Here is a 57,671-nt window from a genome sequence, read left to right as displayed (position 1 = left end):
CCACTTCGTGGACATGGTGCGCACGGCCACCTGATTCGATCCCGGTAGGATCTCTCGGGTTCGTACGGAATTTGGTGACGCGAAGGAGAAGGCAGATGTCCGGCCACTCTAAATGGGCTACGACGAAGCACAAGAAGGCCGTGATTGATGCCAAGCGCGGCAAGCTCTTCGCGAAGATGATCAAGAACATCGAGGTCGCCGCACGCACGGGCGGCGCCGATGTGTCGGGCAACCCGACCCTCTTCGACGCCATCCAGAAGGCGAAGAAGAGTTCGGTCCCGAACAAGAACATCGACTCGGCGGTCAAGCGCGGCGCCGGTCTCGAAGCCGGTGGCGCCGACTACGAGACGATCATGTACGAGGGCTACGGCCCCAACGGTGTCGCGGTGCTCATCGAGTGCCTCACCGACAACCGCAACCGCGCCGCCTCCGACGTGCGCGTCGCCATGACCCGCAACGGCGGTTCGATGGCCGACCCGGGCTCGGTCTCGTACCTGTTCAACCGCAAGGGCGTCGTGATCGTCCCCAAGGGCGAGCTGTCCGAGGACGACGTGCTGGGCGCCGTGCTCGACGCGGGTGCCGAGGAGGTCAACGACCTCGGCGACACCTTCGAGGTGCTCAGCGAGGCCACCGACATGATCGCGGTCCGCACCGCGCTCCAGGAGGCCGGCATCGACTACGACTCGGCCGAGGCCAACTTCGTCCCGACCATGCAGGTCGAGCTGGACGAGGAGGGCGCGCGCAAGATCTTCAAGCTGATCGACGCGCTGGAGGACAGCGACGACGTGCAGAACGTCTTCGCCAACTTCGACGTCTCCGACGAGGTCATGGAGAAGGTCGACGCCTGATCCGGCGCCGGGCGGCCGGCGCGGTTCCTGCGACGGGCCGACGGGGACACACCCCGTCGGCCCGTCGCATTGTCAGTGCGAGCCGATAGCCTTCCAGAACAGTTGACCGATCGGCGGGGAGGGGCGGACGTGCGCGTTCTCGGGGTGGACCCCGGGCTGACCCGGTGCGGGGTCGGCGTCGTCGAGGGCATGGCCGGCCGGCCCCTGACGATGCTCGGGGTGGGCGTCGTGCGCACCCCGGCCGACGCGGAGCTGGGCCACCGCCTGGTGGCCATCGAGCGCGGCATCGAGGCATGGCTCGACGAGCACCGCCCCGAGTTCGTGGCGGTCGAGCGGGTCTTCGCCCAGCACAACGTCCGTACCGTGATGGGCACCGCCCAGGCCAGCGCCGTGGCCATGCTCTGCGCGTCCCGCCGCGGCATCCCGGTCGCCCTGCACACCCCCAGTGAGGTCAAGGCCGCCGTCAGCGGCAACGGACGCGCGGACAAGGCGCAGGTCGGGACCATGGTCACCCGGCTCCTGCGGCTGGACGCACCCCCGAAGCCCGCCGACGCGGCGGACGCCCTCGCCCTCGCCATCTGCCACATCTGGCGGGCCCCCGTGATCAACCGCCTCCAGCAGGCGCACGCGGCGGCCGCCGCCGGCCGCACCCCGCGCGTCCCGCGCACCGCAGCAGCACCCGTCCGGAAGGTCCCCCGATGATCGCCTTCGTCAGCGGCCCCGTCGCCGCGCTCGCCCCGACCACGGCCGTCATCGAGGTCGGCGGCATCGGCATGGCCGTCCAGTGCGCGCCGAACACCCTGGCCGCGCTGCGCGTCGGCCAGGAGGCCCGACTCGCCACCTCCCTCGTCGTGCGCGAGGACTCCCTGACGCTCTACGGCTTCGCCGACGACGACGAACGCCAGGTCTTCGAACTGCTCCAGACCGCCAGCGGCGTCGGGCCCCGGCTCGCCCAGGCCATGCTCGCCACCCACACCCCCGACGCCCTGCGCCTCGCCGTGGCCACCGGCGACGAGAAGGCCCTCACCGCCGTCTCCGGCATCGGCAAGAAGGGCGCCCAGAAGCTGCTGCTCGAACTCAAGGACCGCCTCGGCGAACCCGTCGGCACCGGCCACGCCCCCCAGGGCATCGGCACGGCCGTCACCGCCTCCTGGCGCGACCAGCTCCAGGCTGCCCTGATCGGCCTCGGCTACGCCACCCGCGAGGCGGACGAGGCCGTCGCCGCCGTGGCACCCCGGGCGGAGGCCGCCCTGGCCGAAGGCGCCGCACCGCCTGTGCCGCAGCTGCTGCGCGCCGCCCTCCAGACCCTCAACCGGGCGCGCTGAGCGGCTCCGGCACCACCCCCGACACCGGCCCCGGCCCCCGGGCCCCGGCACCGAGACCTCCGAGGCGGAACAGACGAGATGAACTGGGACGAGACCGGCCCCGACAGCGGCGAACTGCTCGACGAGCGCCTCGTCGCCGCCGGCGCGGACGGCGAGGACACCGCGGTCGAGGCGGCCCTGCGCCCCCGGGACCTCGACGAGTTCGTCGGCCAGGAGAAGGTCCGCGAGCAGCTCGACCTGGTCCTCAAGGCGGCCCGCGCCCGTGGCGCCACCGCCGACCACGTGCTGCTCTCCGGCGCCCCGGGCCTCGGCAAGACCACCCTCTCCATGATCATCGCGGCCGAGATGGGCGCCCCGATCCGGATCACCTCGGGCCCCGCCATCCAGCACGCCGGGGACCTCGCGGCGATCCTCTCCTCCCTCCAGGAGGGCGAGGTCCTCTTCCTCGACGAGATCCACCGCATGTCGCGGCCGGCCGAGGAGATGCTCTACATGGCCATGGAGGACTTCCGCGTCGACGTGATCGTCGGCAAGGGCCCCGGTGCCACCGCCATCCCCCTGGAGCTGCCTCCCTTCACCTTGGTCGGCGCGACCACCCGGGCCGGACTCCTGCCGCCCCCGCTGCGCGACCGCTTCGGCTTCACCGGACACATGGAGTTCTACGCCCCGGCCGAACTGGAACGGGTGATTCACCGCTCCGCCGGACTCCTCGACGTCGTCATCGACGCCGAGGGCGCCGCGGAGATCGCCGGACGCTCCCGGGGCACCCCCCGGATCGCCAACCGTCTGCTGCGCCGCGTCCGGGACTACGCCCAGGTCAAGGCCGACGGACGGATCGACCGGGAGACCGCCTCGGCAGCCCTGTCGGTGTACGAGGTGGACGCCCGGGGGCTCGACCGGCTGGACCGATCGGTCCTGGAGGCCCTGCTGAAGCTGTTCGGCGGCGGCCCGGTCGGCCTGTCCACCCTCGCGGTCGCCGTGGGGGAGGAGCGCGAGACGGTCGAGGAGGTCGCGGAGCCCTTCCTCGTACGGGAAGGACTGCTGGCCAGGACGCCGCGCGGGCGGGTCGCCACCCCCGCCGCCTGGGCCCATCTGGGGCTGGTGCCGCCGCAGCACGGCGGAAAGGGACAACAGGGCCTGTTCGGGGCGTGATGCGTCACAGGTTGACCCGCACAGGAACCACGGAGCCATGCCGGGCGTTGTTCCATCGATGCGGACTCGCTTAGACTCCGCCGATGCCGCCCTTAAAGGTCGGTGTACCCACCCCCGTAGACCAGGCCGCTTTCGAGTGCGGTCGTGCGAAGGAAAATCGTCCCGTGAATCCCGTGACTCTCCTCCCCTTCATCGTGCTCATCGGGGCCATGTTCCTGATGACGCGGTCCGCCAAGAAGAAGCAGGCGGCTGCCGTGGCCATGCGCAACGACATGCAGCCCGGCACCGGCGTCCGCACGATCGGGGGCATGTACGCCACCGTCAAGGAGCTTCACGACGACACGGTTCTCCTTGAGGTCGCCCCCGGCGTCCACGCCGTCTACGCGAAGAACGCCATCGGCGCGGTGCTCGACGACGCGGAGTACAACCGCATCGTCCACGGCGACGAGGACGAGCTGGACGTCGACGGCGCGGTCGTGCCGGACGACGCCTCCTCGCTGACCGAGGCCGACGACGCCCCCGCCGACGCCAAGACGGACCTGGTCAAGAAGACCGGTTCCGACGCGGCCGACGCCGAGGAGAGCGACGGCAAGGCCGACGAGAAGCCCGAGGGCAAGGCCGACGGCGAGCCCGACGCGAAGTAGCACACGATCCGGGGATGGCACCGAGCCCACAGGCGTCGGGCCGTCCCCGGGACGTGCGGTCTTCTGCGGGGGCGGGTCCCCACTAAACTTCGTGGCCGCTCGGGCGCGTACCCGGCGCGGGGCGGTTGGACAGGGAGAAACGAGAAGGTGGCAGCACCGAAGAAGGGCCGGCGCCAGGCCGGTGGTCAGGGGAGGCCGGGGCGTTCCCTGGCCCTGATCCTGATCGCCATGGTCGCGCTCACCGGCGGGATGTTCCTGGCGGACCAGCCGACGCCGCGTCTCGGCATCGACCTGGCGGGTGGCACGTCCATCACGCTGGAGGCGAAGGCCGAACCGGGCCAGGAATCGGCGATCAACAAGACCAACATGGACACCGCGGTCCAGATCATGGAACGCCGCGTCAATGGTCTTGGCGTCTCCGAGGCCGAGGTCCAGACCCAGGGCGATCGCAACATCATCGTCAACATCCCCAAGGGTACGAACTCCGCCCAGGCCCGCGAGCAGGTCGGCACCACGGCCAAGCTCTACTTCCGGCCCGTGCTGACCGTCGCCGCGGGAGCGCCGACCCCCGAGCCGAGCGCCTCGTCCACCGGCAAGGCCAGCCCGTCGCCCAAGCCGAGCGCCTCCGCCTCGGAGACGGCCTCCGGCTCCTCGGCGAAGCCGAGCGCGAGCGCCACCACTCAGGGCCGCGCCGTCACCGGCGCCCTGAAGGCCGACTCCACGCCGTCGCCGTCGGCCACCGCCTCGTCGAAGGCGAGCGCCACCCCCCAGCCGAGCGCCACCCCGACGGCCTCCGCCGAGGAGCAGGCGGCCGCCGCCGACCTGCAGAAGAAGTTCGAGGCGCTGGACTGCTCCACCAAGGCGTCCCGCTCCAAGGCCGCCGCCGGCTCCAAGGCCACCGACACGGTCGTCGCCTGTGAGCAGGACGGCAGCGCCAAGTACATCCTCGGTCCCGCCGAGGTCGACGGCACCGACGTGGACAGCGCCAAGGCCGCGATCAACCAGCAGACCGGCCAGTGGATCGTCCAGATGGAGTTCACCGGCGGCGGCGCCAAGAAGTTCAACAAGACCACGGGCAAGCTGGCCCAGCAGCAGTCGCCGCAGAACCAGTTCGCGATCGCCCTCGACAACGAGGTCGTCTCGGCCCCGTCCGTGCGCGAGGCGCTGAGCGCCAACGCCGAGATCTCCGGCAGCTTCACCCAGCAGTCCGCCGAGGACCTGGCCAACGTCCTGTCCTACGGTGCGCTGCCGCTCTCCTTCCAGGAGCAGAGCGTCACCACCGTCACCGCCGCGCTCGGCGGCGAGCAGCTGCGGGCCGGCCTCATCGCCGGTGCCATCGGCCTGGCCCTCGTGGTCGTCTACCTGGTGGCCTACTACCGCGGACTGGCGTTCATCGCCCTGCTCAGCCTCCTGGCCTCCGGCATCCTGACCTACACGATCATGTCGCTCCTCGGCCCGGCCATCGGCTTCGCGCTGAACCTGCCGGCGGTCTGCGGAGCCATCGTGGCCATCGGTATCACCGCGGACTCGTTCATCGTCTACTTCGAACGCATCCGGGACGAGATCCGCGAGGGCCGCACGCTGCGTCCCGCCGTCGAGCGGGCCTGGCCGCGCGCCCGGCGCACCATCCTCGTCTCCGACTTCGTGTCGTTCCTCGCCGCCGCGGTGCTCTTCGTGGTCACCGTCGGCAAGGTCCAGGGCTTCGCGTTCACGCTGGGTCTCACCACCCTGCTCGACGTGGTCGTGGTGTTCCTCTTCACCAAGCCGGTCATGACGATCATGGCCCGGAAGAAGTTCTTCGCCAGCGGCCACCCCTGGTCCGGACTGGACCCGAAGCGGCTCGGCGCCAAGCCCCCGCTGCGCCGCTCGCGCCGTGTCAACGCCCCCACCGACCCGAAGGAGGCGTGAGATGTCGCGACTCGGCAATCTCGGCGCCCGTCTCTACCGCGGCGAGGTCGGCTACGACTTCATCGGCAAGCGGAAGATCTGGTACGGCGTCTCGATCCTGATCACCATCACGGCCATCCTCGGTCTGGCGGTCAGCGGCCTGAACATGGGCATCGAGTTCAAGGGCGGCGCCGTCTTCACCACCCCGAAGACGTCCGCCACGGTCGCCCAGGCCGAGGACCTGGCCACGGAGGCATCCGGCCACCAGGCCATCGTCCAGAAGCTGGGCAACGGCACGCTGCGCATCCAGATCACCGAGGTCGACACCGCCAAGTCGGACGAGATCAAGACGGCGCTCTCCAAGGGCCTCGACGTCCCGAGCGAGAAGATCGCGGCCGATCTGGTCGGCCCCAGCTGGGGTGAGCAGATCGCCAACAAGGCATGGACCGGCCTCGGCGTCTTCATGGTCCTCGTGGTGATCTACCTGGCGATCGCCTTCGAATGGCGCATGGCCATCGCGGCCCTCGCGGCGCTGATCCACGACATCACCATCACGGTCGGGGTCTACGCCCTGGTCGGCTTCGAGGTCACGCCGGGCACGGTCATCGGTCTGCTGACCATCCTCGGTTACTCCCTCTACGACACGGTCGTCGTCTTCGACAGCCTCAAGGAGGGCACGCACGGGATCACCAAGCAGACCCGGTGGACGTACAGCGACGTCGCCAACCGTTCCATCAACGGGACGCTGGTCCGCTCGATCAACACCACCGTCGTCGCCCTGCTGCCGGTGGCCGGTCTGCTCTTCATCGGTGGCGGCGTCCTCGGCGCCGGCATGCTGAACGACATCTCGCTGGCACTCTTCGTCGGCCTCGCCGCCGGTGCGTACTCCTCGATCTTCATCGCCACCCCGCTCGTCGCGGACCTCAAGGAACGCGAACCGCAGATGAAGGCCCTGAAGAAGCGGGTCCTCGCCAAGCGCGCCGCCGCCGCGGCCAAGGGCGAGTCCCCCGACGGCGGACAGGACGACGAGTCCCCCGAGGACGCCGCGCCCGCCGGAGCGGTCGTCGGCCAGCGCCAGGAGCCCCCCACGGGCCACGGCCGGACCGGAGGGAAGCGCCGATGACCAGCACCGCGGAGGGCACCCGGGAGCTGCTCCTCAGCCGCATCCGGGACGTGGCGGACTACCCGAAGCCGGGCGTGATGTTCAAGGACATCACCCCGCTCCTCGCGGACCCCGTCGCCTTCACGGCCCTCACGGACGCCCTCGCGGAGCTGTGCGTACGGCACGGCGCCACGAAGATCGTCGGCCTGGAGGCCCGCGGCTTCATCCTGGCCGCCCCGGTCGCCGTCCGCGCCGGCCTCGGCTTCGTCCCCGTCCGCAAGGCCGGGAAGCTGCCGGGCGCCACGCTCAGCCAGGCGTACGAGCTTGAGTACGGCACCGCGGAGATCGAGATCCACGCGGAGGACCTGTCGGCCGACGACCACGTCATGGTCATCGACGACGTGCTGGCCACCGGCGGCACCGCCGCCGCCTCGCTGGAGCTGATCCGGCGGGCCGGGGCCCGGGTCGCCGGCGTCAGCGTCCTCATGGAGCTGGGCTTCCTGGCCGGACGCGAGCGCCTCCTCCCGGACCTGAAGGGTGCCCCGCTGGAGGCCCTGATCACGGTCTGACCGCACCACGCGCCGTGCCGACGGGCACCCGGGAACAATCCGGGTGCCCGTCGGCGTTGTGAGGGCTCTCCCGGTCCCCGGGGGAGGACCGGCCGTCGGCTCGATACGATGGCCCTTCCGGGTGTCCGGATCCGCACGAGGAGCGCTCTTGCCAGACGAGGCCCAGCCAGTCGCCGCCCCGCAGCCCGACAAGCCCGCGGCGGCCTCAGCCACGCCCGCGAAGCAGCCGCCCGCGGAGAAGCCGAAGCCCCCGGCACCGCAGCCCGGCACGGGCCCCGCCCCCGCCGAGGCGAACGGGCCCGCGCCCGCCTCGCCCAGCCAGCCGGCCGCGCCCTCCTCCCCGGCCCCCACCGCGCCCAAGCCGCCCGCGAAGCCCGCGCCGACCGCCCCTGCGAGCTCGGCGTCCCGCACCGGCGGCTCCTCCAACCGTGTCCGGGCCCGCCTCGCCCGCCTCGGCGTCCAGCGCTCCAGCCCGTACAACCCCGTGCTGGAGCCGCTGCTGCGTATCGTCCGGGGCAACGACGCCAAGACCGAGGCGTCCACGCTGCGCCAGATCGAGCGCGCCTACCAGGTCGCCGAACGCTGGCACCGCGGCCAGAAGCGCAAGAGCGGCGACCCGTACATCACCCATCCGCTCGCCGTGACGACGATCCTCGCCGAGCTGGGTATGGATCCGGCCACTCTGATGGCGGGCCTGCTGCACGACACCGTCGAGGACACCGAATACGGCCTGGACACCCTCCGCAAGGACTTCGGCGACCAGGTCGCCCTGCTCGTCGACGGCGTCACCAAGCTCGACAAGGTCAAGTTCGGCGAGGCCGCCCAGGCCGAGACCGTGCGCAAGATGGTCGTCGCCATGGCCAAGGACCCCCGGGTCCTGGTCATCAAGCTGGCCGACCGGCTCCACAACATGCGCACCATGCGCTACCTCAAGCGGGAGAAGCAGGAGAAGAAGGCCCGCGAGACGCTGGAGATCTACGCCCCCCTCGCCCACCGCCTGGGCATGAACACCATCAAGTGGGAGCTGGAGGACCTCGCCTTCGCGATCCTCTATCCCAAGATGTACGACGAGATCGTCCGGCTCGTCGCCGAGCGGGCGCCCAAGCGCGACGAATACCTCGCCATAGTGACCGACGAGGTCCAGGCCGACCTGCGCGCCGCCCGCATCAAGGCGACCGTCACCGGACGGCCCAAGCACTACTACAGCGTCTACCAGAAGATGATCGTGCGGGGCCGGGACTTCGCCGAGATCTACGACCTGGTGGGCATCAGGGTGCTCGTCGACACCGTCCGCGACTGCTACGCGGCGCTCGGCACCGTCCACGCGCGATGGAATCCGGTCCCCGGCCGGTTCAAGGACTACATCGCGATGCCCAAGTTCAACATGTACCAGTCGCTGCACACCACGGTGATCGGTCCCAGCGGAAAGCCCGTCGAACTCCAGATCCGCACCTTCGACATGCACCGCCGCGCCGAGTACGGCATCGCCGCGCACTGGAAGTACAAGCAGGAGGCCGTGGCCGGCGCCTCCAAAGTGCGCACCGACGTCCCCAAGAACACCGGGCGCGGCCAGGACACCGTGAACGACATGGCGTGGCTGCGCCAGCTCCTGGACTGGCAGAAGGAGACCGAGGACCCCAGCGAGTTCCTGGAGTCGCTGCGCTTCGACCTCTCGCGCAACGAGGTCTTCGTCTTCACGCCCAAGGGCGACGTCATAGCGCTTCCGGCCGGGGCGACCCCGGTCGACTTCGCGTACGCCGTCCACACGGAGGTCGGCCATCGGACGATAGGAGCACGGGTCAACGGGCGGCTCGTCCCGCTGGAGTCCACGCTCGACAACGGCGACCTGGTGGAGGTCTTCACCTCCAAGGCCGCCGGCGCGGGCCCCTCGCGCGACTGGCTCGGCTTCGTCAAGTCGCCCAGGGCACGCAACAAGATCCGCGCCTGGTTCTCCAAGGAGCGCCGGGACGAGGCGATCGAGCAGGGCAAGGACGCCATCGCGCGCGCCATGCGCAAGCAGAACCTGCCGATCCAGCGCATCCTGACCGGCGACTCGCTGGTCACCCTCGCCCACGAGATGCGCTACCCCGACATCTCCTCGCTCTACGCGGCGATCGGCGAGGGCCATGTGGCCGCCGCGGGTGTCGTGCAGAAGCTGGTCCAGGCCCTCGGCGGCGAGGACGCGGCCAGCGAGGACCTGGAGGAGAGCACCCCGCCCTCCCGCAGCCGCGCCAAGCGCCGCTCCAACGCCGATCCGGGCGTCGTGGTCAAGGGCGTCGAGGACGTCTGGGTGAAGCTCGCCCGCTGCTGCACCCCCGTCCCGGGCGACCCCATCATCGGCTTCGTCACGCGCGGCAGCGGCGTCTCCGTGCACCGGGCCGACTGCGTCAACGTCGACTCGCTCTCGCAGCAGCCGGAGCGGATCCTCGACGTCGAATGGGCCCCGACCCAGTCCTCCGTCTTCCTGGTCGCCATCCAGGTCGAGGCGCTGGACCGCTCCCGGCTTCTCTCGGACGTCACCCGGGTCCTGTCCGACCAGCACGTCAACATCCTGTCGGCGGCCGTCCAGACCTCCCGCGACCGGGTGGCCACCTCGCGCTTCACCTTCGAGATGGGCGACCCCAAGCACCTCGGCCACGTCCTGAAGGCCGTACGCGGCGTGGAGGGCGTCTACGACGTGTACCGGGTGACCTCGGCCCGCAGGCCGTAGACCCGGCGCCGCACCCACACGAGAGGGGCCCCTCCGCACGAAGCGGAAGGGCCCCTCTCGTGTGGCGGGGAGCGGGCGGTCAGCCGCCGAACTCCTCGAGCCCCTTCAGCGCCTGGTCCAGCAGCGCCTGCCGGCCCTCCAGCTCACGGGCCAGCTTGTCGGCACGGGCGTTGTTGCCCGAGGCACGCGCGGTGTCGATCTGCGTACGCAGCTTGTCGACGGCCGCCTGGAGCTGCCCGGTCAGACCCGCGGCACGGGCCCGCGCCTCCGGGTTGGTCCGGCGCCACTCCGCCTCCTCGGCCTCCTGGAGCGCCCGCTCCACGGCCTGCATCCGCCCCTCGACCTTCGGACGGGCGTCGCGCGGCACATGGCCGATGGCCTCCCAGCGCTCGTTCAGGCCCCGGAACGCGGCACGGGCCGCCTTCAGGTCCGTCACCGGCACCAGCTTCTCGGCCTCGGCGGCGAGCTCCTCCTTGAGCTTGAGGTTCTCGCCCTGCTCCGCGTCACGCTCCGCGAAGACCTCGCCGCGCGCGGCGAAGAAGACGTCCTGGGCACCGCGGAAACGGTTCCACAGATCGTCCTCGGCCTCGCGCTGGGCGCGGCCCGCCGCCTTCCACTCGGTCATCAGGTCGCGGTAGCGGGCCGCCGTGGCACCCCAGTCCCGGGACCCGGAGAGCGACTCGGCTTCGGCGACCAGCCGCTCCTTGATCTTGCGGGCCTCCTCGCGCTGGGCGTCCAGCGAGGCGAAGTGGGCCTTGCGCCGCTTGGAGAAGGCCGAGCGGGCGTGCGAGAAGCGGTGCCACAGCTCGTCGTCCGACTTGCGGTCGAGCCGGGGCAGGCCCTTCCACGTGTCCACGAGCGCCCGCAGCCGCTCGCCGGCCGCGCGCCACTGCTCGCTGCGCGCCAGCTCCTCGGCCTCGGCGACCAGCGCCTCCTTGGCCTGCTTGGCCTCGTCGGTCTGCTTCGCCTTCTGCGCCTTGCGCTCCTCACGCCGCGAGTCGACCGTCGCCACCAGGGCGTCCAGCCGCTTGCGCAGCGCGTCCAGGTCACCGACGGCGTGGTGCTCGTCGACCTGGGCGCGCAGATGCTCGATGGCGGTGGTCGCGTCCTTCGCGGACAGATCGGTGGTCTTCACCCGCCGTTCGAGGAGGCCGATCTCGACCACAATGCCCTCGTACTTGCGCTCGAAGTAGGCCAGGGCCTCCTCCGGAGAACCGGCCTGCCACGATCCGACGACCTGCTCGCCGTCGGCTGTACGCACGTACACGGTGCCTGTCTCGTCGACACGGCCCCACGGGTCGCTGCTCACAGCGCCTCCTCCACCTGATGCCCGCGAAGGGGTTCGCCCCCCTGGCATCGTCCACAGTTTCCTGGGGCGGGCAGCGCCCGCCCTGCACAACGCCAATCTAGGCGACGCGCCGCCCGGCTGTCCGCACTCAGCGCGGCCGAAATTATCCGGCCGCACCGAGCGCGTTCCCGCCGGTTCACCCCTTGTCGACGGTGACCTTCGAGATGTTCACGGCCTTCTTCGGCGCACCGTCGGCCGCGCCGCCGTCCACGCCCGCCTTGCCGATCGTCTCGACGACCTTCAGGGAGTCCTTGTCCATCGTCCCGAACGGCGTGTACGTGGGCGGCAGCTTGCTGTCCTTGTACACGAGGAAGAACTGGCTGCCGCCGGTGTGCGCCTGGCCGGTGTTGGCCATCGCCACCGTGCCCGCCGGGTACGTCACCGTGCCGTCGGCGCCCGCCTTGCCGAGGGCCGTCAGATTCTCGTCCGGGATCGTGTAGCCCGGACCGCCGGTGCCGTCGCCCTTCGGGTCGCCGCACTGCAGGACGAAGATGCCGTCCGTCGTCAGCCGGTGGCACTTCGTGCCGTCGAAGAACTTCTTGTCCGCGAGCGACTTGAAGGAGTTGGTCGTGTGCGGCGTCTTGGCCGCGTCCATGGTGAACGCGATGTCGCCCTGGCTCGTGGCGAGCGACATCGTGTACGAGGCCTTCTTGTCGATCTTCATCGCCGGTTCGGGCTCGGACTTCTCGCTCGCCGAGGGCGAGGGCTCCGCGGACGGGCTCGTGCTCGCCGACGCGGCCGCCTTGTCGCTCTTGTCGTCGTCGCCGCTGGTGGCGAGGTACGTGGCACCCGCGATGACCGCCACCACGGCCACCGAGGAGGTGATGACGACCGTCAGCCGCCTCGTCCTGCGACGGGCCTCCTCACGGCGCTGCTGCTGCCGCTCGAACTTCTCCCTGGCGAGCTGCCGCCGCCGCTGATCGCTGCTGACCACCGGGTGATCTCCTTGTACGTCGTGTGACCGGGCCTGCGTTGCCCCGTACCGTATACGCGTTGGCTGTGGAATGAGGAGCGCCGGTAGGCTCTGAACTGCTGCGACCTCGCAGCCGACCTCTCGTCGGACGACCATTAAGGACGATCGTGCTGATTGCCGGGTTCCCGGCCGGGGCCTGGGGGACCAACTGTTACCTGGTCGCCCCCGCCGCGGGCGAGGAGTGCGTGATCATCGACCCGGGCCACCAGGCGGCTCCCGGCGTCGAGGACGCGCTGAAGAAGCATCGGCTCAAGCCGGTCGCGGTGATCCTCACGCACGGCCACATCGACCACGTCGCCTCGGTCGTCCCCGTCTGCGGGGCGCACGACGTCCCGGCGTGGATCCACCCCGAGGACCGGTACATGATGAGCGACCCGGAGAAGGCCCTCGGCCGCTCCATCGGGATGCCGCTCATGGGCGAGCTGACCATCGGCGAGCCGGACGACGTCAAGGAGCTGAGCGACGGCGCCCGGCTCCGGCTGGCGGGCATGGAGTTCGGCGTCTCGCACGCGCCCGGCCATACCAAGGGGTCGGTGACGTTCGGGATGCCCGAGGCCGCGGACGTTCCGCCGGTCCTCTTCTCGGGCGACCTGCTCTTCGCCGGCTCCGTCGGACGCACCGACCTGCCCGGCGGCGACCCCGTCGAGCTGATCGAGTCGCTGGCCCGTGTGTGCCTGCCGCTCGACGACTCGACGGTGGTGCTGTCCGGCCACGGCCCCCAGACCACCATCGGACGCGAACGCGCCACCAACCCGTACCTCAGCGGTGCGGCCGCGCCCCGACGAGGAATGTGACGAGAGACATCGTGAGCACCTTCAAGGCCCCCAAGGGCACGTACGACCTGACCCCGCCCGACTCCGCGACGTTCCTCGCGGTGCGCGAGGCGATCGCCGCCCCGCTGAAGAACTCCGGCTACGGATACATCGAGACGCCCGGCTTCGAGGACGTCGCCCTCTTCTCCCGGGGCGTCGGTGAGTCCACCGACATCGTCACCAAGGAGATGTACACCCTCACCACCAAGGGCGGCTCCCAGCTGGCGCTGCGCCCCGAGGGCACCGCCTCCGTGCTCCGCGCCGCGCTGGAGGCCAACCTCCACAAGGCCGGCAACCTGCCCGTCAAGCTCTGGTACTCCGGCTCGTACTACCGCTACGAGCGCCCCCAGAAGGGCCGCTACCGCCACTTCTCGCAGGTGGGTGCCGAGGCGATCGGCGCCGAGGACCCGGTGCTCGACGCCGAGCTGATCATCCTCGCGGACCAGGCGTACCGCGCCCTCGGGCTGCGCGAGTTCCGCATCCTGCTGAACTCGCTGGGGGACCGGGAGTGCCGGCCGGTCTACCGCGAGGCGCTCCAGACCTTCCTGCGCGATCTCGACCTCGACGAGGAGACCCGGCGCCGCATCGAGATCAACCCGCTGCGGGTCCTCGACGACAAGCGCCCCGAGGTCCAGAAGCAGCTGGCCGGCGCGCCGGTGCTGCGCGACTACCTCTGCGACGCCTGCAAGGCGTACCACCAGCAGGTCCGCGACCTGCTCAGCGAGGCGGGCGTCGTCTTCGAGGACGACGAGAAGCTCGTCCGCGGCCTGGACTACTACACCCGCACCACCTTCGAGTTCGTCCACGACGGGCTGGGCTCCCAGTCCGCGGTCGGCGGCGGCGGACGGTACGACGGGCTCTCCGAGATGATCGGCGGCCCCGCGCTGCCCTCGGTCGGCTGGGCCCTCGGCGTGGACCGCACGGTGCTCGCCCTGGAGGCGGAGGGCGTCGCGCTCGAACTGCCCCCCACCACCAGCGTCTTCGCCGTCCCGCTCGGGGAGGACGCCCGCCGGGTGCTGTTCGGCGTCGTCACCCGGCTGCGCCGGGAGGGCGTGGCCGCGGACTTCGCGTTCGGCGGCCGGGGCCTGAAGGGTGCCATGAAGAGCGCCAACCGCTCCGGGGCCCGGTTCACGATCGTCGCCGGTGAACGCGATCTGGCCGAAGGCGTCGTGCAGCTCAAGGACATGGAGTCCGGCGAGCAGACCGCCGTTCCCCTGTCCGATGTCGTCGAGACGGTCCGCGCCCGCCTCGTCTGACCCGCGCAACGCCCCGACCGCCGCGCCCCGTTGACCCCGATGTCAACGGGGCGCCGGTCGTTTTCACCCTGCCGGGCGATTTACCCGGAGCGCGGGCGGGCCCGGTCGGCGGGCGGTCGCGGCAACGGCGCCCCGTCACCACCGCGTTCGGCACCCGGCGGAGCCCTTGCCGTGTGCGCGTCTTTATCCGCATCGAACGGAGAAGCGGAGGAACCGTACGGCACAATGACCCTGCCCCAGCAGGCCACTCACTGACGGAACGGCGATATGACGACTGCAGCGGTTGACCATCCCTCCTCCGACCAGGACGAGGACCGCGGGACGCGGACCATCGGCGGCGGCCGCGCGCTGGCGCTGCTGCTGGTGATCACGGGCGCCGCCGGACTCCTCGCCGCCTGGGTCATCACGATCGACAAGCTGAAGCTCGCGGAGGACCCCACCTTCGTGCCCGGGTGCAGTCTCAACCCGGTGGTGGCCTGCGGCAACATCATGAAGAGCGAGCAGGCGGCGGCCTTCGGCTTCCCCAACCCGATGCTGGGCATGGCCACCTACCCGGTGATCATCGGCATCGGTCTCGCGCTGCTCGCCGGGGCCCGCTTCCGCGCCTGGTACTGGCTGGGCATGAACGCCGGGATGCTCTTCGGCGTCGGCTTCTGCACCTGGCTGCAGTACCAGTCGCTGTACAACATCAACTCGCTCTGCCTGTGGTGCTGCCTGGCCTGGGTCGCCACGATCTTCATGTTCTGCTACGTCACCGTGCACAACATCAAGCACCGGATCATCCCCGCGCCCGCCTGGCTCCGCAACGGCCTCACCGAGTTCCACTGGGTGCCCCCGGTCCTGTGGGTCGGCATCATCGGCATGCTGATCCTGACCCGCTGGTGGGACTTCTGGACCAGCTGACCGGACCCCTCCCGCCCGCCGGGCCCGCACCGGTCCGGCGGCGTTGTCAGTGGGGTGGCTTAGGCTTTCGGACGTGGAGCCCGACCTCTTTACCGCAGCCGCCGAAGACCGCCAGGAGAAGGACCCGTCCAGCAGCCCCCTCGCTGTGCGGATGCGTCCGCGTACGCTGGACGAGGTCGTCGGCCAGCAGCATCTGCTCAAGCCGGGCTCCCCCCTGCGCCGTCTGGTCGGCGAGGGCGGCGGAGGACCGGCCGGGGCCTCGTCCGTGATCCTCTGGGGCCCTCCCGGGATCGGGAAGACGACCCTGGCGTACGTGGTCAGCAAGGCCACGAACAAACGATTTGTCGAGCTCTCCGCCATCACCGCGGGCGTCAAGGAAGTACGGGCCGTGATCGAGGGCGCCCGGCGCGCCGCCGGGGGGTACGGCAAGGAGACCGTCCTCTTCCTCGACGAGATCCACCGCTTCTCCAAGGCGCAGCAGGACTCCCTGCTCCCGGCGGTGGAGAACCGCTGGGTCACGCTGATCGCCGCGACCACCGAGAATCCGTACTTCTCGATCATCTCCCCGCTGCTCTCGCGCTCGCTGCTGCTGACGCTGGAGTCCCTCACCGACGACGATCTGCGCGGACTGATGGACCGCGCCCTGACCGACGAGCGGGGACTGGGCGGGGCGGTGGCGCTGGACGAGGACGCCCGCGAGCATCTGCTGCGGGTGGCCGGCGGCGACGCGCGCCGGGCGCTGACGGCCCTGGAGGCCGCCGCCGGTGCCGCGCTGGCCAAGCACGAGGAGACGATCACGCTCTCCACGGTGGAGGAGACGGTCGACCGGGCCGCCGTGACGTACGACCGGGACGGCGACCAGCACTACGACGTGGCGAGCGCGCTGATCAAGTCGATCCGCGGTTCCGACGTCGACGCGGCGCTGCACTATCTGGCCCGGATGATCGAGGCGGGGGAGGACCCCCGCTTCATCGCCCGGCGGCTGATGATCTCGGCCAGCGAGGACATCGGCCTCGCCGATCCCACGGCGCTGCCGACGGCGGTCGCCGCGGCCCAGGCGGTGGCGATGATCGGTTTCCCCGAGGCGGCCCTCACCCTCAGCCACGCCACCATCGCGCTGGCGCTCGCCCCGAAGTCCAACGCGGCCACCCTGGCCATCTCCGCCGCCCGGGAGGACGTGCGCAAGGGGCTGGCCGGCCCGGTGCCCGCGCATCTGCGCGACGGCCACTACAAGGGCGCCGCCAAGCTCGGCCACGCCCAGGGCTATGTCTACCCGCACGACGTCCCGGGCGGGATCGCCGCCCAGCAGTACGCCCCCGACGCCGTGCTGGGCAAGCGCTACTACCGGCCCACGCGCTACGGCGCCGAGGCGCGGTACGCGGATGTGGCCGACCGGGTCCGTGAGCGGCTGGGCCGCGAGGACGGGGCGGGCGACGCGGACGCCTCCTGACCGGGGCCGGGGCGCCGCCGCGACGGTCTCAGGCCGCGGCCGCCTCGAAGAGGGTGTGCAGGGCGCGGCTCAGTTCCGCCGCGTCGCGCACCGGCTCGGGGAACTCGAAGCGCGCGTCGAAGCAGGTGCCGCCGGGTGCGAGGACGCGGACGCGCAGACCGAGCCGGTCCAGTGCGAGCGGCACGACCGCCGGCCCGTCGGCCGCCCCGGACCCGGCGCCGCGCTCGCCGAGCAGCGCGCACAGGGTTTCCAGGGTGTCGCCGTGGGCCGCGTGCAGATGCTGCAGCAACGCCGTCTCGTGGGCGGCGAGCGGGTCGGCGGCGGCGTCCCGCAGCTCCTCGCGGGTGACGGCTTCCGCTCCCCACAGATCCTCGACGTGGGCCTCGGCCGTCTCCAGGCGGAGCACCGTCCGGCCGGGGCCCGCGAGACCCGGGACGGGGGTGAGTCGGCCGCAGATCCGGGCCCGGCCCCGGACGCGGTGCGGGACGGCCACCGGGGCGACGTCCGTGATCTCCAGCACGCCGGCCGGCTCCCCGTCCCCGGGGTCCGTCACGGCCCGCACGACCGGGGACGACGTGGGGAACTCCAGGAGGAGATCGCCTTCCGGACCGATGGTCCGGGACAGCGGTTCGGGGCGGTCCGGGGCCGCCGTCGCAGCCCCGGGGACGAGCAGCACCGCGGAGCAGGTACTCTGTACGAGAGTTCGTGTGCGCTCGGCTGCTGACGGCATCCGAGTGTTTTCAAGCCCGCTGGGACGCGGCTGACCACGATCTGATCGGTCCTCCGTCATCTCGACGCCATCGAGCGCGTCGATGCTGTCTGTGCTGTCCGTGACGTGTGTGGTGTTCCCAGGGCGAGACATGCGATCTCCTTGAGTAAGGTGAGCCTAACCTAACCTATTTCGGAGGTCTGGAGAACGTGCCTAATCAGTCGCGTCCCAAGGTCAAGAAGAGCCGCGCGCTCGGCATCGCGCTGACGCCGAAGGCCGTCAAGTACTTCGAGGCCCGCCCCTACCCGCCGGGCGAGCACGGCCGTGGCCGCAAGCAGAACTCGGACTACAAGGTCCGTCTGCTGGAGAAGCAGCGTCTGCGCGCGCAGTACGACATCAGCGAGCGCCAGATGGTGCGCGCCTACGACCGTGCCAAGAAGGCCGAGGGCAAGACGGGCGAGGCGCTGGTCGTCGAGCTGGAGCGTCGCCTCGACGCGCTGGTCCTGCGTTCCGGTATCGCCAAGACGATCTACCAGGCCCGCCAGATGGTCGTCCACGGCCACATCGAGGTCAACGGCGGCAAGGTCGACAAGCCGTCGTTCCGCGTCCGCCCGGACGACATCGTCATGGTCCGCGAGCGCAGCCGCGACAAGTACCCCTTCCAGGTGGCCCGTGAGGGTGGCAACGACACGGACGGCGAGACGCCGCGCTACCTGCAGGTGAACCTGAAGGCCCTGGCCTTCCGCCTTGACCGGGACCCGAACCGCAAGGAAATCCCGGTGATCTGCGACGAGCAGCTCGTCGTCGAGTACTACGCCCGCTGATCCAGGCGTAGCCGCTCACACCGGCGTTTCAGGCCCGCCCCTCCCCGACCGGGGAGGCGGCGGGCTTTCGCGTTCCCCCGGACGGGAGCCGTGCGCCGAGCCGCTCCCCGGACCGGCCCGCCAGCGCCCTGGCCACCATCGCGTCCACCCCGAGCCGGCCGCCCGCCCGCAGCCGCCCGGCGTACGCCTCCTCGCCCAGCGCGTCCCGGCACAGCTCCGCGCACCGGGCGCGGGGCCCGCCGTAGTGCACCGAGCCGAACAGCGGCAGCCCGACCGACGGCCAGACCCGGTCGGCCGCGCCCTGGAGCAGCGCCGCCTCGGCGGCGTCCCCCTCCACCGCCGTGACCAGGGCCAGCAGCTCCACCGCGAGCACGGTGCCGAGCCGGTCGTGGAAGGCGTGACTGCTGGCCAGCGCCTGCCCGAGCAGCATGCGCGCGTGTGCGGGGAGACCCTGCTGGAGGCAGGTGAACCCCAGCACGTACAGCGCGTAACCGCGTGCCCAGCGCTCGCCGTGGTCCTCGCAGATCTCCCGCACCTCCTCGCAGATCTCGGCGGCGCTCTCCGGATCGCCCTGGAAGCCGACCGTCATGGCCAGCTCGATCCGGGCCATCAGGACGTTGCTGTTCAGCTCGCCGAGGTCCCGGTAGCGGTCGAGCGCGTCCCTCAGCAGGGTGTGGGCGCGCTCCATGTCGTCCGTGACCAGGGCCAGGCAGCCGGTGCGGTGCACCGCGTAGGCGGCGGCCACGGCGTCGCCCGTCCGCTCGGCCTCTTCGCGGCACTCGGTCAGCGCCGAGATCGCGGCGACCGGATCGCCCTGGAGGACCGCGACATGGCCGAGCACCCACAGCGCCTTGAGCCGCGAGGAGTCGTACGGGGACTCCTCGGCCAGCACGTGGTCCAGCCAGTGCCGGCCCTCCGCGATGCGCCCGCAGCCCACCCAGAGGAACCACAGCGTGCCCGCCAGGTACTGCGCGAGATGCGTCTCCTCGGGGCACTCCAGGGAGCACTCCATGGCCCGGCGCAGATTGGGCAGCTCGCTCTCCGCCCGCGCGGCCACCTCGGCCTGCCGCGGGCTGAACCAGTCGAGCTCGCACCAGGTCGCGAGCCCCAGGAACCAGTCCCGGTGGCGGCGGCGCAGCCGGTCCGTGTCGCCCGTCGCAGCCAGCCACTCGGCGCCGTACTCCCGCATGGTGTCCAGCATCCGGTAGCGGGTGCCGGCGGGGGAGTCCTCGCACTGCACGACGGACTGCGCCAGCAGACCGGAGAGCACGTCCAGCACGGAGTCGGCCGGCAGGTCGGGGCCGCTGCAGATGTACTCGACGGCCTCCAGGTCGAAGGAGCCCGCGAAGACCGAGAGCCGGGCCCACAGCAGCCGCTGCTCCGGCGCGCACAGCTCATGGCTCCAGCCGATGGCCGTACGGAGCGTCTGATGGCGGGCGAGGGCGCCCCGGCTTCCGCCGGTGAGCAGCCGGAAGCGGTCGTCCAGACGCTGGAGCACTTCCTCTGCCGAGAGCGCGCGCAGCCGTCCCGCCGCCAGTTCCAGCGCGAGCGGGATCCCGTCGAGCCGCCGGCACAGCTCCCTGGCCGCGTCCCGGGTCCCGTCCGTCAGCCGGAAGCCCGGCCGCACGGCCGCCGCCCGCTCGGCGAAGAGCCGCAGGGCGTCCTCGTCGCCCATCGTCGCCAGCGGGTACACCGCCTCCCCGTCGAGCTCCAGCGGCAGCCGGCCGGCGGCCAGCACCCGCAGCCCCGGCGAGCGCCGCAGCAGCTCCCGCACCAGCTCCGCGCAGGCGTCCACCAGATGCTCGTAGCCGTCGACCACCACCAGCAGCCGGCGCTCCGCGCAGTGGGCGAGGACGGTGGCACGCGGCGACCGGGTGGTGTGGTCGGTCAGGCCCAGGGCGGCGGCCAGCGCGTGCTCCAGCAGCGCCGGATCGTGGACGGCGGACAGCTCCACCAGCCAGACACCGTCGCAGTACCGTTTCTCCAGCAGCGCCGCCGCCCGGGTCACCAGCCGCGTCTTGCCCACGCCGCCCACCCCCACGACGGTGACGAGCCGCGACCCCCCCAGCATCCGCGCCACCTCGGCCAGTTCGTCCCGGCGTCCCACGAACCCGCTCAGCTCCGCCGGGAGGTTGCCCGGGTGGCAGGACGCACAGGTCTCGTGCGCGGAGGCAGGGGTGCTCGCCTCGTCCGGGGAGCCGGCGGGGCCGGGGGAGGGGGCGGGGCGCTGAGGGCGTCGCATGAAACACGCAGAGTACTGGCCCGAAAGCGCTCCGTACAATCACGGTGCCGGAACACCCTCCGCGCCGGGCGGGAATGCGGTACAGGGCGCGAGCCCCGGCGCGATAGGCTCAAGGCACGGTGAACCGGCCGCCGAGACGGCCGCAGCCGAAGAGCAGGGATCAAGACAGAGACAGACAGACGACACGACCAGAGAGCGGTGCACTGTGTCCGGTGGTGAGGTGGCCGGGATCCTGGTGGCCGTCTTCTGGGCGATCCTGGTTTCGTTCCTCGCCGTCGTGCTGGCGAGGCTCGCCCAGACGCTCAGGGCGACCACCCGACTCGTGGCGGACGTGACCGAACAGGCCGTCCCGCTGCTCGCCGACGCCTCCGCGACCGTGCGCTCCGCGCAGACCCAGCTCGACAAGGTCGACGCGATCGCGACGGACGTCCAGGAGGTCACCTCCAACGCCTCGGCGCTCTCCACCACCGTCGCCTCCACGTTCGGCGGCCCGCTCGTCAAGGTCGCGGCCTTCGGCTACGGGGTCCGGCGGGCCCTGGGCCGCCGTGACGGCACCGCGCCGGGAGAACCCTCCCGGCGCACGGTCATCACCGGCCGTACCGTGCCGTCCGCCCGCGCCGGGAAGCGCGCCGCCCGCAAAGCCCGCGGATCGAAGGACTGACGCAGCGATGTTCCGCCGTACGTTCTGGTTCACCGCCGGCGCAGCCGCCGGGGTCTGGGCCACCACCAAGGTCAACCGGAAGATCAAGCAGCTCACCCCCGAGAGCCTGGCCGCCCAGGCCGCCGACCGGGCGGTCGTCGCCGGCCACCGGCTCAAGGACTTCGCCCTGGACGTCCGCGAGGGCATGGCCCGGCGCGAAGCCGAACTCGGCGAGGCGCTGGGACTCGACGCACCCGTCGACGCCGACCCGCCGCTGCGCCGCCACACCGTCGTGGAGGCGGCCGATCCCCGGCCCCGCCGCACGCTCCCCCCTGCCCCACGCACCTCCAACACGTACAACCGGAATGAGGACCACTGATGGAGTCGGCTGAAATCCGCCGCCGCTGGCTGAGCTTCTACGAGGAGCGCGGTCACACCGTTGTCCCTTCGGCGTCGCTCATCGCGGACGATCCGACTCTGCTGCTGGTCCCGGCCGGCATGGTGCCCTTCAAGCCGTACTTCCTCGGTGAGGTCAAGCCGCCCGCGCCGCGCGTCACCAGCGTGCAGAAGTGCGTCCGCACGCCGGACATCGAGGAGGTCGGCAAGACCACCCGGCACGGCACGTTCTTCCAGATGTGCGGGAACTTCTCCTTCGGCGACTACTTCAAGGAAGGCGCCATCGCGTACGCCTGGGAGCTGCTGACCAGCTCCGTGGCGGACGGCGGCTACGGACTGGACCCCGAGCGCCTCTGGATCACGGTCTACCTCGACGACGACGAGGCCGAGGCCATCTGGCGCGACAAGATCGGCGTCCCGGCCGAGCGCATCCAGCGCCTGGGCAAGAAGGACAACTTCTGGTCCATGGGCGTCCCCGGCCCCTGCGGCCCCTGCTCCGAGATCAACTACGACCGCGGCCCCGAATTCGGCGTCGAGGGCGGCCCGGCCGTCAACGACGAGCGGTACGTGGAGATCTGGAACCTGGTCTTCATGCAGTACGAGCGCGGCGCGGGGGACGGCAAGGAGGACTTCCCGATCCTCGGCGACCTGCCCTCCAAGAACATCGACACCGGTCTCGGCCTCGAACGCCTCGCGATGATCCTGCAGGGCGTCCAGAACATGTACGAGACCGACACCCTGCGCGTCGTCATGGACCGGGCCACCGAGCTGACCGGGGTGCGCTACGGCGCCGCCGAGTCCACCGACGTCTCGCTGCGCGTGGTCGCCGACCACATCCGCACCTCCGTGATGCTGATCGGTGACGGCGTCACCCCCGGCAACGAGGGCCGCGGCTACGTGCTGCGCCGCATCATGCGCCGCGCCATCCGCAACATGCGTCTGATGGGCGCCACCGGCTCGGTCGTCAACGAGCTGATCGACGTCGTGATCACCACCATGGGGCAGCAGTACCCCGAGCTGATCACCGACCGCAAGCGCATCGAGACCGTCGCCCTCGCAGAGGAGGCCGCCTTCCTCAAGGCCCTCAAGGGCGGCACCAACATCCTGGAGACCGCCGTCACCGAGACCAAGGCCGCCGGCGGCCGGGTCATCCCCGGTGACAAGGCGTTCCTGCTCCACGACACCTGGGGCTTCCCGATCGACCTCACCCTGGAGATGGCCGCCGAGCAGGGGCTGTCCGTGGACGAGGACGGCTTCCGCCGCCTGATGCAGGAGCAGCGCGACAAGGCCAAGGCCGACGCCCGCGCCAAGAAGACCGGCCACGCCGACCTGTCCGCCTACCGCGAGGTCGCGGACAACTCCGGCGCCACCGAGTTCACCGGCTACGGCACCACCGAGGGCGAGTCGACGATCGTCGGCCTCCTCGTGGACGGCGTCCCCTCCCCGGCCGCCACCGAGGGCGACGAGGTCGAGGTCGTCCTGGACCGCACCCCGTTCTACGCCGAGGGCGGCGGCCAGCTCGCCGACACCGGCCGCATCCGGCTGGACACCGGCGCCGTGATCGAGGTCCGCGACGTCCAGAAGCCGGTCCCCGGCGTGCACGTCCACAAGGGCGTCGTCCAGGTCGGCGAGGTGACGGTCGGGGCCCCGGTCTTCGCCGCCATCGACACCACCCGCCGCCGCGCCATCGCCCGCGCCCACAGCGCCACCCACCTGACGCACCAGGCGCTGCGCGACGCGCTCGGTCCGACGGCCGCCCAGGCCGGTTCGGAGAACTCCCCGGGCCGCTTCCGCTTCGACTTCGGCTCGCCCGCCGCCGTCCCCGGCACGGTCCTCACCGACGTCGAGCAGAAGATCAACGCCGTGCTCTCCCGGGAGCTGGACGTCCAGGCCGAGGTCATGTCCCTCGACGAGGCCAAGAAGCAGGGCGCCATCGCGGAGTTCGGCGAGAAGTACGGCGAGCGGGTCCGCGTCGTCACCATCGGGGACTTCTCCAAGGAGCTGTGCGGCGGCACCCACGTCCACAACACCGCCCAGCTGGGTCTGGTGAAGCTGCTCGGTGAATCGTCCATCGGCTCGGGCGTGCGCCGCATCGAGGCCCTCGTCGGCGTCGACGCGTACAACTTCCTGGCCCGTGAGCACACGGTCGTCGCCCAGCTCCAGGAGCTGGTGAAGGGCCGTCCCGAGGAGCTTCCGGAGAAGATCGCCGGCATGCTCGGCAAGCTCAAGGACGCCGAGAAGGAGATCGAGAAGTTCCGCGCGGAGAAGGTCCTGGCGGCCGCCGCCGGACTGGTCGAGTCCGCCCAGGACGTCCGGGGCGTCGCCCTGGTCACCGGCCAGGTCCCGGACGGCACCTCCGCCGACGATCTGCGCAAGCTCGTCCTCGACGTCCGCGGCCGCATCCAGGGCGGCCGGCCGGCCGTCGTGGCCCTGTTCACCACGGCCAACGGGCGCCCGCTGACCGTCATCGCCACCAACGAGGCGGCCCGCGAGCGCGGCCTCAAGGCCGGCGACCTGGTCCGCACCGCCGCCAAGACCCTCGGCGGCGGGGGCGGCGGCAAGCCGGACGTCGCCCAGGGCGGCGGCCAGAACCCGGAGGCGATCGGCGACGCCGTCGCCGCCGTCGAACGCCTCGTCACCGAGACGGCGTGACACCGGACATGGAGCGGATGCGCCGCGGTCGCCGGCTGGCGATCGACGTCGGGGACGCCCGGATCGGGGTCGCCTCGTGCGACCCCGACGGGATCCTGGCGACGCCGGTGGAGACCGTGCCGGGACGCGATGTCCCGGCCGCCCACCGGCGGCTCGGCCAGATCGTCGCGGAGTACGAGCCGATCGAGGTCGTCGTCGGCCTGCCCCGCTCCTTGGGCGGCGGCGAGGGGCCGGCCGCCGCCAAGGTGCGTGCCTTCGCGCAGGTACTCGCCCGTGCGGTCGCACCCATTCCGGTGCGATTGGTGGACGAGAGGATGACCACAGTAACGGCCAGTCAGGGCCTGCGGGCCTCGGGCGTGAAGTCCAGAAAAGGCCGATCCGTCATCGACCAGGCTGCCGCTGTGGTGATCCTCCAGAACGCTCTGGAGTCCGAGCGGGCTTCGGGCAATCCTCCCGGAGAAGGCGTCGAAGTGGTGCTCTGATCGCGATACGGTAACGTTCCGCGCGATGCGGCGGTGGTCGAACAAACACCGCACAGCAAATGAGACGGAACGTCGTCTCGCGGCTCAAGGGGATCGATGACTGAGTATGGCCGGGGCCCCGGCTCCGAACCGTGGCATCCCGAGGATCCCCTGTACGGGGACCAGGGATGGGGAGGCGGACAGCAGCCTGCCCCCGGCCAGAACCAGTACGGCGGGGGCCCGTCCTACGCGCCTCAGGACCCCTACGCCCAGCAGCACCCCCAGGACCCGTACGCACAGCAGCACCCCCAGGACCCGTACGCCCAGCAGCACGAGCAGGACCCGTACGCGCAGCAGCACCAGCAGGATCCGTACGGCGGCCAGCAGCAGTCCTACCCGCAGCAGCAGCCGTACGGCGGCGGCCAGCAGGACCCGTACGGCGGAGCCCCCGCCTACAACGGGGGCTGGGACACCGGACAGACGCCCGCCACGATGCCGTACGACACCGGGCAGCAGCCCGCGCAGTACGGCTACGGCGAGACGAACGACTACTACGGCACCCCCGAGGCGTACCCCCCGCCGCAGCCCCCCGGTCGGCGTGAGGCCGCTCCCGAGCAGGCCCCCGACCGCACCCAGGACTGGGACCCGGACGTCCAGCCCGAGGAGACCCACCCGTTCTTCACCGGCGCGGACGACAGCGGCCCCGAGGACGACGAGGACGACGACCACCCGCGGGACTCCCGGCGGGGCGGCGGGGACGGCGAGCGCCGGGGCAAGGGCAAGAAGAAGAAAAAGGGCCGCAGCGGCTGCGCCTGCCTGGTGGTCTCCCTCGTCCTGGCCGGCGGACTCGGGGGAGTGGGCTACTTCGGCTACTCCTTCTACAAGGACCGCTTCGGCGCGGCCCCCGACTACTCGGGCAGCGGTACGGGCTCCGTCGAGATCGAGATCCCCAAGGGCGCGTACGGCTACGACATCGGCAACATCCTGAAGAAGGCCGGCGTCGTCAAGAGCGTCGACGCCTTCGTCTCGGCCCAGAACGAGAACCCCAAGGGGAAGTCGATCCAGGCCGGGGTGTACCTGCTCCACGAGCAGATGTCGGCCGCCGAGGCCGTGAAGATGATGGTCGACCCGAAGAGCCAGAACCTGCTGGTGATTCCCGAGGGCACCCGCAACGTGGCCGTCTACGCGATGGTCGACAAGAAGCTGGGCCTGAAGGCCGGCACGACCAAGGGCGTCGCCAAGTCCAAGAAGTCCGACCTCGGACTGCCGGACTGGGTGGGCAGGAACGACGACATCAAGGACCCGCTGGAGGGCTTCCTCTACCCGGCCGCGTACCCGGTGACGAAGGAGACCAAGCCGGAGGCGATCCTCAAGAGCATGGTCACGCGCTCCAAGGAGGAGTACGACAAGCTCGACCTGGCCGGGACCGCCAAGAAGTACAAGCTGGACGGCCCCTGGCAGGTGCTCACCGTCGCGAGCCTGGTGCAGGCGGAAGGTCTGACGCACGACGACTTCCGCAAGATGGCCGAGGTCGTCTACAACCGCCTCAAGCCCGACAACACCGTGACGAACCGGAAGCTTGAGTTCGACTCCGCGTTCAACTACCTCAAGAACCAGAGCGAGATCAAGATCAGGTCGAACGAGATCCGGACCAACCCGGATCCGTACAACACCTACTACCACGCGGGCCTTCCGCCCGGCCCGATCGGCAACCCCGGCGACGAGGCCCTGCGGGCGACGCTCAGCCCCACGGCGGACGGCTGGATGTTCTTCATCTCGCTCGACGGCAAGAAGACCCAGTTCACCAAGACGGCGGCGGAGCACGAGAAGCTCAACGAGAAGTTCAAGGAACAGCATGGCCTCGACTGACGGGCGCCACCGCGCAGCCGTCCTCGGATCCCCGATCGCCCACTCGCTCTCCCCGGTCCTGCACCGGGCGGCCTACGCCGCTCTCGGCCTCGACGGCTGGACGTACGGCCGCTTCGAGATCGACGAGGCGGCCCTGCCCGGGTTCGTCGCGGAGCTGGACGGTTCCTGGGCCGGGCTCTCGCTGACCATGCCGCTGAAGCGGGCGATCATCCCGCTGCTGGACGAGATCAGCGCGACCGCCGCCTCGGTCGAGGCCGTGAACACGGTGGTCCTCGCCGAGGACGGCCGACGGGTCGGCGACAACACGGACATCCCCGGCATGATCGCCGCCCTGCGCGAGCGCGGCGTCGAGAAGGCCGAATCCGCCGCGATCCTCGGCGCCGGGGCCACCGCCTCGTCCGCGCTCGCCGCGCTCGCGCGGATCTGCGCCGGCCCGGTCACCGCGTACGTCCGCAGCCGGGAGCGCGGCGACGAGATGCGCGGCTGGGGCGAACGGCTCGGCGCCGACGTCCGGATCGCCGACTGGGCCGAGGCCGAACAGGCGCTGCACGCCCCCCTGGTCGTCGCGACGACACCGGCCGGGGCGACGGACGCGCTGGCGGCCGCCGTGCCGGAGAACCCGGGGACGCTCTTCGACGTGCTGTACGAGCCGTGGCCGACCGGACTCGCCGCCGCCTGGACCGCCCGGAAGGGCGCAGTCGTCGGAGGTCTGGATCTCCTGGTGCATCAGGCCGTCCTCCAGGTGGAGCGGATGACCGGCCGTGCGCCCGCGCCGCTGGCCGTGATGCGCGAGGCGGGCGAGCGGGCGCTGGCCGCCCGCTGACCTCCCGCCCGCCGTCCGAACCGTCCGTCTGCTGGACCGGCGGCGGGCCCGGGGCGCCGGGCGTGGGAGGATCGAGGGCGGCGGGCCAGGGCCGCGCACCCGGTCGCGCCGCTGGATTTCAGGCGCGAGCATGAGGAGCACACCGTTGAGCAGGTTGCGCTGGCTGACCGCGGGAGAGTCGCACGGCCCCGCACTGGTGGCGACGCTGGAGGGTCTTCCCGCCGGTGTCCCGGTCACCACGGAGATGGTGGCGGACGCGCTCGCCCGGCGGCGGCTCGGTTACGGCCGCGGTGCGCGCATGAAGTTCGAGAAGGACGAGGTCACCTTCCTCGGCGGGGTCCGGCACGGACTGACCATGGGCTCGCCCGTGGCCGTGATGGTCGGCAACACCGAGTGGCCCAAGTGGGAACAGGTCATGGCGGCCGACCCCGTCGACCCCGAGGTGCTGGCCGAACAGGCCCGCAACGCGCCCCTGACCCGCCCGCGCCCCGGCCACGCCGACCTCGCCGGCATGCAGAAGTACGGCTTCGACGAGGCCCGGCCGGTCCTGGAGCGCGCCAGCGCCCGTGAGACCGCCGCCCGCGTGGCCCTCGGCGCCGTCGCCCGCTCCTACCTCAAGGAGACCGCCGGCATCGAGATCGTCAGCCACGTCGTGGAGCTGGCCGCCGCCAAGGCGCCGTACGGGGTCGTGCCCGTGCCCTCCGACGTCGAGCGCCTCGACGCCGACCCGGTGCGCTGCCTGGACGCCGACGCGAGCAAGGCGATGGTCGCGGAGATCGACCAGGCCCACAAGGACGGCGACACGCTCGGCGGCGTCGTCGAGGTGCTGGCCTACGGCGTGCCCGTCGGGCTCGGCTCGCACGTGCACTGGGACCGCCGGCTCGACGCCCGCCTCGCCGCCGCCCTCATGGGCATCCAGGCCATCAAGGGCGTCGAGGTCGGTGACGGCTTCGACCTCGCGCGGGTGCCGGGCTCCCAGGCGCACGACGAGATCCTGGTGACCGAGGACGGCATCAGGCGCGCCTCCGGCCGCTCCGGCGGCACCGAGGGCGGACTGACCACCGGCGAGCTGCTGCGCGTCCGGGCCGCCATGAAGCCCATCGCGACGGTCCCCCGGGCCCTGGCCACCGTCGACGTGGTGACCGGCGAGCCCGCCAAGGCCCACCACCAGCGCTCCGATGTCTGTGCCGTTCCCGCGGCGGGCATCGTCGCGGAGGCCATGGTCGCGCTCGTCCTCGCGGACGCGGTCGCGGAGAAGTTCGGCGGCGACAGCGTCGCGGAGACCCACCGCAACGTCCAGTCGTACCTCGACCACCTCCAGATCCGATGAGCGGTCCGCTGGTCGTCCTCGTCGGGCCGATGGGCGTCGGCAAGTCCACGGTCGGCGAACTCCTCGCCGCCCGCCTCGGCACCGGCTACCGGGACACCGACGCGGATGTCGTCGCGACGGCGGGCAAGCCGATCTCCGACATCTTCATCGACGAGGGCGAGGAGCATTTCCGCGCCCTGGAGCGGGAGGCCGTGCGCGCCGCGATCGCCGGGCACGAGGGCGTCCTCGCGCTCGGCGGCGGCGCCGTCCTCGACGCCTCGACGCGCGCCCTGCTCGCCGGCCGCCCCGTCGTCTACCTCTCCATGGACGTGGACGAGGCCGTCAGGCGCGTCGGGCTGAACACCGCGCGACCGCTGCTCGCCGTCAACCCGCGCCGGCAGTGGCGCGAACTCATGGAGGCCCGCCGCCACCTCTACACCGAGGTGGCCCGCGCCTCCGTGGCGACCGACGGGCACACACCGGACGAGGTCGCCCAGGCGGTCCTCGACGCACTGGAACTGCCGGACGCCCCGTCCGGCCGGGAGAACGCAACGATGACCGAGGCACCCACCCGCATCCACATCGCCGGCAGCGCCGGGACCGACCCGTACGAGGTCCTGGTGGGCCGGCAGCTCCTCGGCGAGCTGCCCGGACTCATCGGCGACCGCGCCAAGCGCGTCGCGGTCCTGCACCCCGAGGCGCTCGCGGAGACCGGCGAGGCCGTCCGCCAGGACCTCGCGGACCAGGGCTACGAGGCCATCGCCGTACAGCTGCCCAACGCCGAGGAGGCCAAGACCGTCGAGGTCGCCGCCTACTGCTGGAAGGCGCTGGGCCAGACCGGCTTCACCCGGACCGACGTCATCGTCGGCGTCGGCGGCGGCGCCACCACCGACGTCGCCGGCTTCGTCGCCGCCTCCTGGCTGCGCGGGGTGCGCTGGATCGCCGTACCGACCACCGTCCTCGGCATGGTCGACGCGGCCGTCGGCGGCAAGACCGGCATCAACACCGCCGAGGGCAAGAACCTCGTCGGCGCCTTCCACCCGCCCGCCGGGGTCCTCTGCGACCTGGCCGCGCTGGACTCGCTGCCGGTCCACGACTACGTCTCCGGGATGGCCGAGGTCATCAAGGCCGGCTTCATCTCCGACCCGGTCATCCTCGACCTCGTGGAGGCCGACCCCGAGGGCGCCCGCTCCCCGTCCGGACCGCACACCTCCGAACTCATCGAGCGCGCCATCCGGGTCAAGGCCGAGGTCGTCTCCAGCGACCTCAAGGAGTCGGGTCTGCGCGAGATCCTCAACTACGGCCACACCCTGGCCCACGCCATCGAGAAGAACGAGCGCTACAAGTGGCGCCACGGCGCCGCCGTCTCGGTCGGCATGGTCTTCGCCGCCGAACTGGGCCGCCTGGCCGGACGTCTGGACGACGCCACGGCCGACCGGCACCGCGCCGTGCTGGAGTCCGTCGGGCTGCCCCTCACCTACCGCGGCGACCAGTGGCCCAAGCTGCTGGAGACCATGAAGGTCGACAAGAAGTCCCGCGGCGACCTGCTGCGCTTCATCGTCCTGGACGGACTGGGCAAGCCCACCGTCCTTGAGGGCCCCGACCCCGCCGTGCTGCTCGCCGCCTACGGGGAGGTGTCGGCGTGACCCGCCGGGTCCTCGTCCTCAACGGCCCGAACCTCGGCCGCCTCGGCTCGCGCGAACCCGACGTCTACGGAAGCACCTCCTACACCGGACTCGTCGAGACCTGCCGCACCCTCGGCAAGGAGCTGGGCTTCGACGTCGACGTCCGGGAGACCAACGACGAGGGCGAGCTGATCCGCTGGCTCCACGAGGCCGCGGACGGTTCAATTCCGGTCGTTCTCAACCCGGGTGCCTTCACGCACTACTCGTACGGAATGCGGGACGCGGCCTCCCAGCGCACGGCCCCGCTCATCGAGGTGCACATCTCGAACCCGTACGCACGGGAGGAATTCCGCCACACCTCCGTGGTCGCACCGGTCGCCACGGGAACCGTGGCCGGTTTCGGCATCGGTTCCTACCGGCTCGCGCTGCGCGCGCTCGCGGACGAACTCACGGACTGAGGCACCACCCGCCCCGCAGGCCGTGTGGCCGACGGGGCACTCCGGAGCGCCCCCGGCCGTTGCCCCAGTGGCGGCCGGGGACGGTACGGTTGCCGTTCCACCAGCGCCAGTTGCCTGTACGAGACGGAGTGCCACCGGATGCAGCACGCAGTGGGGGCTCCGCTGCCGCCGCCCCAGGGACCCGGAAACGGCCCCGGCGGATGGCCGCCCCGGGACCAGCACCCCGGCCACCCCGGACACCCGGGCCCGCCGGCCGGGCCGCCCGCCCCGCCCCCGGCCGCTCCCCCCGGCCCCCCGCTCCCGCCGCCCCCCGCCCACCCGGGCCAGGGCTGGACGGGTCCCGCACCGCACCACGCCCCGGTCCCGGTCTCCCGGGAGACCACCGGCCACATCCAGCTGCCGCCCGGCGGCCCGGTGGCGCTGCCCGCGCCGCCCGCCGAGCCCGGCACCGGCGCCGCGACCCTCGCCGTGCTGCTGATCGGCCCGGCCGGCGCCGGGAAGACCACCGTGGCCCGGCTCTGGGCCAGCCGCCGACGGGTGCCCACCGCCCATGTCAGCCTCGACGACGTCCGCGAATGGGTCTGCTCCGGCTTCGCCGATCCGCAGGCCGGATGGAACGACCAGTCCGAGGCGCAGTACCGGCTGGCCCGCCGCACCTGCGGATTCGCCGCGCGCAACTTCCTGGCCAACGGGATCTCGTGCATCCTCGACGACGCGGTCTTCCCCGACCGCCCCGTCGTCGGCCTCGGCGGCTGGAAGCGCCATGTGGGCCCCGGGCTGCTCCCCGTCGTCCTGCTGCCGGGCCTGGAGATCGTCCTGGAGCGCAACGCCGCCCGCTCAGGCAACCGCCGCCTCTCCGACGAGGAGGTCGCCCGCATCCACGGCCGGATGGCCGGCTGGTACGGCTCCGGCCTGCCGATCATCGACAACTCCACGTACGACGTGGAGACCACCGCCCGCGTCCTGGACGACATACTGGCCCGCTCCATCGCCAGTCCTCCGGCCTGGTGACGAAAGGCCCCTGACCCGGCGCGGGTCCTCCGCGCCGCCCCCCGGTCGGATGCGCCGACCGCGCGGGGCGGCCGATCCGCTCGTACGCTCGACGCATGTCAGAGGTGCACGCCGTCCGACGCGGGCTGCTCCGCGACCGGTGCGCGGCCGCCGGATCCGCGGCCGCCCTGGTCTCCCGCCCCGCCAATGTCCGCTACCTGGCGGGCGGGGCGCCCCCGGGTGCCGTGCTGCTGCTCGGCACCGACCGGGACGTCCTGCTCTGCCCGCGCCCCCCGACCGGTGATCCTGCCGACGGACGCACCGACGACGGGCTGCGGGTGGACGTGCTGCCGGTGGCCGGCGGCGATCCGGTGGTCGCCGCCGCCGATCTCGCCGCGTCCGGCGGGGCGGAGTCCCTGGCCGTCGAGGAACACGATCTGACGGTCGCCCGGCACCGGGCCATGGCCTCGGTCGCCCCGAAGCTCCGCCTGGCCGATCTGGGCGCCACCGTGGAGCAGCAGCGCATCGTGAAGGACGAGGAGGAGATCGGCTGTCTGCGGATCGCCGCCGAGATCGCCGACCAGGCCCTGGGCGAACTCCTCGAATCGATCCTGGTCGGCCGCACCGAACGCCATCTGGCGCTGGAACTGGAGCGCCGGCTGGTGGACCACGGCGCCGACGGCCCCGCCTTCGCGACCTCCGTCGCCACCGGCCCCAACTCCGGGCGCGGCCGTCACCGCCCCTCGGACCGGCGGGTGGAGGAAGGAGATTTCCTCTCCGTCTGCCTGGGCGCGAGCTACCGGGGATACCGCTGCGAGGTCGGCCGGACCTTCGTCATCGGCACCGCGCCGGCGGACTGGCAGATCGAGCTCTACGACCTGGTTTTCGCCGCTCAGCGGGCCGGACGCGAGGCGCTGCTGCCCGGCGCCGCCTATCGCGACGTGGACCGTGCGGCCCGTCATCCGCTGGAGGCCGCGGGCCACGGCGAGGGGCTCGCGCCCTCGACCGGGCACGGGGTGGGGCTCGAAATCGACGAGGACCCGCAGTTGGCACCCGCGGCCATGGGTAAACTGGACGCTTGTGTGCCGGTCACCGTCGAACCGGGGGTCCACCTCCCGGGCCGGGGCGGCGTCCGGATCGATGACACGCTCGTCGTCCGCCCCGAGGCGGACGGCGGACCCGAGCTACTCACCATTACGACCAAGGAGCTGCTCGCGCTCTAGCGCGTGTCCTCGGTCGTTCCACCAGCTTCAGTCCAGGAGATTCCGCAACCGTGGCTTCCACGAACGACCTCAAGAACGGCCTGGTGCTCAAGCTCGACGGAGGCCAGCTCTGGTCCGTCGTCGAGTTCCAGCACGTCAAGCCCGGCAAGGGCCCCGCCTTCGTGCGCACCAAGCTCAAGAACGTGCTCTCCGGCAAGGTCGTCGACAAGACGTTCAACGCCGGCGTGAAGGTCGAGACGGCCACTGTCGACAAGCGCGACATGCAGTTCTCGTACATGGACGGCGAGTACTTCGTCTTCATGGACATGGACACCTACGACCAGCTGATGGTCGAGCGCAAGGCCGTCGGCGACGCCGCCAACTTCCTGATCGAGGGCTTCACCGCCACCGTCGCCCAGCACGAGGGCGAGGTGCTCTACGTCGAGCTGCCGGCCGCCGTCGAGCTGACCATCCAGCACACCGACCCGGGTGTCCAGGGCGACCGCTCCACCGGCGGCACCAAGCCCGCCACGCTGGAGACCGGTTACGAGATCGGTGTTCCGCTCTTCATCACCACCGGTGAGAAGATCAAGGTCGACACCCGCTCCGGCGAATACCTCGGCCGGGTGAACAGCTAACCGTGGCTGCCCGGAACACGGCCCGCAAGCGAGCCTTCCAGATCCTCTTCGAGGCCGACCAGCGCGGTGAGTCCGTGCAGACGGTCCTCGCGGACTGGATCCGCCACTCGCGGTCCGACACCCGCCAGCCGCCGGTCACCGAGTACACGATGGAACTCGTCGAGGGGTACGCGCAGTACGCGGACCGGATCGACGACCTGATCGTCACCTACGCGGTGGACTGGGAGATCGACCGCATGCCGGTCGTCGACCGGAACATCCTGCGGCTCGGCGCGTACGAGCTGATCTGGGTGGACGCGACGCCGGACGCGGTGGTGATCGACGAGGCGGTGCAGATCGCCAAGGAGTTCTCCACCGACGACTCCCCGTCCTTCGTGAACGGCCTGCTGGCCCGTTTCAAGGAGCTCAAGCCGAACCTGCGCCGGGAGCAGTAGCCCCGGGGCGTTCGCCGACGAAGGGCCCACGGTCGAGCGACCGTGGGCCCTTCGGCACATCCTCGCGCCCGATGCCGGTGGGCCGGTCGGCACGTTCCCGCGCGCCCGGTGCCGGTGCCTTCCCGGGCCCGGACAGCGCAACGCCGGGCCGGCGGGGCGCCCGAGAGGCCCCGCCGACCCGGCGGCACGTTTCTTCTGGGGGCGGTCAGCCCTCGTCGTGGGCGACCGCGCGGCGCGCGTCGGCGTCCAGGACACCCCAGCTGATCAGCTGCTCCGTGAGCACGGACGGCGACTGGTCGTAGATCACGGCCAGGGTGCGCAGATCGTCCTGGCGGATCGAGAGGACCTTGCCGTTGTAGTCGCCGCGCTGGCTCTGGATCGTCGCCGCGTAGCGCTGGAGGGGCCCGGCCTTCTCCGGCGGGACGTGGGCCAGGCGCTCCAGCTGGAGCACGAGCTTCGGCGGCGGCTCGGCGGCCCCGCCGGGCGTGGTGCCGGGCAGGAGCTCCTGCACCGGAACGCCGTAGAAGTCCGCCAGCTCGGCAAGGCGCTGCACGGTCACGGCACGGTCACCGCGCTCGTACGAGCCGACCACGACGGCCTTCCAGCGGCCCTGCGACTTCTCCTCCACGCCGTGGAGGGAGAGGCCCTGCTGGGTGCGGATGGCACGGAGTTTGGCCCCGAGCTGTTTTGCGTATTCGCTGGACATAAGGCTCCCCGGACGCTGGAACATTACGCGGCTGCGCCGCGTGGCTGGTAACTCACTGTGAGGTTACGCAGCGTTACTTGGGTGCGTCAAGCTGAATGGTCCGGACCGACACCTCCCGGGGGGTGGGGCAGGGCCCCCGCTCGGGCCCTGGTAACGTGGATGACGCAATTTCGACGTCCTTTAAGGTCCGTCCCGTGAGGCGGAGAAGGAGGTCCGTTTCTTATGGACGCACAGCACGACGCCACCGGCAATGCGGCACGCCCCGTTCTCGAGGCCCCCGACATCGCCCGCGTACTGACCCGAATCGCCCACGAGATCGTCGAACGCGCCAAGGGCGCCGACGACGTGGTGCTTCTCGGCATCCCGACCCGGGGCGTCTTCCTCGCCCGCCGGCTCGCCGACAAGCTCGAAGAGATCACCGGCCGAAAGATGCCGGTCGGCTCGCTCGACATCACCATGTACCGCGACGACCTCCGGCTGCGCCCCGCGCGCGCCCTGGCCCGCACCGAGATCCCCGGCGAGGGCATCGAGGGCCGTCTGGTCGTCCTCGTCGACGACGTGCTCTTCTCCGGCCGTACGATCCGCGCCGCCCTCGACGCGCTCGGCGACATCGGCCGCCCCCGCGCGGTGCAGCTCGCGGTCCTCGTCGACCGCGGACACCGCGAACTCCCGATCCGCGCCGACTACGTCGGCAAGAACCTCCCCACGTCGCTGCGGGAGACGGTCAAGGTCCAGCTCGCCGAGGAGGACGGCCGCGACGCCGTGCTGCTCGGGGTCGAGCAGTCCGCCCCGGCGGTCGAGCGATAGCTGCCCTCCGTACGGCCGATCGCCGTACGGCGGCTTCCGCACGCCCGCATGCCTGAATCCTCCACAACCCGGAGAACACCCAGATGAAGCGCCACCTCATCTCGGCCGCCGACCTCACCCGCGACGACGCCGTCCTGATCCTCGACACCGCCGAGGAGATGGCCAGGGTCGCGGACCGGCCGATCAAGAAGCTCCCGACCCTGCGCGGCCGTACCGTCGTCAACCTCTTCTTCGAGGACTCGACCCGTACCCGCATCTCCTTCGAGGCGGCCGCCAAGCGGCTGTCCGCCGACGTCATCAACTTCTCCGCCAAGGGCTCCTCGGTCTCCAAGGGCGAATCGCTCAAGGACACCGCCCTGACCCTGGAGGCGATGGGCGCCGACGCCGTCGTCATCCGGCACGGCGCCTCCGGCGCCCCGTACCGCCTGGCCACCTCCGGCTGGATCGACGGCGCGGTCGTCAACGCGGGCGACGGCACCCACGAGCACCCCACCCAGGCCCTGCTGGACGCCTTCACCATGCGCCGCAGGCTCGTCGGGGCGGACGCCGGACTCGGCAAGGACCTCGAAGGCCGCCGGATCACCATCGTCGGCGACATCCTGCACAGCCGCGTCGCCCGCTCCAACGTCCATCTGCTCCACACCCTCGGCGCGCACGTCACCCTGGTGGCTCCGCCCACCCTGGTGCCCGTCGGCGTCGAGCAGTGGCCCTGCGAGGTCAGCTACGGCCTCGACGAGGTGCTGCCGAAGTCCGACGCTGTGATGATGCTGCGTGTGCAGCGCGAACGGATGAACGCCGCGTACTTCCCGACCGAGCGCGAGTACTCCCGCCGCTACGGCCTGGACGGCGAGCGGATGGCGAAGATGCCCGAGCACGCCGTCGTCATGCACCCGGGACCGATGGTCCGCGGCATGGAGATCACCGCCGAGGTCGCCGACTCCGGCCGCTGCACGGCCGTCGAACAGGTCGCCAACGGCGTCTCCATCCGCATGGCCGTGCTCTACCTGCTGCTCGGCCATGCCGAGCCGGCCGCCCCCACCGCCCCCGCCGCCCGTACCGAGGAGACCAAGTAACCATGAGCAAGACCCTGATCCGCGGCGCGAGGATCCTCGGCGGCGACCCGCAGGACGTCCTCATCGACGGCGAGACCGTCGCGGCGGTCGGCACCGGCCTGGACGCCGGCGACGCCACCGTGATCGAGGCCGAGGGCCTGATCCTGCTCCCCGGCCTCGTCGACCTCCACACCCACCTGCGCGAGCCCGGCCGCGAGGACTCCGAGACCGTCCTCACCGGCACCCGGGCCGCGGCCGTCGGCGGCTACACCGCCGTGCACGCCATGGCCAACACCTTCCCCGTCGCCGACACCGCCGGCGTCGTCGAGCAGGTCTGGCGGCTCGGCAGGGAGTCCGGCTACTGCGACGTGCAGCCCGTCGGCGCCGTCACCGTGGGCCTGGAGGGCAAGCAGCTCGCCGAACTCGGCGCCATGCACGATTCGGCCGCCGGAGTGAAGGTCTTCTCCGACGACGGCAAGTGCGTGGACGACGCGGTGATCATGCGCCGCGCCCTGGAGTACGTGAAGGCCTTCGACGGCGTCGTCGCCCAGCACGCCCAGGAGCCCCGCCTCACCGAGGGCGCCCAGATGAACGAGGGCGTCGTCTCGGCCGAGCTGGGCCTCGGCGGCTGGCCCGCCGTCGCCGAGGAGTCGATCATCGCCCGCGATGTGCTGCTCGCCGCCCACGTCGGCTCCCGCGTCCACATCTGCCACCTCTCGACGGCCGGCTCCGTGGAGATCGTCCGCTGGGCCAAGTCCAAGGGCTGGAACGTCACCGCCGAGGTCACCCCGCACCACCTGCTCCTCACCGACGAGCTGGTCCGCACCTACGACCCGGTCTACAAGGTGAACCCGCCGCTGCGCACCGAGGCCGACGTCATGGCGCTGCGCGAGGCGCTGGCCGACGGCACCATCGACTGCGTCGCCACCGACCACGCCCCGCACCCGCACGAGGACAAGGACTGCGAGTGGGCCGCGGCCGCCATGGGCATGGTGGGCCTGGAGACCGCGCTCTCCGTCGTCCAGCAGACCATGGTCGAGACCGGGCTCATCGACTGGGCGGGCGTCGCGGACCGGATGTCCTTCCGCCCCGCCGCCATCGGCCGCCTCGAAGGACACGGCCGGCCCGTCTCGCAGGGCGAGCCCGCCAACCTCACCCTGGTCGATCCGGCATACCGTGGAGCCGTGGACCCCGCGGGCTTCGCCTCCCGCAGCCGCAACACCCCCTACGCGGGACGCGAGCTGCCGGGCCGAGTGACCCACACCTTCCTGCGGGGCCGTGCCACGGTCGTCGACGGGAAGCTCGCGTGACAACACTCCGCCCCCTGCACCACCTGCACCACCTGGCCGCCGAGCAGAAGTCGGCGGACGTGACCGACTGGTCCGCCCGCATCAGCTGGGTGATCGGCCTGATCGTCTTCATCGCCTTCGTCTACTGGCTGATGCGCCAGGGATGGAAGTGGCGGGCCAGTCTCCAGTCCGACCTGGACGCGCTCGCGACCACCCCCGAGGGCTACGCCGACGGCGGGAAGCTGCTCACCCTGACCGGCCGCTACCACGGCTCGACCACGGCCGGGCAGTGGCTCGACCGGATCGTCGCCCACGGCCTCGGCACCCGCAGCCGGGTCGAACTGACCCTCACGGAGCAGGGCCTGGACGTCGTACGGCCCGGCGCGACGGACTTCTTCGTCCCCGCCGCCGACCTGCGCGAGGCCCGGACCGAACGGGCCATCGCGGGCAAGGTCCTGCCCGAGGGCGGACTGCTGGTCATCACCTGGGCGCTCGGCGACCGGCTGATCGACTCCGGCTTCCGCTCCGACCACTCGGCCGACCACAGCGCGTGGATCGACGCCGTCAACCACCTCACCAGCACTACGGAAGGCACCGCACGATGACGACCTCCACCCGGGGAGCCGCCCAAGCTCCCGCCGTACTCGTCCTGGAGGACGGCCGCACCTTCCGCGGCCGCGCCTACGGGGCCGTGGGGGAGACCTTCGGCGAGGCGGTGTTCTCCACCGGCATGACCGGCTACCAGGAGACGCTGACCGACCCCTCCTACCACCGCCAGGTCGTCGTCATGACCGCCCCGCACGTCGGGAACACCGGCGTGAACGACGAGGACCCCGAGTCGAAGCGGATCTGGGTCTCCGGCTACGTCGTCCGCGACCCCGCCCGCATCCCCTCCAACTGGCGCTCCCGCCGCTCCCTGCACGAGGAGCTCGCGAGCCAGGGCGTCGTCGGCATCAGCGGCGTCGACACCCGTGCCCTCACCCGCCACCTGCGCGAGCGCGGCGCCATGCGCGTCGGCATCTTCTCCGGCGACGCCGTCGCCGACGAGAACACGCTCCTCGCCAAGGTGCGCCAGGCCCCCGAGATGCAGGGCGCCGACCTCTCCGCCGAGGTCGCCACCGACGAGGCGTACGTCGTCCCCGCGATCGGCACCAAGAAGTTCACCGTCGCCGCCGTCGACCTCGGCATCAAGGGCATGACCCCGCACCGGATGGCCGAGCGCGGCATCGAGGTGCACGTCCTGCCCGCCACCGCCACGGTCGAGGACGTCTACGCCGTCGCCCCCGACGGGGTCTTCTTCTCCAACGGCCCCGGCGACCCGGCCACCGCCGACCACCCGGTCTCCGTCATGCGCGCCGTGCTCGACCGGGGAACCCCGCTCTTCGGCATCTGCTTCGGCAACCAGATCCTGGGCCGCGCGCTCGGCTTCGGCACCTACAAGCTGAAGTACGGCCACCGCGGCATCAACCAGCCCGTGCAGGACCGCACGACCGGCAAGGTCGAGGTCACCGCGCACAACCACGGCTTCGCCGTCGACGCCCCGCTCGACCGGGTCTCCGAGACCCCCTACGGGCGCGCCGAGGTCTCCCACGTCTGCCTGAACGACCAGGTCGTCGAGGGGCTGCGGCTCCTGGACCGGCCGGCCTTCAGCGTCCAGTACCACCCCGAGGCGGCCGCGGGCCCGCACGACGCCGCGTACCTCTTCGACCGCTTCGTTTCCCTGATGGAGGACCAGCGTGCCTAAGCGCTCCGACATCCAGTCCGTTCTGGTCATCGGCTCCGGTCCGATCGTCATCGGACAGGCCGCCGAGTTCGACTACTCCGGCACCCAGGCCTGCCGCGTCCTCAAGTCCGAGGGCCTGCGCGTCATCCTGGTCAACTCCAACCCGGCGACGATCATGACCGACCCGGAGATCGCCGACGCCACGTACGTCGAGCCGATCACCCCCGAGTTCGTCGAGAAGATCATCGCCAAGGAGCGCCCCGACGCCCTCCTGCCCACCCTCGGCGGCCAGACCGCGCTCAACACCGCGATCTCCATGCACGAGAACGGCGTCCTGGAGAAGTACGGCGTCGAGCTGATCGGCGCCAACGTCGAGGCCATCAACAAGGGCGAGGACCGCGACCTCTTCAAGGGTGTCGTCGAGGCCGTCAAGGAGAAGATCGGATACGGCGAGTCCGCCCGCTCCGTCATCTGCCACTCCATGGACGACGTCCTCAAGGGCGTCGACACCCTCGGCGGCTACCCCGTCGTCGTCCGCCCCTCCTTCACCATGGGCGGCGCCGGCTCCGGCTTCGCCCACGACGAGGACGAGCTGCGCCGCATCGCCGGCCAGGGCCTCACGCTCTCCCCGACCACCGAGGTGCTCCTGGAGGAGTCCATCCTCGGCTGGAAGGAGTACGAGCTGGAGCTGATGCGCGACACGAACGACAACGTCGTGGTCGTCTGCTCCATCGAGAACTTCGACCCGATGGGCGTCCACACCGGTGACTCGATCACCGTCGCCCCGGCGATGACCCTCACCGACCGCGAGTACCAGCGGCTGCGCGACATCGGCATCGCGATCATCCGCGAGGTCGGCGTCGACACCGGCGGCTGCAACATCCAGTTCGCGATCGACCCCACCGACGGCCGGGTCATCGTCATCGAGATGAACCCGCGCGTCTCCCGCTCCTCGGCGCTCGCCTCCAAGGCCACCGGCTTCCCGATCGCCAAGATCGCCGCCAAGCTGGCCGTCGGATACACGCTCGACGAGATCCCCAACGACATCACCGAGAAGACCCCGGCCTCCTTCGAGCCGACCCTCGACTACGTCGTCGTCAAGGCCCCCCGCTTCGCCTTCGAGAAGTTCCCCTCCGCCGACTCCACCCTCACCACCACCATGAAGTCGGTGGGCGAGGCCATGGCGATCGGCCGGAACTTCACCGAGGCGCTGCAGAAGGCGCTGCGCTCCCTGGAGAAGAAGGGCTCGCAGTTCGACTTCACCGGCGAGCCCGGTGACAAGGCCGCGCTGCTGGCCGAGGCGGTCCGCCCCACCGACGGCCGGATCAACACCGTCATGCGGGCGATCCGGGCCGGCGCCACCCAGGAAGAGGTCTTCGACGCCACGAGGATCGACCCCTGGTTCGTCGACCAGCTCTTCCTGATCAAGGAGACCGCCGACGAGCTGGCCGCCGCCGACAAGCTCCTCCCCGAGCTGCTGGCCGAGGCCAAGCGGCACGGCTTCTCCGACGCCCAGATCGCCGGCATCCGCGGACTGCGCGAGGACGTCGTCCGCGAGGTCCGCCACGCGCTCGGCATCCGCCCGGTCTACAAGACGGTCGACACCTGCGCCGCCGAGTTCGCCGCGAAGACGCCGTACTTCTACTCCTCCTACGACGAGGAGAGCGAGGTCGCGCCCCGCACCAAGCCCGCGGTGATCATCCTCGGCTCCGGCCCCAACCGCATCGGCCAGGGCATCGAGTTCGACTACTCCTGCGTCCACGCCTCCTTCGCCCTGAGCGACGCCGGCTACGAGACCGTGATGGTCAACTGCAACCCGGAGACGGTCTCCACCGACTACGACACCTCCGACCGGCTCTACTTCGAGCCGCTCACCCTGGAGGACGTGCTGGAGATCGTGCACGCCGAGTCCCTGGCGGGCCCGATCGCCGGTGTCATCGTGCAGCTCGGCGGCCAGACCCCGCTGGGCCTGTCCCAGGCGCTCAAGGACAACGGCGTGCCCGTCGTCGGCACCTCCCCGGAGGCCATCCACGCCGCCGAGGACCGCGGCGCCTTCGGCCGGGTCCTGGCCGAGGCCGGACTGCCCGCCCCGAAGCACGGCACCGCCACCACCTTCGCCGAGGCCAAGGCCATCGCCGACGAGATCGGCTACCCGGTCCTCGTCCGCCCGTCCTACGTGCTGGGCGGCCGGGGCATGGAGATCGTGTACGACGAGACCCGGCTCGCCTCGTACATCTCCGAGTCCACCGAGATCAGCCCCACCCGGCCGGTCCTGGTCGACCGCTTCCTCGACGACGCCATCGAGATCGACGTCGACGCGCTCTACGACGGCACCGAGCTGTACCTCGGCGGCGTCATGGAGCACATCGAGGAGGCCGGCATCCACTCCGGCGACTCCGCCTGCGCGCTGCCCCCGATCACCCTCGGCGGCTTCGACATCAAGCGGCTGCGCGCCTCCACCGAGGCCATCGCCAAGGGCGTCGGCGTCCGCGGGCTGATCAACATCCAGTTCGCCCTCTCCGGCGACATCCTCTACGTGCTGGAGGCCAACCCGCGCGCCTCGCGCACCGTCCCCTTCACCTCGAAGGCGACCGCCGTCCCGCTCGCCAAGGCCGCCGCCCGCATCTCGCTCGGCGCCACCGTGGCCGAGCTGCGCGCCGAGGGCCTGCTGCCGCGCCACGGCGACGGCGGCACCCTGCCCCTGGACGCGCCGATCTCCGTCAAGGAGGCCGTCATGCCGTGGTCGCGCTTCCGCGACATCCACGGCCGCGGCGTCGACACGGTCCTCGGCCCGGAGATGCGCTCCACCGGTGAGGTCATGGGCATCGACTCGGTCTTCGGCACGGCGTACGCCAAGTCGCAGGCCGGCGCGTACGGCCCGCTGCCCACCAAGGGCCGCGCCTTCATCTCCGTCGCCAACCGCGACAAGCGCTCGATGATCTTCCCGGCCCGCGAGCTGGTCGCCCACGGCTTCGAGCTGATGGCCACCTCCGGCACCGCCGAGGTCCTCAAGCGCAACGGCATCAACGCCCGCGTGGTGCGCAAGCAGTCCGAGGGCGAGGGTCCGGACGGCGAGAAGACGATCGTCCAGCTGATCCACGACGGCGAGGTCGACCTGATCGTCAACACGCCGTACGGGACCGGCGGCCGGCTCGACGGCTACGAGATCCGCACCGCGGCCGTCGCCCGGTCGGTGCCCTGCCTCACCACGGTCCAGGCGCTCGCCGCGGCCGTCCAGGGCATCGACGCCCTCAACCACGGAGGCGTCGGAGTCCGCTCCCTCCAGGAACACGCGGAACATCTGACCGCGGCTCGCGACTAGCAGCCCAGAGGGGGACACCGGAAACGGTGTCCCCCTCTTCGCGAGAACCCCGACGCTTCGCGAGAACCTAGGACACCCCCGATGTACAAGCTCTTCTTCCGCCTGGTCTTCACCCGGATGGACCCGGAACGCGCCCACCACCTGGCCTTCCGCTGGATCCGCCTCGCCGCCCGCATCCCCGTCCTGCGCACCTTCGTGGCCGCCGCGCTCGCCCCCCGGTACAAGGAGCTGCGCACCGAGGCCCTGGGTCTGCGCATGCACGGCCCCTTCGGCCTCGCCGCCGGCTTCGACAAGAACGCCGTCGCGATCGACGGCATGGCGATGCTCGGCTTCGACCACGTCGAGATCGGCACCGTGACCGGCGAGCCGCAGCCCGGCAACCCGAAGAAGCGCCTGTTCCGCCTGGTCGCGGACCGCGCGCTCATCAACCGCATGGGCTTCAACAACGAGGGCTCGGCCGCCGTGGCCGCCCGCCTGGCCGCCCGCACCCCGGTCTTCCGCACGACCGTCGGCGTCAACATCGGCAAGACCAAGATCGTCCCCGAGGCCGACGCCGCCGCCGACTACGTGACCTCCACCGAACGCCTGGCCGCCCACGCCGACTACCTCGTCGTCAACGTCTCCTCGCCCAACACGCCCGGACTGCGCAACCTCCAGGCCACCGAGTCGCTGCGCCCGCTGCTCACCGCCGTGCGCGAGGCCGCCGACCGTACCGTCACCCACCGCCGCGTCCCGCTGCTCGTCAAGATCGCCCCGGACCTCGCGGACGAGGACGTGGACGCGGTCGCCGACCTCGCCGTGGAACTGGGCCTGGACGGCATCATCGCCACCAACACCACCATCGCCCGCGACGGCCTGGGCCTGCGGTCCCCGGCGTCCCTGGTGAAGGAGACCGGCGGCCTGTCCGGCGCACCCCTCAAGGAACGCTCCCTGGAGGTCCTGAGCCGCCTCTACCGCCGCGTGGGGGACCGGATCACCCTGGTCGGCGTCGGAGGCGTCGAGAACGCCGAGGACGCCTGGCAGCGCATCCTGGCCGGCGCCACCCTCGTCCAGGGCTACAGCGCCTTCGTCTACGAGGGCCCGTTCTACGCCCGCGCGATCCACAAGGGCCTCGCCGCACGGCTGGCCGCCTCCCCGTACGCCACCCTCGCCGACGCGGTCGGCGCCGGAACCAGGAAGGCCGTGAAATGACCCAGGAACCCTTCGGCGCGCGCCTGCGCCACGCGATGGACACCCGCGGACCGCTCTGTGTGGGCATCGACCCGCATGCCTCCCTGCTCGGCGCCTGGGGGCTGTCCGACGACGTGGCGGGCCTGGAGCGCTTCACCCGTACGGTCGTCGAGGCGCTGGCCGACCGGGTCGCCGTCCTCAAGCCGCAGTCCGCGTTCTTCGAGCGCTTCGGCTCGCGCGGCATCGCCGTCCTGGAGAAGGCCGTCGAGGAGGCCAGGGCTGCGGGCGCGCTGGTCCTCATGGACGCCAAGCGCGGCGACATCGGCTCCACCATGGGCGCCTACGCCGCGACCTACCTCGACAAGGACTCGCCGCTCTACTCCGACGCGGTGACCGTCTCGCCGTACCTCGGCTTCGGCTCGCTGCGCCCGGCGCTGGACGCGGCCGCGGTCTCCGGATCGGGCGTCTTCGTCCTGGCGCTCACCTCCAACCCGGAGGGTGCCGAGGTGCAGCGGGCCACCGCCGCCGACGGCCGCTCGCTGGCCCAGGTGATGCTCGACCACATGGCCGGGGAGAACGCGGGGGCCGATCCGCTGGGCTCGGTCGGCGCAGTGGTCGGGGCGACCCTCGGGGACGCGGGCGCCGATCTCTCGATCAACGGCCCGCTGCTCGCGCCGGGCATCGGCGCCCAGGGCGCGACGCCGGCGGATCTGCCCGGCGTCTTCGGCGCCTCCGTGCGCAATGTGGTGCCGAGCGTGAGCCGGGGCGTGCTGCGTCACGGGCCCGATGCCGCCGGGCTTCGCGGGGCCGCCGAACGGTTCGCGGACGAGGTCCGCGCGGCCGTCACGGATGCGTGACACGGCCACGTAACAACGAGTTGACGGAATCCTGACCAAAAATCTCAGGTGTTATGCCGGAAATGTCCTGGTCGGCAGAGGCTGACCAGGACTTTTCATCTGTTCTCGCTGACTCGGGCGGCCTTGGCCGCTAGTCTCCGTCGAGGGCCAACGAGCACAGGTTGTTCGCGGCTCACCTGGTGAGAGGGCTGTCCCGCCGTCTCACCGGTCCGTATCCGACAGAACGACATCCGAGGTGACGTAGGCGTGGCTCTTCCGCCCCTTACCCCTGAACAGCGCGCAGCCGCGCTCGAAAAGGCCGCCGCGGCTCGCCGGGAGCGGGCCGAGGTCAAGAATCGACTCAAGCACTCCGGCGCCTCCCTCCACGAGGTCATCAAGTCCGGTCAGGAGAACGACGTCATCGGCAAGATGAAGGTCTCCGCCCTGCTGGAGTCCCTGCCCGGCGTGGGCAAGGTCCGCGCCAAGCAGATCATGGAGCGACTCGGCATCTCCGAGAGCCGCCGCGTCCGCGGTCTCGGCTCCAACCAGATCGCATCCCTGGAGCGCGAGTTCGGCGGCAGCGCCGCCTGACGTTCTCAGGCACTCCTGAGAACCTGGATAATCGCTCCATGGCTGCAACATCCCGGGGGACGTCCCCCGTACCCCCGGACGTACGTCCGCGGCTGACCGTGCTCTCCGGCCCCTCGGGGGTCGGCAAGAGCACGGTCGTCGCGCATATGCGCAAGGTCCACCCCGAGGTGTGGCTCTCGGTGTCGGCGACGACCCGCAAGCCCCGCCCCGGCGAACGCAACGGGGTCCACTACTTCTTCGTGGACGACGAGGAGTTCGACAAGCTGATCGCCAACGGCGAGCTGCTGGAGTGGGCCGAATTCGCCGGCAACCGCTACGGCACGCCGCGCCGCGCCGTGCAGGAGCGGCTGGAGGCCGGCGAGCCGGTCCTGCTGGAGATCGACCTCCAGGGCGCCCGGCTGGTCCGCCAGTCCATGGCCGACGCCCAGCTGGTCTTCCTCGCGCCGCCGAGCTGGGAGGAGCTGGTGCGCCGGCTCACCGGCCGGGGGACCGAGGCGCCCGAGGTGATCGAGCGCAGGCTGGCCGCGGCCAGGGTCGAACTGGCCGCCGAGGCCGAGTTCGACACCACGCTCGTCAACACCTCCGTCGAGGACGTGGCACGTGAGCTGCTAGCCTTGATGCTGGAGGCTTCCGGCCACCGTGCCGGCGGCGCCTGAACGCACGACACGGGGCCCGGTCACGAGCCCCTGACTGTCAAAGATTTCTTTGATCTTCACCCCCTTCGGAAGGCAGAGAGTGTCCTCTTCCATCACCACGCCCGAGGGCATCATCAACCCGCCGATTGATGAGCTCCTCGAAGCAACCGACTCGAAGTACAGCCTCGTGATCTACGCCGCCAAGCGCGCGCGCCAGATCAACGCGTACTACTCGCAGCTCGGTGAGGGACTCCTCGAGTACGTCGGTCCGCTCGTCGACACCCACGTGCACGAGAAGCCGCTCTCGATCGCGCTCCGCGAGATCAACGCGGGCCTGCTCACCTCCGAGGCCATCGAGGGCCCCGCGCAGTAAGCAGGAGACGCACCTTCACCCCAGGCCCGGCGGCCCGACCGTCGGGCCTGTGGTGTGCCCGGGGCGACCGGACCGCCTGCGCACCGGTGAGGCAGCATGGGGGAGTACGAACGCGTACGGAGCCGAGTGCGGGGAGACGCAGTGGACAAGCCGAAGGTCGTTCTGGGGGTCAGCGGGGGCATCGCCGCGTACAAGGCGTGCGAGCTGCTGCGCCGGCTGACCGAGTCCGGACATGACGTACGGGTCGTCCCGACCGAGGCGTCCCTGCACTTCGTGGGCGCGGCCACCTGGTCGGCGCTCTCCGGCCACCCGGTCTCCACCGAGGTCTGGAACGACGTCCACGAGGTCCCGCACGTCAGGATCGGCCAGCACGCCGACCTCGTCGTCGTCGCCCCGGCCACCGCCGACGTGCTCGCCAGGGCGGCCCACGGCCTCGCCGACGACCTGCTCACCAACACGCTGCTCACCGCCCGCTGTCCGGTCGTCTTCGCGCCCGCCATGCACACCGAGATGTGGGAGCACCCGGCGACCCGGGAGAACGTCGCCACGCTGCGCCGCCGGGGCGCCGTCGTCATCGAGCCCGCCGTCGGACGCCTCACCGGCGTCGACACCGGCAAGGGCCGGCTGCCCGACCCGGCCGAGATCTTCGAGGTCTGCCGCAGGGTCCTGGCGCGCGGCCCCGTCGCCCCCGATCTGGCCGGCCGGCACGTGGTGATCAGCGCGGGCGGCACCCGCGAGCCGCTGGACCCGGTCCGCTTCCTGGGCAACCGCTCCTCCGGCAAGCAGGGGTACGCCCTGGCCCGCACCGCGGTCGCCCGCGGGGCCCGGGTCACGCTCGTCGCGGCCAACACCCAGCTGCCCGACCCCTCGGGCGCCGACCTCGTGCACGTCGGCACCGCCGTGGAGCTGCGCGACGCCGTGCTGAAGGCGGCGGCCGACGCCGACGTCGTGGTGATGGCCGCCGCCGTGGCCGACTTCCGGCCGGCCCGCTACGAGACCGGGAAGATCAAGAAGAAGGACGGCCGGGAACCGGCCCCCGTCGCGCTCGTCCGCAACCCCGACATCCTCGCCGAGATCTCCGCCGAGCGCGCCGCGCCGGGGCAGATCGTCGTCGGCTTCGCCGCCGAGACCGACGACGTGCTCGCCAACGGGCGGGCGAAGCTGCGCCGCAAGGGCTGCGATCTGCTCGTCGTCAACGAGGTGGGGGAGCGCAGGACCTTCGGCTCCGAGGAGAACGAGGCCGTCGTGCTCGCGGCCGACGGCGGCGAGACCGCCGTGCCGCACGGACCCAAGGAAGCGCTTGCCGACACGGTCTGGGACCTCGTGTCGGCGCGGCTCGGGTGAAATTCTCGTGTCGCCGCCCCGGGGGGCCCGAACCCTTGCGGGGCGGGCCCGGGGAGGGGCCGCGGGCGGCCTCCGCGCCTCTGCGGACACCGCCCGGAGGGAGGACAAAGCTCCCAAAGGGCGAGACACGGTGTCCGCTGGGCGGAGCCGACCGATAAACTGGTCCCGGACCGTGCCCGGGCGCAGCTCCCGGACGGTCCGGCCCATGATCAGCCAGCAGCCGCTGCAACCCCAGGGAGCGATGTGTCCCGCCGTCTCTTCACCTCGGAGTCCGTCACCGAGGGCCACCCCGACAAGATCGCCGACCAGATCAGCGACACCATTCTCGACGCACTCCTGCGCGAGGACCCGACGTCGCGCGTCGCCGTCGAGACCTTGATCACCACCGGTCAGGTGCATGTCGCGGGTGAGGTCACGACCAAGGCCTACGCCGACATCCCGACCCTGGTCCGCAACAAGGTCCTGGAGATCGGCTACGACTCCTCCAAGAAGGGCTTCGACGGCGCGTCCTGCGGCGTCTCCGTCTCCATCGGGGCGCAGTCCCCGGACATCGCGCAGGGCGTCGACACCGCGTACGAGAAGCGGGTCGAGGGCGATGAGGACGAGCTCGACAAGCAGGGCGCGGGCGACCAGGGCCTGATGTTCGGCTACGCCTGCGACGAGACGCCCGAGCTGATGCCGCTGCCGATCTACCTCGCGCACCGGCTCTCCCGCCGCCTCTCCGAGGTCCGCAAGAACGGGACCATTCCGTACCTGCGTCCCGACGGCAAGACCCAGGTCACCATCGAGTACGACGGCGACAAGGCCGTCCGCCTCGACACCGTCGTCGTCTCCTCGCAGCACGCGAGCGACATCGACCTGGACTCGCTGCTCGCGCCCGACATCCGCGAGTTCGTCGTCGAACACGTGCTGGCCCAGCTGGTCGAGGACGGCATCAAGCTCGACACCGAGGGCTACCGCCTGCTGGTCAACCCGACCGGGCGGTTCGAGATCGGTGGCCCGATGGGCGACGCCGGACTCACCGGCCGCAAGATCATCATCGACACCTACGGCGGCTACGCCCGCCACGGCGGCGGTGCCTTCTCGGGCAAGGACCCGTCGAAGGTGGACCGCAGCGCCGCGTACGCGATGCGCTGGGTCGCCAAGAACGTCGTCGCCGCCGGGCTCGCCGCCCGCTGCGAGGTCCAGGTCGCGTACGCGATCGGCAAGGCCGAGCCGGTCGGTCTCTTCGTCGAGACCTTCGGCACCGCCGCGGTCGACACCGAGAAGATCGAGCACGCGATCGGCGAGGTCTTCGACCTCCGCCCGGCCGCGATCATCCGCGACCTCGACCTGCTCCGCCCGATCTACTCCCAGACCGCCGCCTACGGCCACTTCGGCCGCGAGCTGCCGGACTTCACCTGGGAGCGCACCGACCGGGTGGACGCCCTGCGCGCGGCCGCCGGCCTGTAAGGGCCCGCTGGATTCCGTCCGTACGCGGGAGCCCGGACACCGAGCACGTTCGGTGTCCGGGCTCCCGCGCGTCCGCTCCCGGACCGGCGCCGCCGTCGGACCCCGGGGCGGCTGTCAGTGCCGTCTGGTAGGGATAGGGCTGTGAGCAGCGACGACAAGCGGTCCGACGAACCCGATCCCGGGGCGCCGGAACAGCTCGCGCTGATCCGCGAGACCGTGCGATCCGCCAAGGTGCCCCGCGCCAAACCGCGCACCTGGCGCGGGGCCGCGCTGGCCAAGGAGCTGCCCGTCGCCCGCGTTTTGGTCAACAAGGGGGCGCTCCACCTCGACCAGTACTTCGACTACGCGGTTCCCGAGGAACTGGACGCCGACGCCCGGCCCGGGGTGCGGGTCCGGGTGCGGTTCGGCGCCGGAGCGCGCCAGGTCCGGGGCGGACGCCGCGAGGGCGGCGGTCTCATCGACGGTTTCCTGATCGAGCGGCTGGCCGAGTCCGACTACCAGGGCGCGCTCGCCGCGCTGGCCTCGGTGGTCTCGCCCGAACCGGTCCTCGGCCCGGAGCTGCTCGCCCTCGCCCGCGCCGTCGCCGACCGCTACGCCGGCAGCCTCGCCGATGTGCTCCAGCTCGCCGTGCCGCCGAGGAACGCACGGGCCGAGGCGGCACCCTCCCCGGCCCCGCTGCCGCCCCCGCACGCCCCGGCCCCGGGGACCTGGACGCGGTACGCGCAGGGCCCCGCCTTCCTGTCCGCGCTGGCCGGCGGGGGAGCGCCGCGCGCCGTCTGGACCGCCCTGCCGGGGCCGCACTGGCCGCAGGAGATCGCCGCCGCCGTCACCGCCACCCTCGCCTCGGGGCGCGGCGCGCTGGTCGTGGTGCCCGACGGACGGGCCGCCGGCCGGGTGGACGCCGCCCTGACCGCCGCGCTGGGGGAGGGCCGGCACGCCGTGCTCACGGCCGGCTCCGGCCCCGAGAAGCGCTACCGGGAGTGGCTCGCCGTGCGGCGGGGCTCCGTCCGGGCGGTCGTCGGCACCCGGGCCGCGATGTTCGCCCCCGTCGCGGACCTCGGGCTGGTCGTCGTCTGGGACGACGGCGACTCCAGCCACAGCGACGACAACGCCCCCTTCCCGCACGTCCGCGAGGTGCTGGAACTGCGCGCCACGCACGGCCGCTGCGCGTTCCTGCTCGGTGCGACGAGCTGCACGGTGGAGGCCGCGCAGCTCGTCGAGAGCGGCTGGGCGCTGCCGCTGCGACCGGACCGCGAGCAGCTGCGGATCGCGGCGCCCCTCGTGCGCACGGTCGGGGACGGCGAACTGGCCAGGGACGGCGCGGCCCGCGCCGCCCGGCTGCCCAGCCTGGCCTGGCAGACGGTCCGGGACGGGCTGAGCACCGGACCCGTGCTCGTCCAGGTCCCCCGCCGGGGGTACGCGCCCCGGCTGGCCTGCGAGCGCTGCCGGGAGCCCGCCCGGTGCCGGCACTGCGCCGGACCGCTGGAGGCCCCCGACCAGCAGGACCTGAACTGCGCCTGGTGCGGCCGGGCCGAGACGTCCTGGCACTGCGCCGCCTGCGGCGGGCGCCGGCTGCGGGCGCAGATCGTCGGTGCCCGCCGCACGGCGGAGGAGCTGGGCCGGGCCTTCCCGGCCGTGCCGGTCCGCACCTCGGGCCGCGACCACGTCCTGGAGTCCGTGCCGGACCGGCCCGCCCTCGTCGTCAGCACGCCCGGCGCCGAACCGGTGGCCGAGGGCGGCTACGCGGCGGCGCTGCTGCTGGACGGCTGGGCGATGGTCGGCCGCCCCGATCTGCGCGCAGGCGAGGAGGCCCTGCGCCGCTGGATCGCGGCCGCGGCGCTGGTGCGCGGCCGGCCCGAGGGCGGCACGGTCGTGGTCGTCGCCGAGCCGACCCTGCGCCCGGTGCAGGCACTGGTGCGCTGGGACCCCGTCGGCCATGCGCGTCGGGAGCTGGCGGACCGGGCCGAGCTGGGCTTTCCGCCGGTGTCCCGGATGGCGTCGGTGGCGGGGGCCCCGGAGGCCGTGGCCGCCTTCCTGGCCGCCGCCGCCCTCCCGCCGGATGCCCAGGTCCTCGGGCCCGTTCCGGTGCCCGCCGCCGAGGCGGGCCGCCCCCGCCGCCCCTTCGAGGCCCCCGCCGGCCAGAGCTGGGAGCGGATCCTGATCCGCGTTCCCCCCGGCAGCGGGGCGGCCCTGGCCGCCGCCCTCAAGAAGGCCCGGGTCTCGCGCACGGGAGGCGGCGCGGGCGCGGTGCGGATCCGGGTGGATCCGCCGGACATCGGGTGAGCGGCGAGGGCGCGCGGCCGGTCCGCGTGTGACCCCGGCCGTGAGGTGGTTGCCGACGGCCGGGGCCGGGCGGACCCCACTCGGGTGGAGCCGCCGGGCCCCGCGCCGGGGCCCCGTGGTGGTGCGGCCCGTGGCGACGCCTTCGCGGGCCCCGTGGCGGACGCTCCGGTGCCCGTCGCCGGAAGGGCACCGGAGGAACGTTCCGCCGCAGGGGTACGAATGACCGGCCGGGTCCCTCGGGCGCCCGGCCGGACGGGTCGTCGGGGCCGCCCCCGCGCATAGGCGCGCGGGCGGCCCCTCGGGCGTGTGGTGAAAGCCGCGCCGTCCGCCCGCAGGGCGGGCCCGGCGGGCCCGGTGCGTGCGATCGCCCGGCGGAGGGCCGCCCCGACACTGGAGGTATCGGGATGACCCCGGCGACGCGGCGAGCATGCGTGCCGGACGCCGCCGAGCGGGCGGGACCTTCGGCACACGCCCCGAGGCGGATCAGCCGTTGCGTGGGCCCGGGAAGACGCCCGGTCGCAGGTCCTCGCGGAGCGGCGGGCGGTCCGCCGAGGGCTGCGGCGGCATCGAACGGGCCGCCGGAACGGACGGCAGCGCGGGCGACCCGGTGACCGGGCGCTGCGCCACGACCTCGGCCGCGCCCTCCGTCGCCACCGGCTGGGGGGTGGCGCGCCGTGCGCCGTAGCGGCGGTGGACGGCCTGCTTGGTGACTCCGAGCGCGGAGCCCACCGCGTCCCAGGAGAAGCCCAGCGAGCGGTCGAAGTCCACCGCCGCCGTCACCAGGGTCTCGACGCTGTCCCGCAATTCCTGGGCCAGCCTCACGGTGGGGGCGGGGGCCCGTCCGTAGACGACGAAGCCCGTGGAAGGGCCGGAGCGGCGCGGACGGTAGACGTTGCCCAGCTGGGCCGTGAGCGTGCGCAGCGCGTCCACCTGCCGCCGGACCCGCTCGATGTCCCGCACCAGGAGATGCAGACTGGCCCGCGCTTGGGCGTCGTGGGTTGCGTGGTCGGCCATGAAGAAGCCTCTCGAACCGGCGTTGAAAGGGATCGGGCCGCACGAGGGCGGCTCGCTTCGGTCAATCTCTCTTGACCAACGCCGCACCCGTGCCTCTGGTCACGCTCCCGGGGCGTATCCGCACATCCGAGGGGCGTGCGGGCGCGCGTACGCCCCCCCGGGCCGGGGCCCCCGTACGACCGGGCGCACGCCCTCGGGCGCCCGGTCGTACGGGGGCCCATAGACTGGTGCGTCGCTCGTCCCGCACCGTCAAGGCCCGAGAGGCAGCCACCACCCATGAAGCTCGTCTTCGCCGGCACCCCCGAGGTCGCCGTTCCCGCCCTGGACGCCCTGATCGCCTCCGGCCGCCACGAGGTCGCCGCCGTCGTCACCCGGCCCGACGCCCCCGCCGGACGCGGGCGGCGCCTGGTCGCCAGTCCGGTGGCCGAGCGGGCCGAGGAGGCGGGGATCGAGGTGCTCAAGCCCGCCCGGCCGCGCGACGAGGACTTCCTGGCCCGGCTCCGGGAGATCGCGCCCGACTGCTGCCCCGTCGTCGCCTACGGGGCGCTGCTCCCCAAGAGCGCCCTGGCCGTCCCCGCGCGGGGCTGGGTGAATCTGCACTTCTCGCTGCTGCCGGCCTGGCGCGGCGCCGCCCCCGTCCAGCACGCGGTCATGGCCGGCGACGAGGTGACCGGGGCCTCCACCTTCCTCATCGAGGAGGGACTGGACTCCGGCCCCGTCTACGGCGTCCTCACCGAGGAGGTCCGGCCCACCGACACCAGCGGCGACCTGCTGACCCGGCTCGCTTTCGCCGGTGCCGGTCTGCTCGCGGCGACGATGGACGGGATCGAGGACGGCACCCTGCACGCCGTGCCGCAGCCCGCCGAGGGGGTCACCCTCGCACCGAAGATCACCGTCGAGGACGCCCAGGTCCAGTGGTCCGCGCCCGCCCTGCGCGTCGACCGGGTGATCCGCGGCTGCACCCCCGCCCCCGGCGCCTGGACGCTCTTCCGGGGCGAGCGCCTGAAGCTGGTCCAGGCCCATCCCGTCGTGGACCGGGGCGATCTCGCCCCCGGCGAGCTGTCCGCGGCGAAGAACAGCGTGCACGTCGGCACCGGATCGCACGCCGTCGAACTGCTCTGGGTCCAGCCCCAGGGCAAGAAGCCGATGCGCGCGGCCGACTGGGCGCGCGGGGTGCGCATCGTCCCCGGCGAGCTGCTCGGCAGCTGACGCGACGGCGGACCGGGCCGGACGGGGGACGTAGGCTGGGAGGGTTCGCCCCCTCACCACCAGCGGAGCACCTTTCACGTGAACGACCAGCCGCGTCGCCGTCCCGCCAAGCCGCACCGCCGTCCCCAGAAGGACCCGGTCCGCTTCCTCGCCTTCGAGGCACTGCGGGCCGTCGACGAGCGCGACGCGTACGCGAACCTCGTCCTGCCCCCGCTGCTGAAGAAGGCCCGCGCCAAGGGCGACTTCGACCAGCGCGACGCGGCCCTGGCCACCGAGCTGGTCTACGGGACGCTGCGCCGCCAGGGGACGTACGACGCGATCGTCGCCGCCTGCATCGACCGGCCGCTGCGCGAGGTCGACCCGCCGGTGCTGGACGTGCTGAACATGGGCGTGCACCAGCTGCTCGGCACCCGCATCCCCACGCACGCCGCCGTCTCCGCCAGTGTCGAGCTGGCCCGGGTGGTGCTGGGCGAGGGCCGCGCCAAGTTCGTCAACGCGGTCCTGCGCAAGGTGTCCGCCGACGACCTCGACGGCTGGCTGGCCAAGGTGGCCCCCTCCTACGAGGAGGACGCCGAGGACCACCTCGCCGTCGTGCACTCGCACCCCCGCTGGGTCGTCTCCGCGCTCTGGGACGCGCTCGGCGGCGGACGCGCCGGCATCGAGGACCTGCTCGAAGCCGACAACGAACGCCCCGAGGTCACCCTCGTCGCGCGCCCCGGCCGCTCCACCACCGGGGAGCTCCTCGACGTCCTCGGTGAGGAGAACGGCCTGCCGGGCCGCTGGTCGCCGTATGCCGTGCGGATGGCCGAGGGCGGCGAACCGGGCGCCCTGGACGCCGTGCGCGAGGGCCGGGCCGGTGTTCAGGACGAGGGCAGCCAGCTCGTCGCCGCCGCCCTGGCGAACGCCCCGCTGGAGGGCGAGGACCGCCGCTGGCTCGACGGCTGCGCCGGGCCCGGCGGCAAGGCCGCCCTGCTGGCCGCGCTCGCGGCGGACCGCGGCGCCACCCTGCTCGCCGCCGAGAAGCAGCCCCACCGCGCCCGCCTGGTGGAACGTGCGCTGGCCGGCAACCCCGGCCCGTACCAGGTGATCACCGCCGACGGCACCCGCCCGCCGTGGCTGCCCGGCAGCTTCGACCGCATCCTCATGGACGTCCCCTGCTCGGGCCTGGGCGCGCTGCGCCGCCGCCCGGAGGCCCGCTGGCGGCGGCGCAAGGAGGACCTGGAGGGCTTCGCGCCCCTCCAGCGCGGTCTGCTGCGCGAGGCGCTGAAGGCGGTCCGGGTCGGCGGGGTGGTCGGCTACGCGACCTGCTCGCCGCATCTGGCCGAGACCCGGGTGGTCGTCGAGGACGTCCTCAAGGGGCGCGGCGGCGAGCCCGTCCGCGCCGAGTGGGTGGACGCCCGCCCGCTGATGCCCGGGGTCCCCGCGCTCGGCGACGGACCGGACGTCCAGCTCTGGCCGCATCTGCACGGCACGGACGCCATGTACCTGGCACTGCTGCGGCGCACCGCCTGACCGCTGCGGCCCGTCCCCGGCTCCGGCCGGGGGCGAAAAGGCCGGGAATGCGCGAACCGTAATGATCCCGTGAGGCTTTGGGGCGCACCGGAGCGGGGAAGTGCCGGAGAACATGGCAGGCTTGGGCCATGGCCCAGATCAACCCCAGCATTCTCTCCGCCGACTTCGCACGTCTCGCCGAGGAGGCGCAGGCCGTCGAAGGCGCCGACTGGCTCCACGTCGACGTCATGGACAACCACTTCGTGCCCAATCTGACCCTCGGCGTGCCGATCGTGGAATCGCTCAGCCGGGCCACGTCCACCCCGCTGGACTGCCACCTGATGATCGAGGACGCGGACCGCTGGGCCCCCCAGTACGTCGAGGCGGGCGCGGGCTCCGTCACCTTCCACGCGGAGGCCGCCGCCGCCCCCGTGCGGCTCGCGCGGGAGATCCGGGCCAAGGGCGCCCGCGCCTCCATGGCGCTGAAGCCGGCGACGCCCGTCGAGCCGTACGAGGACCTGCTCCCCGAGCTCGACATGCTGCTGATCATGACCGTGGAACCGGGCTTCGGCGGCCAGGCCTTCCTCGACATCATGCTGCCGAAGATCCGCCGCACCCGTGAGCTGATCTCCAAGCACGGACTCGACCTGTGGCTCCAGGTCGACGGCGGGGTCTCCGAGTCCACCATCGAGCGGTGCGCGGAGGCGGGCGCGGACGTGTTCGTCGCCGGTTCCGCCGTCTACGGCGCCGAGGACCCGGCCGCCGCGGTCCGGTCGCTGCGCGCCAGGGCCGAGGGGGCCATCGCCTCCGCCGGCTGGGCCTGCGGTCACTGACCTCCGGCCGCCGCGCCCCCGGCCGGACGACGGCCGGGCCAAGGGCGGATGAACGCGGTCCGACGGGACCGGTCAAGGATCGCCGTATCTGACAGGATGAACGGCGTATCGAGAGCGTGAACAGCAGTGAGGAGAACGCGGTGTCTGCAATGTCGGCGGGCCGGTCCGCCCTGCGGATGGGGCCCGCGGAGCTGGTCCAGGCGGCGGCCATGGCCCGCCGCTTCTACCTTGAGGGCAAGTCCAAGATCCAGATCGCCGAGGAGTTCGGCGTCAGCCGCTTCAAGGTCGCCCGGGTCCTGGAGACGGCCCTGGAGCGTGACCTCGTACGGATCGAGATCCGCGTCCCCGCCGAACTGGACGCCGAGCGCTCCGACGCGCTCCGCGCCCGCTACGGACTGCGCCACGCGGTCGTCGTCGAGTCCCCCGCCGAGGAGCAGGACGACGCCGCCGACCCCGAGAACCTGGGCGAGGTCGCGGCCGATCTGCTCGGCGAACTGGTGACCGAGGGCGATGTCCTCGGGCTCGCCTGGGGCCGGTCCACCATCCACATGGCGGCGGCCCTCGACCGGCTGCCGCCGTGCACGGTCGTGCAGCTCACCGGGGTCTACGACGCGGGGACGGCCGAGCGCGGCTCGGTCGAGGCGGTCCGGCGGGCCGCCCAGGTCTCCGGCGGCGAGGCCCACCCGATCTACGCGCCGATGCTGCTGCCCGACCCGGCGACGGCCGCCGCGCTGCGCCACCAGACGGGCATCGCCCGCGCCTTCGAGTACTTCGACAAGGTGACGGTCGCGGCCGTCTCCATCGGTTCGTGGGAGCCGGGCATCTCCACGGTCCACGACATGCTCTCCGACGACGAGCGGCGCCACTACGCCTCGCTGGGGGTCGCCGCCGAGATGTCGGCGCACCTCTTCGACGCGGACGGCCGGCGGGTCGGCCGCGACCTCGGCGAGCGCTGCATCACGGTCGAGGCGGACCGGCTGCGCCGGATCCCCGAGGTGGTGGCGATCGCCGGCGGCCAGCGCAAGGCCGCGGCGATCGGGGCGGTGCTGCGCTCGGGCCTGGTCACCAGCCTGGTGACGGACACCGCGGCGGCCGACTATCTGCTGACCGAGTCGGCGGCGCCGCGCCGTCCGGCGCTGGAGCGGGCCGACCCGGACGGCGACTGAGTCCCGGAAACGGGGGAGGGGCGGGTGGGCGGCGGCCCCCCCCCCCGCCGCGGGCGCGCAGGGCGTCGCGGCCCCCCCGCCCGGCGGCTCCAGATACTGGTCGGGGCGGGCGTACGGGGGGACG

General features: G+C 72.1%; 51 protein-coding genes and 1 pseudogene (1 of these 52 running past the window's edge). 46 read left to right on the top strand and 6 right to left on the bottom strand.

Going from position 1 to position 57,671, the window contains the following annotated elements; genetic code table 11:
* From pdxT to ACWCXC_RS30790, 10 genes are all read left to right on the top strand, one after another.
* A protein-coding gene (gene pdxT, locus ACWCXC_RS30835; protein WP_450682103.1) for a pyridoxal 5'-phosphate synthase glutaminase subunit PdxT crosses the window boundary here: on the top strand, positions 1-34 show its end. 560 nt of this gene lie to the left of the window's left edge; the window shows 34 of its 594 coding nt (coding positions 561-594); its start codon lies beyond the left edge, outside the window; it ends in the stop codon at positions 32-34.
* A gap of 61 nt (positions 35-95) precedes the next feature.
* Positions 96-848, top strand: a complete 753-nt coding sequence (locus ACWCXC_RS30830) for a YebC/PmpR family DNA-binding transcriptional regulator (RefSeq protein ID WP_383645989.1) — start codon at positions 96-98, stop codon at positions 846-848.
* Positions 849-977: 129 nt separating this feature from the next.
* The gene (ruvC, locus tag ACWCXC_RS30825; RefSeq protein WP_450682104.1) at positions 978-1,550 is read left to right on the top strand and encodes a crossover junction endodeoxyribonuclease RuvC; all 573 of its coding nucleotides are present in this window, start codon (positions 978-980) and stop codon (positions 1,548-1,550) included.
* Positions 1,547-2,173, top strand: coding sequence for a Holliday junction branch migration protein RuvA (ruvA, locus tag ACWCXC_RS30820; RefSeq protein WP_450682105.1), 627 nt, complete (start codon positions 1,547-1,549; stop codon positions 2,171-2,173). The genes ruvC and ruvA overlap by 4 nt, the downstream gene beginning before the upstream one ends.
* Positions 2,174-2,251: 78 nt before the next feature.
* The gene (gene ruvB, locus ACWCXC_RS30815; protein WP_450682106.1) at positions 2,252-3,325 is read left to right on the top strand and encodes a Holliday junction branch migration DNA helicase RuvB; all 1,074 of its coding nucleotides are present in this window, start codon (positions 2,252-2,254) and stop codon (positions 3,323-3,325) included.
* Positions 3,326-3,489: 164 nt separating this feature from the next.
* Positions 3,490-3,969, top strand: a complete 480-nt coding sequence (yajC, locus tag ACWCXC_RS30810) for a preprotein translocase subunit YajC (RefSeq protein ID WP_450682107.1) — start codon at positions 3,490-3,492, stop codon at positions 3,967-3,969.
* A gap of 147 nt (positions 3,970-4,116) precedes the next feature.
* Positions 4,117-5,877 carry a protein translocase subunit SecD gene (gene secD, locus ACWCXC_RS30805; protein WP_450682108.1) on the top strand — a complete coding sequence of 587 codons (1,761 nt, stop codon included), beginning with the start codon at positions 4,117-4,119 and terminating at the stop codon, positions 5,875-5,877.
* Position 5,878: 1 nt separating this feature from the next.
* The gene (gene secF / locus ACWCXC_RS30800) at positions 5,879-6,979 is read left to right on the top strand and encodes a protein translocase subunit SecF (protein WP_450682109.1); all 1,101 of its coding nucleotides are present in this window, start codon (positions 5,879-5,881) and stop codon (positions 6,977-6,979) included.
* A complete protein-coding gene (locus ACWCXC_RS30795; protein WP_450682110.1) occupies positions 6,976-7,527 on the top strand; it encodes an adenine phosphoribosyltransferase in 552 nt (183 codons plus the stop codon). Before secF ends, ACWCXC_RS30795 begins: the two co-directional genes overlap by 4 nt.
* 148 nt (positions 7,528-7,675) lie before the next feature.
* Positions 7,676-10,237 carry a RelA/SpoT family protein gene (locus ACWCXC_RS30790; RefSeq protein ID WP_450682111.1) on the top strand — a complete coding sequence of 854 codons (2,562 nt, stop codon included), beginning with the start codon at positions 7,676-7,678 and terminating at the stop codon, positions 10,235-10,237.
* 79 nt (positions 10,238-10,316) lie between these two features.
* On the opposite strand, the gene ACWCXC_RS30785 is transcribed toward ACWCXC_RS30790, so the two are convergent.
* Together ACWCXC_RS30785 and ACWCXC_RS30780 are read right to left on the bottom strand one after the other, a co-directional pair.
* Positions 10,317-11,546, bottom strand: a complete 1,230-nt coding sequence (locus ACWCXC_RS30785) for a DUF349 domain-containing protein (RefSeq protein ID WP_450682112.1) — start codon at positions 11,544-11,546, stop codon at positions 10,317-10,319.
* A 175-nt stretch (positions 11,547-11,721) separates the two neighbouring features.
* Positions 11,722-12,519, bottom strand: a complete 798-nt coding sequence (locus ACWCXC_RS30780) for a peptidylprolyl isomerase (protein ID WP_450682113.1) — start codon at positions 12,517-12,519, stop codon at positions 11,722-11,724.
* Positions 12,520-12,665: 146 nt separating this feature from the next.
* Here ACWCXC_RS30780 and ACWCXC_RS30775 point away from each other — a divergent pair, with 146 nt between their 5' ends.
* The 4 genes from ACWCXC_RS30775 to ACWCXC_RS30760 all read left to right on the top strand — a co-directional run bounded on the left by ACWCXC_RS30775 (position 12,666) and on the right by ACWCXC_RS30760 (position 16,979).
* Complete coding sequence (locus tag ACWCXC_RS30775; protein ID WP_450682114.1) at positions 12,666-13,352, top strand: MBL fold metallo-hydrolase; 687 nt, start codon at positions 12,666-12,668, stop codon at positions 13,350-13,352.
* 11 nt (positions 13,353-13,363) lie between these two features.
* Positions 13,364-14,626 (top strand): histidine--tRNA ligase, encoded by a 1,263-nt coding sequence (hisS, locus tag ACWCXC_RS30770; protein WP_450891154.1) that lies wholly within the window; start codon positions 13,364-13,366, stop codon positions 14,624-14,626.
* A gap of 267 nt (positions 14,627-14,893) precedes the next feature.
* On the top strand, positions 14,894-15,529 hold the full coding sequence (locus tag ACWCXC_RS30765) for a vitamin K epoxide reductase family protein (protein WP_383646027.1): 636 nt from the start codon (positions 14,894-14,896) through the stop codon (positions 15,527-15,529).
* A gap of 73 nt (positions 15,530-15,602) precedes the next feature.
* Complete coding sequence (locus ACWCXC_RS30760) at positions 15,603-16,979, top strand: replication-associated recombination protein A (RefSeq protein ID WP_450891153.1); 1,377 nt, start codon at positions 15,603-15,605, stop codon at positions 16,977-16,979.
* Positions 16,980-17,007: 28 nt separating this feature from the next.
* Here ACWCXC_RS30760 and ACWCXC_RS30755 read toward each other — a convergent pair whose 3' ends face one another.
* Entirely contained in the window at positions 17,008-17,709 is a 702-nt protein-coding gene (locus tag ACWCXC_RS30755; protein ID WP_450682117.1) for a DUF2470 domain-containing protein, read from the bottom strand.
* 188 nt (positions 17,710-17,897) lie between these two features.
* Here ACWCXC_RS30755 and rpsD point away from each other — a divergent pair, with 188 nt between their 5' ends.
* Positions 17,898-18,512: a 30S ribosomal protein S4 gene (rpsD, locus tag ACWCXC_RS30750; protein ID WP_450682118.1), complete on the top strand. Its 615-nt coding sequence runs from the start codon at positions 17,898-17,900 to the stop codon at positions 18,510-18,512.
* Between the two features lie 15 nt (positions 18,513-18,527).
* Here the strand turns inward: rpsD and ACWCXC_RS30745 are convergent.
* A pseudogene (locus ACWCXC_RS30745) lies at positions 18,528-20,754 on the bottom strand (ATP-binding protein).
* A gap of 205 nt (positions 20,755-20,959) precedes the next feature.
* On the opposite strand from ACWCXC_RS30745, the gene ACWCXC_RS30740 reads away from it, so the two are divergent.
* The 13 genes from ACWCXC_RS30740 to nusB all read left to right on the top strand — a co-directional run bounded on the left by ACWCXC_RS30740 (position 20,960) and on the right by nusB (position 34,251).
* Positions 20,960-21,415, top strand: coding sequence for a DUF948 domain-containing protein (locus tag ACWCXC_RS30740; RefSeq protein WP_450682119.1), 456 nt, complete (start codon positions 20,960-20,962; stop codon positions 21,413-21,415).
* A gap of 7 nt (positions 21,416-21,422) precedes the next feature.
* Positions 21,423-21,773, top strand: coding sequence for a DUF6167 family protein (locus ACWCXC_RS30735; RefSeq protein WP_450682120.1), 351 nt, complete (start codon positions 21,423-21,425; stop codon positions 21,771-21,773).
* On the top strand, positions 21,773-24,442 hold the full coding sequence (gene alaS, locus ACWCXC_RS30730; RefSeq protein ID WP_450891152.1) for an alanine--tRNA ligase: 2,670 nt from the start codon (positions 21,773-21,775) through the stop codon (positions 24,440-24,442). Before ACWCXC_RS30735 ends, alaS begins: the two co-directional genes overlap by 1 nt.
* 8 nt (positions 24,443-24,450) lie before the next feature.
* On the top strand, positions 24,451-24,924 hold the full coding sequence (gene ruvX, locus ACWCXC_RS30725; protein WP_450682122.1) for a Holliday junction resolvase RuvX: 474 nt from the start codon (positions 24,451-24,453) through the stop codon (positions 24,922-24,924).
* Positions 24,925-25,020: 96 nt separating this feature from the next.
* Positions 25,021-26,772 (top strand): endolytic transglycosylase MltG, encoded by a 1,752-nt coding sequence (gene mltG, locus ACWCXC_RS30720; RefSeq protein WP_450891151.1) that lies wholly within the window; start codon positions 25,021-25,023, stop codon positions 26,770-26,772.
* Positions 26,759-27,595: a shikimate dehydrogenase gene (locus tag ACWCXC_RS30715; RefSeq protein ID WP_450891150.1), complete on the top strand. Its 837-nt coding sequence runs from the start codon at positions 26,759-26,761 to the stop codon at positions 27,593-27,595. Before mltG ends, ACWCXC_RS30715 begins: the two co-directional genes overlap by 14 nt.
* A 145-nt stretch (positions 27,596-27,740) precedes the next feature.
* The gene (gene aroC / locus ACWCXC_RS30710; protein ID WP_450682125.1) at positions 27,741-28,925 is read left to right on the top strand and encodes a chorismate synthase; all 1,185 of its coding nucleotides are present in this window, start codon (positions 27,741-27,743) and stop codon (positions 28,923-28,925) included.
* On the top strand, positions 28,922-30,550 hold the full coding sequence (gene aroB / locus ACWCXC_RS30705) for a 3-dehydroquinate synthase (RefSeq protein ID WP_450682126.1): 1,629 nt from the start codon (positions 28,922-28,924) through the stop codon (positions 30,548-30,550). The genes aroC and aroB overlap by 4 nt, the downstream gene beginning before the upstream one ends.
* The gene (gene aroQ / locus ACWCXC_RS30700; protein WP_450682127.1) at positions 30,547-30,987 is read left to right on the top strand and encodes a type II 3-dehydroquinate dehydratase; all 441 of its coding nucleotides are present in this window, start codon (positions 30,547-30,549) and stop codon (positions 30,985-30,987) included. Before aroB ends, aroQ begins: the two co-directional genes overlap by 4 nt.
* A 138-nt stretch (positions 30,988-31,125) precedes the next feature.
* The gene (locus ACWCXC_RS30695) at positions 31,126-31,998 is read left to right on the top strand and encodes a Pro-rich N-terminal domain-containing protein (RefSeq protein WP_450891149.1); all 873 of its coding nucleotides are present in this window, start codon (positions 31,126-31,128) and stop codon (positions 31,996-31,998) included.
* 95 nt (positions 31,999-32,093) lie between these two features.
* Complete coding sequence (locus ACWCXC_RS30690) at positions 32,094-33,200, top strand: M24 family metallopeptidase (RefSeq protein WP_450682129.1); 1,107 nt, start codon at positions 32,094-32,096, stop codon at positions 33,198-33,200.
* A gap of 50 nt (positions 33,201-33,250) precedes the next feature.
* Positions 33,251-33,817, top strand: a complete 567-nt coding sequence (gene efp, locus ACWCXC_RS30685) for an elongation factor P (RefSeq protein ID WP_450682130.1) — start codon at positions 33,251-33,253, stop codon at positions 33,815-33,817.
* A 2-nt stretch (positions 33,818-33,819) separates the two neighbouring features.
* Complete coding sequence (gene nusB / locus ACWCXC_RS30680; RefSeq protein WP_450682131.1) at positions 33,820-34,251, top strand: transcription antitermination factor NusB; 432 nt, start codon at positions 33,820-33,822, stop codon at positions 34,249-34,251.
* Between the two features lie 205 nt (positions 34,252-34,456).
* Here nusB and bldD read toward each other — a convergent pair whose 3' ends face one another.
* On the bottom strand, positions 34,457-34,957 hold the full coding sequence (bldD, locus tag ACWCXC_RS30675) for a transcriptional regulator BldD (protein WP_018103903.1): 501 nt from the start codon (positions 34,955-34,957) through the stop codon (positions 34,457-34,459).
* 222 nt (positions 34,958-35,179) lie between these two features.
* Here bldD and pyrR point away from each other — a divergent pair, with 222 nt between their 5' ends.
* The 14 genes from pyrR (at position 35,180) to ACWCXC_RS30605 (ending at position 51,834) form a co-directional block, all read left to right on the top strand.
* Positions 35,180-35,764 (top strand): bifunctional pyr operon transcriptional regulator/uracil phosphoribosyltransferase PyrR, encoded by a 585-nt coding sequence (pyrR, locus tag ACWCXC_RS30670; protein ID WP_450891148.1) that lies wholly within the window; start codon positions 35,180-35,182, stop codon positions 35,762-35,764.
* Positions 35,765-35,847: 83 nt separating this feature from the next.
* Positions 35,848-36,837 (top strand): aspartate carbamoyltransferase catalytic subunit, encoded by a 990-nt coding sequence (locus tag ACWCXC_RS30665; protein ID WP_450891147.1) that lies wholly within the window; start codon positions 35,848-35,850, stop codon positions 36,835-36,837.
* Positions 36,838-36,839: 2 nt separating this feature from the next.
* A complete protein-coding gene (locus ACWCXC_RS30660) occupies positions 36,840-38,126 on the top strand; it encodes a dihydroorotase (protein ID WP_450682134.1) in 1,287 nt (428 codons plus the stop codon).
* On the top strand, positions 38,123-38,710 hold the full coding sequence (locus ACWCXC_RS30655; protein ID WP_450682135.1) for a PH-like domain-containing protein: 588 nt from the start codon (positions 38,123-38,125) through the stop codon (positions 38,708-38,710). The genes ACWCXC_RS30660 and ACWCXC_RS30655 overlap by 4 nt, the downstream gene beginning before the upstream one ends.
* Positions 38,707-39,849, top strand: a complete 1,143-nt coding sequence (gene carA / locus ACWCXC_RS30650) for a glutamine-hydrolyzing carbamoyl-phosphate synthase small subunit (protein WP_450682136.1) — start codon at positions 38,707-38,709, stop codon at positions 39,847-39,849. The genes ACWCXC_RS30655 and carA overlap by 4 nt, the downstream gene beginning before the upstream one ends.
* Positions 39,842-43,150, top strand: a complete 3,309-nt coding sequence (carB, locus tag ACWCXC_RS30645) for a carbamoyl-phosphate synthase large subunit (RefSeq protein ID WP_450891146.1) — start codon at positions 39,842-39,844, stop codon at positions 43,148-43,150. Before carA ends, carB begins: the two co-directional genes overlap by 8 nt.
* 81 nt (positions 43,151-43,231) lie before the next feature.
* Positions 43,232-44,341: a quinone-dependent dihydroorotate dehydrogenase gene (locus ACWCXC_RS30640; RefSeq protein WP_450891145.1), complete on the top strand. Its 1,110-nt coding sequence runs from the start codon at positions 43,232-43,234 to the stop codon at positions 44,339-44,341.
* On the top strand, positions 44,338-45,177 hold the full coding sequence (pyrF, locus tag ACWCXC_RS30635) for an orotidine-5'-phosphate decarboxylase (RefSeq protein ID WP_450891144.1): 840 nt from the start codon (positions 44,338-44,340) through the stop codon (positions 45,175-45,177). The genes ACWCXC_RS30640 and pyrF overlap by 4 nt, the downstream gene beginning before the upstream one ends.
* Positions 45,178-45,423: 246 nt before the next feature.
* Positions 45,424-45,747 (top strand): integration host factor, encoded by a 324-nt coding sequence (locus ACWCXC_RS30630; RefSeq protein ID WP_018524251.1) that lies wholly within the window; start codon positions 45,424-45,426, stop codon positions 45,745-45,747.
* 38 nt (positions 45,748-45,785) lie between these two features.
* The gene (gmk, locus tag ACWCXC_RS30625; protein ID WP_450682140.1) at positions 45,786-46,403 is read left to right on the top strand and encodes a guanylate kinase; all 618 of its coding nucleotides are present in this window, start codon (positions 45,786-45,788) and stop codon (positions 46,401-46,403) included.
* A 79-nt stretch (positions 46,404-46,482) separates the two neighbouring features.
* Positions 46,483-46,755, top strand: a complete 273-nt coding sequence (gene rpoZ, locus ACWCXC_RS30620; RefSeq protein ID WP_003970369.1) for a DNA-directed RNA polymerase subunit omega — start codon at positions 46,483-46,485, stop codon at positions 46,753-46,755.
* 141 nt (positions 46,756-46,896) lie between these two features.
* The gene (gene coaBC / locus ACWCXC_RS30615; protein ID WP_450891143.1) at positions 46,897-48,099 is read left to right on the top strand and encodes a bifunctional phosphopantothenoylcysteine decarboxylase/phosphopantothenate--cysteine ligase CoaBC; all 1,203 of its coding nucleotides are present in this window, start codon (positions 46,897-46,899) and stop codon (positions 48,097-48,099) included.
* 243 nt (positions 48,100-48,342) lie between these two features.
* Positions 48,343-49,551 (top strand): methionine adenosyltransferase, encoded by a 1,209-nt coding sequence (gene metK / locus ACWCXC_RS30610; RefSeq protein WP_450682142.1) that lies wholly within the window; start codon positions 48,343-48,345, stop codon positions 49,549-49,551.
* 141 nt (positions 49,552-49,692) lie between these two features.
* On the top strand, positions 49,693-51,834 hold the full coding sequence (locus tag ACWCXC_RS30605) for a primosomal protein N' (protein ID WP_450891142.1): 2,142 nt from the start codon (positions 49,693-49,695) through the stop codon (positions 51,832-51,834).
* Positions 51,835-52,317: 483 nt separating this feature from the next.
* Here the strand turns inward: ACWCXC_RS30605 and ACWCXC_RS30600 are convergent, their stop codons facing one another.
* Positions 52,318-52,848, bottom strand: a complete 531-nt coding sequence (locus ACWCXC_RS30600; RefSeq protein ID WP_450891141.1) for a hypothetical protein — start codon at positions 52,846-52,848, stop codon at positions 52,318-52,320.
* A 276-nt stretch (positions 52,849-53,124) separates the two neighbouring features.
* On the opposite strand from ACWCXC_RS30600, the gene fmt reads away from it, so the two are divergent.
* From fmt to ACWCXC_RS30580, 4 genes are all read left to right on the top strand, one after another.
* On the top strand, positions 53,125-54,057 hold the full coding sequence (gene fmt, locus ACWCXC_RS30595; protein WP_450682145.1) for a methionyl-tRNA formyltransferase: 933 nt from the start codon (positions 53,125-53,127) through the stop codon (positions 54,055-54,057).
* A 78-nt stretch (positions 54,058-54,135) separates the two neighbouring features.
* Entirely contained in the window at positions 54,136-55,569 is a 1,434-nt protein-coding gene (locus ACWCXC_RS30590) for an RsmB/NOP family class I SAM-dependent RNA methyltransferase (RefSeq protein ID WP_450891140.1), read from the top strand.
* Positions 55,570-55,697: 128 nt separating this feature from the next.
* Entirely contained in the window at positions 55,698-56,381 is a 684-nt protein-coding gene (gene rpe, locus ACWCXC_RS30585) for a ribulose-phosphate 3-epimerase (protein ID WP_450682147.1), read from the top strand.
* A 149-nt stretch (positions 56,382-56,530) separates the two neighbouring features.
* The gene (locus tag ACWCXC_RS30580) at positions 56,531-57,547 is read left to right on the top strand and encodes a sugar-binding transcriptional regulator (protein ID WP_450682149.1); all 1,017 of its coding nucleotides are present in this window, start codon (positions 56,531-56,533) and stop codon (positions 57,545-57,547) included.
* The last annotated feature ends 124 nt before the right edge of the window (positions 57,548-57,671 follow it).

The organism is Streptomyces sp. NPDC001515 (assembly GCF_053597115.1).
This window is presented reverse-complemented; position numbering and strand designations above follow the sequence as displayed.

What these genes read in the sequence shown, in the direction of transcription:
- ACWCXC_RS30695 (WP_450891149.1), top strand. Translation starts at nt 31,126, where the DNA reads ATGCAGCACGCAGTGGGGGCTCCGCTGCCGCCGCCCCAGGGACCCGGA.
- ruvA (WP_450682105.1), top strand. Translation starts at nt 1,547, where the DNA reads ATGATCGCCTTCGTCAGCGGCCCCGTCGCCGCGCTCGCCCCGACCACG.
- fmt (WP_450682145.1), top strand. Translation starts at nt 53,125, where the DNA reads ATGAAGCTCGTCTTCGCCGGCACCCCCGAGGTCGCCGTTCCCGCCCTG.
- ACWCXC_RS30690 (WP_450682129.1), top strand. Translation starts at nt 32,094, where the DNA reads ATGTCAGAGGTGCACGCCGTCCGACGCGGGCTGCTCCGCGACCGGTGC.
- ACWCXC_RS30640 (WP_450891145.1), top strand. Translation starts at nt 43,232, where the DNA reads ATGTACAAGCTCTTCTTCCGCCTGGTCTTCACCCGGATGGACCCGGAA.
- ACWCXC_RS30735 (WP_450682120.1), top strand. Translation starts at nt 21,423, where the DNA reads ATGTTCCGCCGTACGTTCTGGTTCACCGCCGGCGCAGCCGCCGGGGTC.
- ACWCXC_RS30665 (WP_450891147.1), top strand. Translation starts at nt 35,848, where the DNA reads ATGAAGCGCCACCTCATCTCGGCCGCCGACCTCACCCGCGACGACGCC.
- alaS (WP_450891152.1), top strand. Translation starts at nt 21,773, where the DNA reads ATGGAGTCGGCTGAAATCCGCCGCCGCTGGCTGAGCTTCTACGAGGAG.
- rpe (WP_450682147.1), top strand. Translation starts at nt 55,698, where the DNA reads ATGGCCCAGATCAACCCCAGCATTCTCTCCGCCGACTTCGCACGTCTC.
- ACWCXC_RS30765 (WP_383646027.1), top strand. Translation starts at nt 14,894, where the DNA reads ATGACGACTGCAGCGGTTGACCATCCCTCCTCCGACCAGGACGAGGAC.
- ACWCXC_RS30795 (WP_450682110.1), top strand. Translation starts at nt 6,976, where the DNA reads ATGACCAGCACCGCGGAGGGCACCCGGGAGCTGCTCCTCAGCCGCATC.
- ACWCXC_RS30830 (WP_383645989.1), top strand. Translation starts at nt 96, where the DNA reads ATGTCCGGCCACTCTAAATGGGCTACGACGAAGCACAAGAAGGCCGTG.
- ACWCXC_RS30660 (WP_450682134.1), top strand. Translation starts at nt 36,840, where the DNA reads ATGAGCAAGACCCTGATCCGCGGCGCGAGGATCCTCGGCGGCGACCCG.
- ACWCXC_RS30715 (WP_450891150.1), top strand. Translation starts at nt 26,759, where the DNA reads ATGGCCTCGACTGACGGGCGCCACCGCGCAGCCGTCCTCGGATCCCCG.
- aroB (WP_450682126.1), top strand. Translation starts at nt 28,922, where the DNA reads ATGAGCGGTCCGCTGGTCGTCCTCGTCGGGCCGATGGGCGTCGGCAAG.
- ACWCXC_RS30755 (WP_450682117.1), bottom strand. Translation starts at nt 17,709, where the DNA reads ATGCCGTCAGCAGCCGAGCGCACACGAACTCTCGTACAGAGTACCTGC.
- ACWCXC_RS30600 (WP_450891141.1), bottom strand. Translation starts at nt 52,848, where the DNA reads ATGGCCGACCACGCAACCCACGACGCCCAAGCGCGGGCCAGTCTGCAT.
- gmk (WP_450682140.1), top strand. Translation starts at nt 45,786, where the DNA reads ATGGCTGCAACATCCCGGGGGACGTCCCCCGTACCCCCGGACGTACGT.
- pyrR (WP_450891148.1), top strand. Translation starts at nt 35,180, where the DNA reads ATGGACGCACAGCACGACGCCACCGGCAATGCGGCACGCCCCGTTCTC.
- mltG (WP_450891151.1), top strand. Translation starts at nt 25,021, where the DNA reads ATGACTGAGTATGGCCGGGGCCCCGGCTCCGAACCGTGGCATCCCGAG.
- pyrF (WP_450891144.1), top strand. Translation starts at nt 44,338, where the DNA reads ATGACCCAGGAACCCTTCGGCGCGCGCCTGCGCCACGCGATGGACACC.
- ACWCXC_RS30580 (WP_450682149.1), top strand. Translation starts at nt 56,531, where the DNA reads ATGTCGGCGGGCCGGTCCGCCCTGCGGATGGGGCCCGCGGAGCTGGTC.
- secF (WP_450682109.1), top strand. Translation starts at nt 5,879, where the DNA reads ATGTCGCGACTCGGCAATCTCGGCGCCCGTCTCTACCGCGGCGAGGTC.
- bldD (WP_018103903.1), bottom strand. Translation starts at nt 34,957, where the DNA reads ATGTCCAGCGAATACGCAAAACAGCTCGGGGCCAAACTCCGTGCCATC.
- ruvX (WP_450682122.1), top strand. Translation starts at nt 24,451, where the DNA reads ATGGAGCGGATGCGCCGCGGTCGCCGGCTGGCGATCGACGTCGGGGAC.
- carA (WP_450682136.1), top strand. Translation starts at nt 38,707, where the DNA reads ATGACGACCTCCACCCGGGGAGCCGCCCAAGCTCCCGCCGTACTCGTC.
- ruvB (WP_450682106.1), top strand. Translation starts at nt 2,252, where the DNA reads ATGAACTGGGACGAGACCGGCCCCGACAGCGGCGAACTGCTCGACGAG.